This window comes from Neobacillus sp. SM06 (assembly GCF_050496765.1).
In the GTDB taxonomy this organism is placed as follows: Bacteria; Bacillota; Bacilli; order Bacillales; family Cytobacillaceae; genus JAEVLT01.
Genome location: NZ_JBNWEO010000022.1, coordinates 1 through 47495, shown reverse-complemented (window position 1 = coordinate 47495; position 47495 = coordinate 1). Strand labels below are relative to the sequence as shown.

The 47495-nt window shown below is 40.2% G+C and carries 50 protein-coding genes and 3 riboswitches; of the genes, 21 read left to right on the top strand and 29 right to left on the bottom strand.

Features of this window, described 5'->3' with window-relative positions:
* Positions 1–377: 377 nt before the first annotated feature.
* Positions 378–1655: an IS110 family transposase gene (locus ACQYAD_RS18475; protein ID WP_430235492.1), complete on the bottom strand. Its 1278-nt coding sequence runs from the start codon at positions 1653–1655 to the stop codon at positions 378–380.
* Between the two features lie 1106 nt (positions 1656–2761).
* Here ACQYAD_RS18475 and ACQYAD_RS18470 point away from each other — a divergent pair.
* Positions 2762–3691, top strand: coding sequence for a LytR family transcriptional regulator (locus ACQYAD_RS18470; protein WP_430240576.1), 930 nt, complete (start codon positions 2762–2764; stop codon positions 3689–3691).
* A 53-nt stretch (positions 3692–3744) separates the two neighbouring features.
* Here the strand turns inward: ACQYAD_RS18470 and ACQYAD_RS18465 are convergent, their stop codons facing one another.
* Positions 3745–5274: a YifB family Mg chelatase-like AAA ATPase gene (locus ACQYAD_RS18465; protein ID WP_430240574.1), complete on the bottom strand. Its 1530-nt coding sequence runs from the start codon at positions 5272–5274 to the stop codon at positions 3745–3747.
* Between the two features lie 135 nt (positions 5275–5409).
* A riboswitch (cyclic di-GMP riboswitch) is annotated at positions 5410–5495 on the top strand.
* A 23-nt stretch (positions 5496–5518) separates the two neighbouring features.
* Here ACQYAD_RS18465 and ACQYAD_RS18460 point away from each other — a divergent pair.
* On the top strand, positions 5519–5656 hold the full coding sequence (locus ACQYAD_RS18460) for a hypothetical protein (RefSeq protein ID WP_430240573.1): 138 nt from the start codon (positions 5519–5521) through the stop codon (positions 5654–5656).
* Between the two features lie 167 nt (positions 5657–5823).
* Complete coding sequence (locus tag ACQYAD_RS18455; protein ID WP_430240571.1) at positions 5824–6576, top strand: SGNH/GDSL hydrolase family protein; 753 nt, start codon at positions 5824–5826, stop codon at positions 6574–6576.
* Between the two features lie 58 nt (positions 6577–6634).
* Here ACQYAD_RS18455 and ACQYAD_RS18450 read toward each other — a convergent pair whose 3' ends face one another.
* From ACQYAD_RS18450 to ACQYAD_RS18435, 4 genes are all read right to left on the bottom strand, one after another.
* Complete coding sequence (locus tag ACQYAD_RS18450; protein ID WP_430240569.1) at positions 6635–6901, bottom strand: EAL domain-containing protein; 267 nt, start codon at positions 6899–6901, stop codon at positions 6635–6637.
* Positions 6873–7331 (bottom strand): EAL domain-containing protein, encoded by a 459-nt coding sequence (locus tag ACQYAD_RS18445; protein WP_430240567.1) that lies wholly within the window; start codon positions 7329–7331, stop codon positions 6873–6875. The genes ACQYAD_RS18450 and ACQYAD_RS18445 overlap by 29 nt, the downstream gene beginning before the upstream one ends.
* Before the next feature lie 65 nt (positions 7332–7396).
* Positions 7397–7783 carry an SMU1112c/YaeR family gloxylase I-like metalloprotein gene (gene gloA2 / locus ACQYAD_RS18440; RefSeq protein ID WP_430240565.1) on the bottom strand — a complete coding sequence of 129 codons (387 nt, stop codon included), beginning with the start codon at positions 7781–7783 and terminating at the stop codon, positions 7397–7399.
* A 38-nt stretch (positions 7784–7821) separates the two neighbouring features.
* Positions 7822–8007 carry a hypothetical protein gene (locus ACQYAD_RS18435; RefSeq protein ID WP_430240563.1) on the bottom strand — a complete coding sequence of 62 codons (186 nt, stop codon included), beginning with the start codon at positions 8005–8007 and terminating at the stop codon, positions 7822–7824.
* A gap of 49 nt (positions 8008–8056) precedes the next feature.
* Positions 8057–8142, bottom strand: a riboswitch (cyclic di-GMP riboswitch).
* A 169-nt stretch (positions 8143–8311) separates the two neighbouring features.
* Here ACQYAD_RS18435 and ACQYAD_RS18430 point away from each other — a divergent pair.
* Entirely contained in the window at positions 8312–8773 is a 462-nt protein-coding gene (locus tag ACQYAD_RS18430; RefSeq protein ID WP_430240561.1) for a VanZ family protein, read from the top strand.
* A 58-nt stretch (positions 8774–8831) separates the two neighbouring features.
* On the opposite strand, the gene ACQYAD_RS18425 is transcribed toward ACQYAD_RS18430, so the two are convergent.
* The 5 genes from ACQYAD_RS18425 to ACQYAD_RS18405 form a co-directional block, all read right to left on the bottom strand.
* Positions 8832–9401: a competence protein ComK gene (locus tag ACQYAD_RS18425; RefSeq protein ID WP_430240559.1), complete on the bottom strand. Its 570-nt coding sequence runs from the start codon at positions 9399–9401 to the stop codon at positions 8832–8834.
* A gap of 205 nt (positions 9402–9606) precedes the next feature.
* Complete coding sequence (locus ACQYAD_RS18420) at positions 9607–10647, bottom strand: DNA sulfur modification protein DndB (RefSeq protein ID WP_430240557.1); 1041 nt, start codon at positions 10645–10647, stop codon at positions 9607–9609.
* A gap of 1 nt (position 10648) precedes the next feature.
* Positions 10649–11746, bottom strand: a complete 1098-nt coding sequence (locus tag ACQYAD_RS18415) for a DNA sulfur modification protein DndB (RefSeq protein ID WP_430240555.1) — start codon at positions 11744–11746, stop codon at positions 10649–10651.
* A 502-nt stretch (positions 11747–12248) separates the two neighbouring features.
* The gene (locus tag ACQYAD_RS18410) at positions 12249–13166 is read right to left on the bottom strand and encodes a Gfo/Idh/MocA family protein (RefSeq protein WP_430240553.1); all 918 of its coding nucleotides are present in this window, start codon (positions 13164–13166) and stop codon (positions 12249–12251) included.
* 405 nt (positions 13167–13571) lie between these two features.
* Positions 13572–15440 carry a methyl-accepting chemotaxis protein gene (locus ACQYAD_RS18405; RefSeq protein WP_430240551.1) on the bottom strand — a complete coding sequence of 623 codons (1869 nt, stop codon included), beginning with the start codon at positions 15438–15440 and terminating at the stop codon, positions 13572–13574.
* Between the two features lie 241 nt (positions 15441–15681).
* Between ACQYAD_RS18405 and ACQYAD_RS18400 the strand changes: the two genes are divergently transcribed.
* Entirely contained in the window at positions 15682–16041 is a 360-nt protein-coding gene (locus ACQYAD_RS18400; RefSeq protein ID WP_430240580.1) for a DUF1284 domain-containing protein, read from the top strand.
* Between the two features lie 67 nt (positions 16042–16108).
* On the opposite strand, the gene ACQYAD_RS18395 is transcribed toward ACQYAD_RS18400, so the two are convergent.
* Together ACQYAD_RS18395 and ACQYAD_RS18390 are read right to left on the bottom strand one after the other, a co-directional pair.
* Entirely contained in the window at positions 16109–16855 is a 747-nt protein-coding gene (locus ACQYAD_RS18395; protein WP_430240549.1) for a YdcF family protein, read from the bottom strand.
* Between the two features lie 171 nt (positions 16856–17026).
* Entirely contained in the window at positions 17027–17692 is a 666-nt protein-coding gene (locus ACQYAD_RS18390) for a uracil-DNA glycosylase (protein WP_430240547.1), read from the bottom strand.
* A gap of 465 nt (positions 17693–18157) precedes the next feature.
* On the opposite strand from ACQYAD_RS18390, the gene ACQYAD_RS18385 reads away from it, so the two are divergent.
* The 3 genes from ACQYAD_RS18385 to ACQYAD_RS18375 all read left to right on the top strand — a co-directional run bounded on the left by ACQYAD_RS18385 (position 18158) and on the right by ACQYAD_RS18375 (position 22421).
* Positions 18158–18733 carry a DUF5317 domain-containing protein gene (locus tag ACQYAD_RS18385; protein WP_430240545.1) on the top strand — a complete coding sequence of 192 codons (576 nt, stop codon included), beginning with the start codon at positions 18158–18160 and terminating at the stop codon, positions 18731–18733.
* 182 nt (positions 18734–18915) lie between these two features.
* Positions 18916–20754, top strand: a complete 1839-nt coding sequence (locus ACQYAD_RS18380) for a bifunctional diguanylate cyclase/phosphohydrolase (protein WP_430240543.1) — start codon at positions 18916–18918, stop codon at positions 20752–20754.
* A 179-nt stretch (positions 20755–20933) separates the two neighbouring features.
* Positions 20934–21018, top strand: a riboswitch (cyclic di-GMP riboswitch).
* A gap of 101 nt (positions 21019–21119) precedes the next feature.
* A complete protein-coding gene (locus ACQYAD_RS18375) occupies positions 21120–22421 on the top strand; it encodes a DUF5667 domain-containing protein (RefSeq protein WP_430240541.1) in 1302 nt (433 codons plus the stop codon).
* Between the two features lie 289 nt (positions 22422–22710).
* On the opposite strand, the gene ACQYAD_RS18370 is transcribed toward ACQYAD_RS18375, so the two are convergent.
* On the bottom strand, positions 22711–23238 hold the full coding sequence (locus ACQYAD_RS18370; RefSeq protein ID WP_430240539.1) for an NUDIX hydrolase: 528 nt from the start codon (positions 23236–23238) through the stop codon (positions 22711–22713).
* Between the two features lie 823 nt (positions 23239–24061).
* On the opposite strand from ACQYAD_RS18370, the gene ACQYAD_RS18365 reads away from it, so the two are divergent.
* Together ACQYAD_RS18365 and ACQYAD_RS18360 are read left to right on the top strand one after the other, a co-directional pair.
* Positions 24062–25468, top strand: coding sequence for a DHA2 family efflux MFS transporter permease subunit (locus ACQYAD_RS18365; RefSeq protein WP_430240537.1), 1407 nt, complete (start codon positions 24062–24064; stop codon positions 25466–25468).
* Positions 25469–25776: 308 nt separating this feature from the next.
* Positions 25777–26766, top strand: coding sequence for an LCP family protein (locus ACQYAD_RS18360; protein ID WP_430240536.1), 990 nt, complete (start codon positions 25777–25779; stop codon positions 26764–26766).
* Positions 26767–27304: 538 nt separating this feature from the next.
* On the opposite strand, the gene ACQYAD_RS18355 is transcribed toward ACQYAD_RS18360, so the two are convergent.
* The 4 genes from ACQYAD_RS18355 to ACQYAD_RS18340 all read right to left on the bottom strand — a co-directional run bounded on the left by ACQYAD_RS18355 (position 27305) and on the right by ACQYAD_RS18340 (position 31333).
* A complete protein-coding gene (locus tag ACQYAD_RS18355; protein ID WP_430240534.1) occupies positions 27305–27640 on the bottom strand; it encodes a hypothetical protein in 336 nt (111 codons plus the stop codon).
* Between the two features lie 48 nt (positions 27641–27688).
* Positions 27689–28633 (bottom strand): Rpn family recombination-promoting nuclease/putative transposase, encoded by a 945-nt coding sequence (locus tag ACQYAD_RS18350; RefSeq protein WP_430240532.1) that lies wholly within the window; start codon positions 28631–28633, stop codon positions 27689–27691.
* 300 nt (positions 28634–28933) lie between these two features.
* A complete protein-coding gene (locus ACQYAD_RS18345) occupies positions 28934–30919 on the bottom strand; it encodes a HAMP domain-containing methyl-accepting chemotaxis protein (RefSeq protein WP_430240530.1) in 1986 nt (661 codons plus the stop codon).
* Positions 30920–31120: 201 nt separating this feature from the next.
* Positions 31121–31333 (bottom strand): hypothetical protein, encoded by a 213-nt coding sequence (locus ACQYAD_RS18340; protein ID WP_430240528.1) that lies wholly within the window; start codon positions 31331–31333, stop codon positions 31121–31123.
* A 273-nt stretch (positions 31334–31606) separates the two neighbouring features.
* Here ACQYAD_RS18340 and ACQYAD_RS18335 point away from each other — a divergent pair, with 273 nt between their 5' ends.
* Entirely contained in the window at positions 31607–32266 is a 660-nt protein-coding gene (locus ACQYAD_RS18335; protein WP_430240578.1) for a DsbA family oxidoreductase, read from the top strand.
* Between the two features lie 132 nt (positions 32267–32398).
* Positions 32399–32620 carry a hypothetical protein gene (locus ACQYAD_RS18330; protein WP_430240526.1) on the top strand — a complete coding sequence of 74 codons (222 nt, stop codon included), beginning with the start codon at positions 32399–32401 and terminating at the stop codon, positions 32618–32620.
* A gap of 214 nt (positions 32621–32834) precedes the next feature.
* Here the strand turns inward: ACQYAD_RS18330 and ACQYAD_RS18325 are convergent, their stop codons facing one another.
* Complete coding sequence (locus tag ACQYAD_RS18325) at positions 32835–33635, bottom strand: TIM barrel protein (protein ID WP_430240524.1); 801 nt, start codon at positions 33633–33635, stop codon at positions 32835–32837.
* Positions 33636–34037: 402 nt separating this feature from the next.
* Here ACQYAD_RS18325 and ACQYAD_RS18320 point away from each other — a divergent pair, with 402 nt between their 5' ends.
* The 3 genes from ACQYAD_RS18320 to ACQYAD_RS18310 all read left to right on the top strand — a co-directional run bounded on the left by ACQYAD_RS18320 (position 34038) and on the right by ACQYAD_RS18310 (position 34766).
* On the top strand, positions 34038–34253 hold the full coding sequence (locus ACQYAD_RS18320; protein ID WP_430240499.1) for a DUF1659 domain-containing protein: 216 nt from the start codon (positions 34038–34040) through the stop codon (positions 34251–34253).
* Positions 34254–34286: 33 nt separating this feature from the next.
* Positions 34287–34505 (top strand): DUF2922 domain-containing protein, encoded by a 219-nt coding sequence (locus ACQYAD_RS18315; RefSeq protein ID WP_430240522.1) that lies wholly within the window; start codon positions 34287–34289, stop codon positions 34503–34505.
* 117 nt (positions 34506–34622) lie between these two features.
* A complete protein-coding gene (locus ACQYAD_RS18310; protein ID WP_430240520.1) occupies positions 34623–34766 on the top strand; it encodes a YvrJ family protein in 144 nt (47 codons plus the stop codon).
* 1043 nt (positions 34767–35809) lie between these two features.
* Here the strand turns inward: ACQYAD_RS18310 and ACQYAD_RS18305 are convergent.
* On the bottom strand, positions 35810–36685 hold the full coding sequence (locus ACQYAD_RS18305; protein WP_430240518.1) for a LysR family transcriptional regulator: 876 nt from the start codon (positions 36683–36685) through the stop codon (positions 35810–35812).
* A 165-nt stretch (positions 36686–36850) separates the two neighbouring features.
* Between ACQYAD_RS18305 and ACQYAD_RS18300 the strand changes: the two genes are divergently transcribed.
* The gene (locus tag ACQYAD_RS18300; RefSeq protein ID WP_430240516.1) at positions 36851–37009 is read left to right on the top strand and encodes a hypothetical protein; all 159 of its coding nucleotides are present in this window, start codon (positions 36851–36853) and stop codon (positions 37007–37009) included.
* 440 nt (positions 37010–37449) lie between these two features.
* Positions 37450–38247 (top strand): hypothetical protein, encoded by a 798-nt coding sequence (locus ACQYAD_RS18295; RefSeq protein WP_430240514.1) that lies wholly within the window; start codon positions 37450–37452, stop codon positions 38245–38247.
* A 378-nt stretch (positions 38248–38625) separates the two neighbouring features.
* Here the strand turns inward: ACQYAD_RS18295 and ACQYAD_RS18290 are convergent, their stop codons facing one another.
* Positions 38626–38769: a hypothetical protein gene (locus ACQYAD_RS18290; protein ID WP_430240512.1), complete on the bottom strand. Its 144-nt coding sequence runs from the start codon at positions 38767–38769 to the stop codon at positions 38626–38628.
* A 217-nt stretch (positions 38770–38986) separates the two neighbouring features.
* On the opposite strand from ACQYAD_RS18290, the gene ACQYAD_RS18285 reads away from it, so the two are divergent.
* Positions 38987–39421, top strand: coding sequence for a hypothetical protein (locus ACQYAD_RS18285; protein WP_430240511.1), 435 nt, complete (start codon positions 38987–38989; stop codon positions 39419–39421).
* A gap of 139 nt (positions 39422–39560) precedes the next feature.
* On the opposite strand, the gene ACQYAD_RS18280 is transcribed toward ACQYAD_RS18285, so the two are convergent.
* Positions 39561–39716, bottom strand: a complete 156-nt coding sequence (locus ACQYAD_RS18280) for a hypothetical protein (RefSeq protein WP_430240509.1) — start codon at positions 39714–39716, stop codon at positions 39561–39563.
* A 213-nt stretch (positions 39717–39929) separates the two neighbouring features.
* Between ACQYAD_RS18280 and ACQYAD_RS18275 the strand changes: the two genes are divergently transcribed.
* Positions 39930–40430, top strand: coding sequence for a sigma-70 family RNA polymerase sigma factor (locus tag ACQYAD_RS18275; RefSeq protein WP_430240507.1), 501 nt, complete (start codon positions 39930–39932; stop codon positions 40428–40430).
* A 1601-nt stretch (positions 40431–42031) separates the two neighbouring features.
* Here ACQYAD_RS18275 and ACQYAD_RS18270 read toward each other — a convergent pair.
* The 4 genes from ACQYAD_RS18270 to ACQYAD_RS18255 form a co-directional block, all read right to left on the bottom strand.
* Positions 42032–42991, bottom strand: coding sequence for an LCP family protein (locus tag ACQYAD_RS18270; protein WP_430240506.1), 960 nt, complete (start codon positions 42989–42991; stop codon positions 42032–42034).
* A gap of 594 nt (positions 42992–43585) precedes the next feature.
* Entirely contained in the window at positions 43586–43732 is a 147-nt protein-coding gene (locus ACQYAD_RS18265) for a hypothetical protein (protein ID WP_430240504.1), read from the bottom strand.
* 148 nt (positions 43733–43880) lie between these two features.
* Positions 43881–44216, bottom strand: a complete 336-nt coding sequence (locus ACQYAD_RS18260; protein WP_430240502.1) for a hypothetical protein — start codon at positions 44214–44216, stop codon at positions 43881–43883.
* Between the two features lie 101 nt (positions 44217–44317).
* Entirely contained in the window at positions 44318–44545 is a 228-nt protein-coding gene (locus ACQYAD_RS18255; protein ID WP_430240501.1) for a hypothetical protein, read from the bottom strand.
* A gap of 259 nt (positions 44546–44804) precedes the next feature.
* Between ACQYAD_RS18255 and ACQYAD_RS18250 the strand changes: the two genes are divergently transcribed.
* Both ACQYAD_RS18250 and ACQYAD_RS18245 read left to right on the top strand, forming a co-directional pair.
* Positions 44805–45020: a DUF1659 domain-containing protein gene (locus ACQYAD_RS18250; protein ID WP_430240499.1), complete on the top strand. Its 216-nt coding sequence runs from the start codon at positions 44805–44807 to the stop codon at positions 45018–45020.
* A gap of 33 nt (positions 45021–45053) precedes the next feature.
* Positions 45054–45272, top strand: coding sequence for a DUF2922 domain-containing protein (locus ACQYAD_RS18245; protein WP_430240497.1), 219 nt, complete (start codon positions 45054–45056; stop codon positions 45270–45272).
* A 694-nt stretch (positions 45273–45966) separates the two neighbouring features.
* Here the strand turns inward: ACQYAD_RS18245 and ACQYAD_RS18240 are convergent.
* The 3 genes from ACQYAD_RS18240 to ACQYAD_RS18230 form a co-directional block, all read right to left on the bottom strand.
* Entirely contained in the window at positions 45967–46101 is a 135-nt protein-coding gene (locus tag ACQYAD_RS18240; protein ID WP_430240495.1) for a hypothetical protein, read from the bottom strand.
* A gap of 639 nt (positions 46102–46740) precedes the next feature.
* Positions 46741–47181: a 3'-5' exonuclease gene (locus ACQYAD_RS18235; RefSeq protein ID WP_430240493.1), complete on the bottom strand. Its 441-nt coding sequence runs from the start codon at positions 47179–47181 to the stop codon at positions 46741–46743.
* Positions 47182–47281: 100 nt separating this feature from the next.
* Positions 47282–47495, bottom strand: a 214-nt coding sequence (locus tag ACQYAD_RS18230) for a hypothetical protein (RefSeq protein ID WP_430240491.1), incomplete at its 5' end; no start/stop codon positions are given.

Genomic DNA, 47495 nt, shown 5'->3' with positions numbered 1-47495 from the left:
CTCTATAAATGTTGATGTACCAAGGGTTTGAGCCATTGGTACGGTGTCAAAAAAATATTTTTCGACAAAGTCCCCTACAGTATTTTCATTATATGTGAAACTATTCCACCATATGGGTACGCTACGCGGTCACTACTGGATATTAGTGGAAAGTAGTGAAAGGAATTTATGTGATGCACAATGGATCTCTGCGTAGCTTATGATGACGTACCCTCCCATGTCTCTGGGCATCAGTGTGCCTACATTCCTTCGTTCGGTCTAGTCATAAGGCAGAGGCTAGCGAAGCTCCTTTAGGGACTCGAGGTCGAATGGAAAATATAATGCCAGCTTCTCCGTGTCATCCTGTTGTCTAGGTCTATTAAAGGGGATGTAGGGCTTTACATAGCCTCTGCGAGACTAGGAATATCCCTCATCATTCGCTGTGCGTCGAACGCTTTGTGCTTCGTGCTAATTCCATGTAATACTTTTAATAGCTTACCGCATAGGACCACAATGGATTGCTTCTTACGTAACGGGTTAACCTGACGGTTCGTGTAATACTCATGTAGCTTTCTAAAAGCTTCGTTATGGCGAATCATTGGCATCATCACTCGGAACAGGAGGGCGCGCAGCTTCCTTCTGCCCCGTTTGGAGATTCGCTTTTGTCCTTTATGCAGACCGGAGGAATTTTCACGTAACGTTAATCCCGCAAGTTTGATTATTTGGCGTGGGTCTTCGTAGTGTGAAAAGCTTCCGATTTCCGCTAATAGATCAACTATCGTTGTATCTCCAAGCCCTGGTACAGTTGATAACCATTCGTACTCTACAGACGTTTTTACTAGCTCAACCAAGTGCCCGGTAATGTTTTCGATATCTTCTTCTAACTGATGGTAACGGCTGACGAGTGTGGCAATTTCAATACGGGCCATCTCACGTCCTTCTGTTACTCCGATAGAGTTAGCTGCTAATTCTATAAGACGTATTGCTTTTGGTCTTTGGGGGGATTTGAGCCCCTCAACCTCTCGATAAAGGGTTAAAACTTCATCGGGTTGTTTCTCGTGAAGATCACTTGGAAATGGGGTACATTCTAGTACAGCCATGGCCATTTTTCCGAAGGATGGAAATACTTGAGTGAACTCAGGGAAATAGCGATCTAGCCAGCGAATCATCATGTTTTTGACAGTGCCTAATTCCTCTGTCAACTTGCCTCGGAAGGTTGAGCCAACACGAAGTTCGGCCTCCATCTCTTTAAGTATCCGTGGATAACTAAAGCGTCCGTCCTTTACAAGACGAGCGATCACCAGCGCATCTTTGCGGTCATGCTTGGTTGGCAGATTGTCGTCCAACTCTTTTGATCGTTTGACGTGCATAGGATTCGTCATGACTAAGGGAATGCCTCGTTCCTCAAGGAAGTAGGCTAAATTGAGCCAGTAATGTCCTGTAGGTTCAATCCCTACAATGACTTCTGTTTTTTCATGTTCTTTCATCGCACTCAAAATACGTTGATAGAAAAACTCGAAACCGTTAAAAGACTGCGAAACTGCAAATGACTTTTGGAGCACTCGGCCGCGGTCATCTACAAAGCAAGCGTAATGTGTACGCTTAGCAATGTCGATTCCGACAACAAGTGTTTTCTCGGTAACTTGATTTATTTTTTGATTTTGTTTAAAATCCATTATGGAGTCCTCCTTGGTTAACAAATTAGGGGTTAATTCGTCGAGATTTGACACCCCGCATCATACCAAGAGGGCTCTTTTTGTTCAAGTCCCCGAAAATCCTTCTAACAGGAATGCTCCTATAATGTTTATAGAGGCGATCATTATCCTTTTTTTCTTTGACTCAATTAATAAAACTTTTTCTTTCAATTGGAATTAGTATTCATTTTTAGTTTATTTACATAATTTCGGGAATTTATTTAATAACCCCATTAATCAAGATTTTTATTCAAAATGCATCAATGAAAGATATCACTATTTTTTAATTCTTTGGCTTTACGCTTCAGTTTTCGTAAAGTTTACGAGCTTTTATTTCGGTTATAGTTTTAATATTGAATTGTATTATGTAACTAATTATGGTGGGTATTTCAATTTAGGAAACTATCTATCAAATATCCCTATAACCAAAAAATTAAAAAAGATTTCTTTTGTTTCTGCATTAACAGGAATATCTTTAACATTCTTACTTACTTATTTTTTAACAAAACTCTTCGATAACATTAAACAACTTAACCTCTTTTCTTAAAGGAAAATAAATTAAGTTAATTATAAAGTTTTTGGTAATTGGAAAATTTTGGTTGTTTTTAAACCTTATATCTCTTTTACAAGCTACTTGTTTTTCTTAGATAATTCTTTTTTCCGCTCATTGATGTAGAGCGAGAGTTGCTCTTCTATACGTTCAAGCTTTTCATTATCTTTTATATCTTGCTTAATATACCTTATTGTTTTCTTTATTGTTTTTGGTAATTTGTCAAATGGTTTCAAATTAATTTTCAACTCCTTGGAGACATTTTAAAAAGACAAATATCTCAGAACGTGTCTTTCCCCAACTCTTTTGGTAAAAGTATTATAATTCTTTAACATAGTATTTGTATAACTTTTTATCCTTTTTCAATTATTATCATTCATTAAAAATGTTTCAGTAATTCTTAAATTTTAATCACCATTTTATATACAGGTAACATCTCTGACATATCTCTTATTATGGTTTTCTATATTCTTTTCTAAAAACTTCTGTTATCATTATTTGAGTGCAAAATATTGTTATTTTAGCGGAGGACTATTATATGAAATCTCGACAAAAGAAAAAGAAAACTTGGCCAAAAGTCATTGGAATTATTCTTTTTTTAATAATCCTCGCCGGCGGGGCATACGCTTTTTCCGTTTACAAATCGCTTAAAGATACCGTGGCAACGATGAACCAGCCAATTGACCGTAAACAATCTGCGAAGCGAACGGAACCTGTTGCATTGACCAAGAAGCAGCCGTTTTCGGTGCTGATGCTTGGAGTCGATGAGCGGCAGGGGGATAAAGGCCGTTCGGATACGATTATTGTCTTAACGGTGAATCCGAACAACAAGTCCGTGAAAATGCTGAGCATTCCGCGCGATACAAGAACAGAAATTGTTGGAAAAGGCAAGTTGGATAAAATTAACCATGCCTATGCCTTTGGTGACATTCCAATGGCGATGAATACGGTGGAAAAGTTTCTTGATATTCCAATCGATTACTATATGAAAATCAATATGGAAGGCTTTAAAGATATCGTCGATGCTGTTGGCGGTGTGACGGTGCAAAATGACCTTGACTTTTCGAATGGCGGATATCATTTCCCTGTCGGCCCGGTTACGTTGAATGGAGATAAAGCGTTAAGCTTTACACGAATGCGGTATGACGATCCGCGTGGCGACTTTGGCCGCGAGGAACGGCAGCGAATGATTATTCAAGCGATTATTCGAGAAGGAGCCAGTGTTTCATCCCTCACAAATTATAACAGCATTTTACAAGCGATCGGCAAAAACGTGAAAACCAATTTAACGTTTGACGAAATGGTCGATATCCAGAAAAACTACAAGGATGCAGCAGGCAATGTTCAGCAAATGCAAGTCAAAGGAACGGGGACGAGAATTAACAATATTTATTATCTGTTGATTGCCCCAGAAGAACAAAAACGGGTGCAGGATGAATTAAAGGTGCAATTGGAGTTGAATACATGATAGAGAAGCTGATTGGCTGAGAATGGTCGATCAGCTTTTTTCTGCTTTTTCATTCAACCTTCCATTCGCATTGATTTCCCTGTTGTAAACTGGTTAGGGCGATGGAGCTTGATCGCTTCCCACAGGTTTTGATCGATGATCTTGTCACGTTTCTCTAAATCTGCAATTGTTCGTGCCAACCGGAACATTTTAATTTGGGCCCGGATGCTTAGGCCTTGTTTTTGCGCAATTTTTTGCAAGAGATTCTGTTGACGGTTGGACAGGGGAGATTTTTTTACTAATAGATCATAGGAAATGCGGCTATTCGCCACCTCTTTTCCATACCGGCAATATTGTCTTTCCCTTGCTTGCGTCACCCTTTCTCGAATGGTTTCGGAAGACTCTTGTGGAACCTTTGGCTGGTTCCCAATGTTTTCAGTATCCAATTTTAAAAAGATATCAAAACGGTCTCTTAATGGTCCTGACAGTTTGTTTTGATAGGCAAATACTTGATTTTTTGAACAAGTACAGTAATGGTTTTTTGAACCATTGTAGCCGCATGGACAAGGGTTCATTGCGCCTAATAGAATAAAAGATGAAGGATACATTACTGTTGCGTGAACTCGGCTGATTGTAACTTTTTCTGTTTCCAATGGTTGGCGAAGCATTTCAAGGGTTTTTTTCGGAAACTCAGCTATTTCATCCAAAAACAATACACCATGGTGTGCGAGAGAGATTTCACCTAGCTTTGGATTTTGCCCTCCTCCAATGATTGAAACGGACGATGAGGAATGATGCGGACTCCGAAATGGCGGTGAAACGAAAGATTCCAGCGGCATTCCACTTAGTTGGTAAATACTTAATAACTCAAGTCGACGATCCGTAGTAAGCTCGGGGAGAATAGAAGGAAAACTTTCAGCGAGCATACTTTTCCCACAGCCTGGCGGACCTGACAGTAAAACATGATGCTCTCCTGCTGCGGCAATTTCTAAAGCGTGCTTTGCATCTGATTGGCCAATGATGTTTTGGAAATCAAGCTGATGGTGTATTGAAGATTCTCGTTGGGGTTTTTTCAAAAAGGGCTGAGGGATTTTGTGGCCGTATAGAAGTTTTATTACATCTTGGAGATCACGAACAAAAACAAGCTCAGGTTCTTCTATATCAAGCAATGAAAAACAGTCATCATATGGCAAATAAAGCTTTTTTAAACCAAGTTTTTTTGCAGCGATGACCGCCGGCAGCATGCTTTCAACAACATGCACACTTCCATCGAGGGAAAGAGCTCCAATAAAAGCAGAAGAATCGGGAATGCGAGGATTTATCTCACCCAACTCCAACAAAATGGCCATCGCAATTGGCAAATCAAACATTGGGCTATTTTTCCTTTGCTCTGCTGGAGAAAGGTTGATAATCAATTTTTGATGACGGTGAAAAAACCCAAGGGCGTGGAAAGCTGCTGAAATTCTCTCTTTGGATTCTTTGACTGAAGCATCCGGCAGACCAACGATCACCATTGAATTGACTCCATTCACCGCCTCTACTTCTACTGAAACACGATAGCCTTCCATGCCTTTTAAACCAATGCCTGTTACAGTGGATGTCATGACATCACCAACTTTCACAAATTAGAACTTATGTTCCCTTTTAGTATAGACGGTTCCTCCCCTTCTGTCAAAGAAAAAGGACAGAAAGTTGCTAAAAACTTCTTCTTTTTTGCCGATACATATGATGGTAGTTAGTTTATCTAAAGGCAAAGTCACCAAAAGGTGATGACGCAAAGCTATAGGGGCCTCTGCCTTGACGGCAAAGCCAGCCAGCTGCCATCAAACAATAAAGGAGAAAATGTTGATGTCAATGAACTACGGACTTACACCGGAAGAAATGTTGAAAAGGAGAAAGCGAAATAAAGTGTTGCTGTATGCTTCTTTATTTTTAGGAACGATTCTTTTCAGTGCCATTGCAACCATTTTGGCCAATAAGCTCTAGCTACAAAACGCATGGCAAAGGACTGAAACTTGCGAATCCTTAGCCAATAAACGATCGTTACGGACAGACCCTCCATGCGCGGGGTCTGTTATTTTTTTCGCTTACGTTTACTTTCTGCTTCAATCGGATAAACTACCACAAACACTGCTAACAGATTGAGGATAACAATGAAAGTTTTTTCGATTTTTACTAGTATCGTCGCTGCCGTTACGATGCTGGTGTTTACCGACATACAGCAGCATGAGCGGATCAATCGAACGACCGCTGCAGGCCTTTCTAACTGGGAGGGCCGCAATTGGTATGCGATCGGCGACAGTATTACGTATGCCAACCAGTATCAAAGGATTGTGAAACTGGCGCTTGGGATGAAGTCTGTTACAACCGATGCGATTCCTGGTCAATCCATAAGGACCATGGCCGATCGGGTGACGAAAGAAACGTTAAAACATATCGATTTAATCACCGTTTTCGGCGGAACGAATGACTATGGGCGGAACACACCGCTTGGAATGCCTGGTGATCCTCCCGAAGCGGCTACCTTTTACGGCTATGTAAAAAAAACAATTGAAAAACTAAATGCGGCGAAACCAAACAAGGCGAAACTTGTTTTCATTACGCCATTAAAAAGGGGATCGTTTAAAAATCAGCCGATTTATCCCGATGCCAATCAAGTTGGGGCAAGGTTGGAGGATTATGTGAACGCGATTGAAGTGGTTTGTGTGGCAAATAAAATTCCGGTGATTGATCTTTTTCATCACAGCGGGCTTGAACTGGGAAATCTCTCGAAGTATACAAAGGATCATCTGCATCCAAATGCAGCTGGGTACCGCAAGCTTTCAAAGGTGGTCGTGAACCGATTAAAAGAGGTAAAACCATCTGCTGCCATGGAATCTTCGTCTAACGTTTTGCAAAACCGATAGAAAAAGCCGTTTTGGTCTGTTGAACAAAACCGGTTTACCAGTGAAATAAGATTCATTTTTAAAAAATCGGTTTTGGCATGGCGAGTAGGTAGCCTTGACAAAAATTCACTCCTAGGGATTGGGCGGTGTTGAGGTCTTTGGTTGTTTCAATGCCTTCGAGAATGATGTTTGTTTCGGTTCCTTGAAAATAGTGCAAAAGAAGCTGGATCATTTTTTGTTTTTTGCAGCTTGCGGCTAAGCCGATGGAAAAGTAGCGGTCGAGCTTGATAAAATTAGGTTCGAGTTCGATCATCAGGCTAAGGGAGGAGCCAGCCCATGCCGACATCGTCCATGGCGATCTGAAAGCCGCAGCTTTTTAGGTAATGAATTCTTTCTTTGAGGAGGTTTAAATCTGTCGTTTTCTCTGTTTCGATGATTTCGAAAACGATTTTTTGCGAGGAATTTGGGAATTCTTCCAATAAGTTTCGAATAAACGATTGGAATTTTGTATGGAGAATAGTTGACGGGTAAATGTTTACAAACGCATACCCGTTAAGTGTAAGGTGTGTAAAGCGGGCACGCAATGCTGTATAAATGGATTTTGTATCCAATTCAAATAGTTGGTTTTTCTCTTTTGCCATTTGAAAGATTTGCTCGGGATTTCCGTTTTTCGTTCGAAAAAGAAATTCAGCTCCCCATTCAAGCATGTCTTCTACCCGGTAAAGGGACTGGTAGGAGTGAGAGAATGCTGTTTTTTCAATTAATTCGCGAATCATTGGAATTCTTCCCCTCATTTTTATTGGCAACAGTAGCCAGGTACGTTTCGATGTTTTTGATGAAATTATTTCTGATACAGTTCTATTGGCAGACCGTCGGGATCGGCAAAAAAGGTAAACTTTTTATCAGTAAAAGGATCGATCCGAATAGGCTCTACTTCGATTCCATGCTGTGCCACATATTCTGCTGCTTCTTCGATGGCGTCCACCTCAAATGCAAGATGGCGCAATCCAGCCGCCTCTGGAAAGCTTGGCCGCTTTGGCGGGTTTGGGAACGAAAACAGTTCAATTTGATATTCCCCGTTTACTTCCAAATCAAGCTTGTACGAATCCCGCTCCTTGCGGTAGATCTCGCGAATTGGCTTCAATCCCAAAATTCTAGTGTAAAAGTCTTTTGATTTTTCATAGTTCGATGCAATAATGGCAATATGATGAATACGATTTAACTTCATGGTAGCCCCCTCATTCGATTAGGCAATACGATTAAAATTCAATCAGCAATTGCCTGCAGTTTTGAAAACAGTTCGAGCACTTTACTGTGATGGTATAACGCTTTGATTTTCCATTTCATTTTCATTTTCAGATCAGCCCTGCTGCAATCGTTCATCAGCCGTTCATTGTAGTGTTGCAGACCTAAATGCCAATAATATTCTACTTTAAGAACTTGTTTTTTCAACACAAAATTCCTCCTTTTGCTTTTGCAGCAATCGATTTTCGGAATCCGTCTTGGCAACTGGCTGGCATAATCAATTTGATGGTAGCCACTGAAGTTTTGCGTCACTATTTTTCAATCGTTTTGCCCTTTCTGACGAAGTTTGTGTTATTAAAATTAGTATAGTAGACCATAATTAACATGTAAAGGGTATTTTTACCTGTTATAAACTGTATAATCATTCCGATTTTCACTGACTTTTTTCGACAGTCTTTTGAATCTTTTTTTACTAGAATAGAGGATAAATTGCGATTGTTAGGAGTATAAAATGGAACAACATCCCATTCCGGTTACAAGAAGGACAGTAAAAAGGAAGTCCTTTTCACTCGTTAGGCTGTCGCTCGTTATTTTTTGGGGGCTTTTTTTATTGCTAAATACGTGGACGAAAAGCCTTGAACAGTTCATTGATTTTCAATCGATCGGCTTTCAATGGAATGCCCATCCGAACTTTGCCGGCTTTTTTTACTTAGGCGATTTTACGTTGATTCATGAGGATTTTGTTGTTGTCAAATTGGGGCATTTTATCGGATTTGCTATCTTTGATTTGCTTGTTTACGGGCTTTTGAAAAACCACAAAAGGGCTGTTGTGCTCTCGTTTGGCTTTGCATTTCTAACGGAGTTTTTCCAGCTTTTTTTGGGTAGAGACGGCCGGCTGTATGATCTTGGGATTGATACACTTGGAATTATTTCGGTCTATTTCATTGTGTCGCTAAAAAAGGCTTTTCATTAAACTTGGTTCATCAACTAAAGCAGCGGCCATTTCCGTAAGGATGGCCGCTGCTTGTTCGTTAGTCTTCAGTTTTTTCAGGTGGATCGATCTCTTTGCGCTGGTAGCAATCCTCGCAAATATAAAAGCCTTGTTGTTTCGGTTTTTGGTAGAAGATCATTGGATTTTTGCTATTCTTCCGAATGATTCCCCGCAAATCTTCTGCCTTTTGACGTTTATCGTTAAAGGAACTTTGTTTCATTTCAACTTTAAAGGTATGTCCATAACTTAAGCTGACTTCCGTTTTACGCACACCGATCGCCTTTGTTTTGCGAATATGCGAAAGCGCGAACCACACACAATTATCCTTTTTATACGATTTTGTTGGAAACAGCCAAATGTCCAATGTTTCGTTGATCTTTATCGGGTACATCTTCATTTCTCCTAATAAATACCGCGAACTTTCTAACGCGCCACGAAAATCATCACCTATAATCAAGAGTGTATTGTTTATGATCTCAACAGGTGTCCTGTCGACAAGCACCGTTTGATCCTCTTCAAACACTCTTGTGCACAGTTTGCCAAATACATCATACTCTCCCTTAAGCAAAATCGTTTTATCATTGATTATGTAGCACGGTTGAATCTTCATCGAAACTCCCCCTTTTTCAGGTTGAAATTTATGAAAAAAAGGGTATACTACAATAAAGTTGGGTATACCCAATTTGCCTTGCCCCCAGGGGGTTCGTCCGCCAGATTAATTCCCCGGGGGTTTTGTTCGCTCCGTTTTCCAATAATTAGACTCCTTTATCCGATTTTGTGCATGCCTCCATGCCTGGCCCCCCTTTACATCGTTCTCACCTCCCTTGTTTTTGCAGCCACGCGACGAGGCTTTCAATCGTTTCTTTGTCATTTGCCAAATAAAAATAACCGTCCCTTCTCTTTTTCGTTCCATTGAACTGCTGCCAAATGGGGTTGGTTCGCTCCCAATTCACCTTTCTTAGCGGCTTCATGCGGTTCAGCAGTTCTTTTTTTCGCTCTGCAAATGAATCCTTTTCCAACCCTTTATTGGCATAGTAGGCAATGCTCATTAATAACGGTGTGTTGGCAATCATTGATACGTTAAAATCGCCAATACGTTCGGCAGGAAAGCAACTAAACAATTCATTAAACCATGTATTCAGCAGTTGGATGTATTCATCTGCTTGCAAGTAAGGATAGAAATTTTCCTCCGTTACCCGGTACACCATTTTTCCTGCCAAAAAAATCCCGACGATCTGACGCAGTTGGGTCAGCGATAGCAATTTTTTATTCTTCGGCCGGATGACCGCACGCTTTTCTACTTCTACTCCAGCCAATTTTAACTGGCGATTGGATTTCAATACCTGATTCGTAATGGTATTTAACCCACTGCGTGAATCAAAAGAGATCCGTTTGGAAAGTGCCACTTTCTTCCCTTTTGTATTTAGGTCAATATATAGCTGATCGCACTCAGCTGGGCTCAGCCCTGCAAAAATCAAAAGGGATACAGAACCATGGTGAAAAAAAGAAAGCAGTTTATAGCCCATTTTCACCTCTTCAAGCTTTTCGCTCATCGTTGCCTTGTGTGCCATTTCCTCCAATAAACAAAGCGCCTTTAGCCGCTGCGTGCCATCGATTATCGCAAATCGTCCCGGCTTCTCCTCATCCAGGTTTAAACTTTCTGTAGTAGCAACGATAGGTGGAAAATAAATTTGTTCACTGCTGACATTTTCGAATAAATATTTTTTTAATGCGCGTACTTGCAGTTTGTTGACATCTCGTAAGGTTACTTTTCCACTTTCAATCATAGAAGACAGTTCCTGAATGGAATAAACAGCTACTGTTTGTTTTTTTAATAAAACATCATGAATAATCAAACTAAATCAACCTTTCCCGGTCTAAAATGTTGATGAAGTTCATTGCTGTGGTTTCGATTGCAGTTGTAGTGGAATGGTTTTTTATCTTTCCTGTGGCTGGATCGTAGATGTGGGAAAACAATGGATCATCGTGTTTCCATGTACAGTAATTTTTTAACATCATCACATGGTGGATGGCTTCTAGATGGGAGGTGGTGTCTTTTTTCGTTAGCAAATAAACGGTGTACGCTAACGCTACTTGAATTCCTGTCAGTCCTGATACAAACCGTTTTCGGTTGGCCATTTGAGGCGGAAACAGTTTCTGCCAGCTTTCAAAAAAGGAAAGGGAAATTTTCGGAACATCATTTGGATTGCAGTTTCGAAAATAAGGTGCACCTTTTTTTTCAGATAACTTGCCTTCAAACAGGGCAATGAGGCATTTTCGAATATTGATTAGGGAAGTAAGCGCGGTATTTTGCATTGTCAGCCGCGATAATTTTTGTTCAATCTCAAACTGCGATTGCAGTTGGTTTGCCACCTGCCGCGATAACTCGGTATACTCATCCCGCTGATCGTACTGCATGACAAGGCCGATGTGGGCGTCTTTTCGTTCTGTATTAATATCAGTGAACAGCTGGCGTTCTTCTTGTTGTGTTAAGTTTAGGTAAACTTGCATGGAGACAGGGTAGTTTCTGAGTTTGTCAATGTAGATTTGAATTTTGTTTGCTTCCTCTAGGTTCCCGGATTCTTCTGCCGATTCTTTCCGTGATTTTAAATGGCTTAATGCCGAAGACATCGCGGACGAACGGTGCTGTCCATCAATGATGTAAAGTTTGCATCCGGGGTCGAGTTCCCAACCGTATTGCGTTTCCTTGATTGCCCCTCTTGCTGAAAACACAAATGGGGAAAAGTAAAAATCTTTATGTTCCAATGCATCCATAATGAACTCTCGAATTTCTGAACGCCGTTTTGGATCCAAGCTTCGCTGTACTTCAGGATCTACTTCAAATATGGCCTCCAATGTGGAAAATCGTAGCTGGGTGATCAAAACCCTTTTTCCAAATTGATTGTAACCGTTCCCCTTTATTGTCGTACGAATATCACTTGTCAAAAGTTCCATTTTATCCCTCCTCGTTTCCCATTATGATACGAGTCATTTTAAAAGTAAATGCTATTTTCACATAACAAGCATGTTGTTGTTCCATCTCGTGTGATCATTGTTTATCGTACGTTTAGCCGAACCTTGATTATTAGATATTTTGGAAGTATAATATTTTCTTTCGGAATTCAGTGGCTTCTAAATCGGTCTGAATATCAGCGATTTCTGCTTCAGCCTGAACCTTTTTACTGTTTTTTTCTTGAAAAAATCTTCTGCATTAAAAGTTCATAAATTTTTTGATTTTTATATACTTTGGACATGAAGAGCAAGGTCAGTGTCGAACTTTTCCCCTCTTCATTCGACAATTTTCTTTCACTCTTTGATGATATCATCATGCTTTTGGATCCATTTCATCAAACGTTTGATAAAGAGCGACACAGTCGAAAAAAGTCTAAAAAAGTAGGAGGTCTAAAGAAAAAGAGAGCTCTTCCAGCGAAAAGCCCTCCTTGTGTGAGTGTTAGTTTTAGTTTTGTCCCTCGAGCTGTTGTGTAATTTCTTCACAAAGCCGGTGGGTTTCGAGAGCATCGCGCGCAACAGTCAATGATTCAGCGTTTTGTTGAATGGCAATTGTGTCTAAAAAGTCTTTAACCATTGCTTCAAATCCCCGCTTGTTCAATGTGGTTTCCCAATCGCCAAAACGGACTTCCGTTTGCGTTTGCTCTGTTGAAATCACCATATTTGCAAGATTGAGTGCTGTTCTTTTTTCATTTGCACTCATTACTTCCGCCTTCTCTTCGGAAGATCCGCTTTCCCTGTTCATGATCCCCATTGCGATACCTTGCTTCGAGATCAATTGTACAGTCACATTCGAAAGCAGTTCATTATTTTTCGTCCCCCTTACAATGACTTCTTCAATTGGATAAGGAAAGAGGTACCTGATCGTGTCAACTACATGAATAAAATCATCGAATATAAACGTTCGGACATCTTTCGGCTTTGATGCACGATGTTTTTCTACCACTACCATGTTTGGCTTTTTCACTTCTTTTAACTGTTGAATACCTGGCGCAAATCTCCGATTAAACCCGATCCTTAACAACAAATGTTCTTGTTCTGCTAACTCAACCAATGCTTTTGATGTTTCGTAATGATCTGTAATTGGTTTATCAACAAAGACATGGATCCCGTTTGTTAAAAGTGCCCTCACAACCTCATCGTGAGTTTCTGTTGACGAATGGACAAATGCCGCTTTGATCCCGCTTTGAATAAGCGATTCAAGACTCGCATACACATGGCTTATGCGGTATTTCCTCGCAATGGCCGCTGCTTTCTGCTGATTAGGTGTGTACAAGTGAAATTCTACATCATCTATAGCCGCATATATCGGCAAATAGGCTTTTTGCGCAATGTTTCCGAGTCCGATAACTCCCACTTTTATCATTTAGACATCTCCTTATCCTTTTTTATAAAAATAGGTTACCACACTTTTAAGAGAGTGTGGAAATCCGTTATTTTGTTCCTTTGTGAATTCTTATATCCATGTGACTCGCTAATTTGTCCAAGCTTTGTTTGATTTTTCCGTGAAGTTTCCGGTTTATCCGTGTCTTTTTTCCCTTTATCCGTGGAAGTTTCCGGTTTATCCGCGGGTTTTTTCCTTTTATCCGTGAAGTTTCCGGTTTATCCGCGGGTTTTTTCCTTTTATCCGTGGAAGTTGCCAGTTTATCCGTGTCTTTTTTCCCTTTATCCGTGGAAGTTGCCAGTTTATCCGCGGGTTTTCTCCTTTTATCCGTGCAATTTGACCTTTTATCCATATTTCCTGAATCATCCATATGGTCGACCCCGGTCTTCATGATGCCCGCGATTTTCTTTTATCCGGATTTCCACTCACTGGATGGTTCCAGGACGGTTCCATGATTTCCGCGATTTGTACAATCCGTATTTCTTCTAACTTACTTCTGCTTAATCCCATAAAAAAACCTCTGCCCATAACAGAAATAATCCTGTTGATTGACAGAGGACGAATCCCATATCGTTTAGAATTGACAAGTGCCATTAATTCTTCTGCCATTGAGGCAAGCGCTTGGGCGGAGGCAGTGATTTCCTCCATTGATGCCAGTTGTTCCTCCGTAGAGGCGGCCACTTCCTCCGAGTTCGCTGCACTTGCGTGTGCCAAATGTGCTATTTCAGCAGCCAATGCCGATACCCCTTCAATATTTGCGGTAATTTCATTTACTGTAGCCGAAACGTCTTCAATTTGCGGTGTCATCTGCCGCGTGCTCGTTAGAATTTGTGTGAATTTCTGTGAGGTTTGTTCCGATACTTCTACTCCAACTTGAACATTTTCCATGACTTCGTGCATAATTTTTACCGATTCTTCCGTATCTCGCTGAATGACGTCAATTAAGCTGGAAATATTTTTAGTCGAAGTCTGCGATTGCTCTGCCAATTTCCTGACTTCATCCGCAACCACTGCAAATCCTTTTCCATGTTCGCCTGCCCGTGCAGCTTCGATCGCAGCATTCAAAGCTAACAAGTTGATTTGGTCCGTGATGCCGCTGATTAATTCGAGTATATGTCCAATTTCTTTCGAGCGATCGGAAAGCGAGCCAATCACCGTGTTTGAACGAGTAACGGAGTCTTGAATCGATTTCATTTGCTTCAGGTTATCGGCAACAAATTGTCCGCCTTCTTCCGCCTCAAAAGCAGATTTTTTCGATAGCGCGGAAACATTAGATGTTCGATTCGCGATTTGCAGCACACCTTCGACAACTTCTTGCAAAGCCCTTGAGTTTGTTTCCAATTTTGATGTTGTCACCTCAGATCCGCTGGCAATTTCTTGAATGGCGGATGATACCGTTTCTGCTGCTTTTGTTGATTCCTCCGCACTTGCGTTTAATTCCTCTGCAGACGCGGCAACTTGATTCGAATAATTCGCAATCCCGCTAATCATTTTCCGCAAATTCTCCGTCATTTTTTCAAAAGATTGGTTTAAACGAAAAATCTCATCCTTGCTTTTAAGCATCAGCTTCTCGACATTTAAATTTCCTGAAGCCACTTGATTGGCACTATTGCCAAGTTTTACAATCGGCCGTGAGATATAAATTGAAATAAGTACCCCACTAATAAGAGCTATGAGCGTTGCAATGACACTCCATAGCAAAACCTTTGTCAAACCCGACACCGAGTTCGCTTTTGTTTCCGCTATTTTTTTATCCAAAACTTCTTTCTTCAGCCAATCATTTAAAGACTCAGTCGCTACTGTCATCTTATTGCTGATCGGAACAATTTTGATCAGTCCGTCATTAATCGCCTTTTGTTTATCTGCTGAAATTGAGTCCATGACTTCATTTGAAGTCTGGCTATAGTGCCGGTTTAATTTCGCAATTGCATTCAGACGATCTTTTGTTTCCTGCAGCGTTGAAATTTGATTTCCTTGCTTGATCAGTTCGTTAATCTTTGCGTTTTCCTTATTCATTTTATCTTTATACTCATTAGTTTCATATAACATATAGGCCCGGTAATAGCCTACTTGCAGTGCAGAGGCTGTTTGAATGTCTTTCGTAATCGAGCGAAGTTTTGTTACCGTACCAACGATGTACTCATAAGAGTGATTGGTTGTTTTCATATTTTGATAGGAAAAGAAAGATGATAATCCAAAGAGTAGAGAAACAAGTAAAAAGCTGCCAATCAGTTTTTGTTTAATGCTAAAATTCATGCTGTCATTAATCCCCCAGTTTTTACTTTTTTTATATTGTTTATTATCGACAAGATCTGCAAAAGGTTTAGTTCATACTTCACAGAAATTTCAAGATTAATTCTTGAAATTTAAATAAAGGAAATGGAAGGATTTCGTTGCAACATTGCGAATATAATGACAGTACGTCTATTTTGGAGGAATGGAATTGGAGAGAATTCTGCGCGGACACCATCTTTTATGTGTTCATGGGTTTAAGGGAATGGGCTATAGTCCAGATTTTATTGAGCGAATGACAGAGATTGTGAAAGACATTCGTGATCAGGAAAAAGATTTTATGATTCGCGTTGTTGCAGCATTTGACGACGCTTGTATGGCTTGCCCGCATAGAGGAGAATCAGCGTGCGAGGCTGCAGAAGGTTCAAATGACCACGTCCTCTCAATGGATGAAAAAGTGATTCGTCATCTTGGATTGGAGCCAGGAAAAGTTTACAAAAAATCAAAACTGGTTGCATTAACAGGAGAAAAAGTCGAACCCGACAACCTGGATCACTTATGCGCAGGCTGTTCTTGGCTACGGTACGGGGTATGCAAGGAAGGAATTCGTGCGCTCAAGGGATGAAACGAAACAGGGGACAAACCTCCTGCTTCGTTTCGTGCTAAAAAATGAGAACCGTCTCTCTGGTTTTTCATCTCGCCTTCAACGCCAAAATCCCCAAATATTCTTTTAATGCGATCCGTGTATTTTCAAGTCCGGATGGGACAAATTGATTGCCGTATACAGCGATTTTTTTGCTCGTTCTGTAATCGGTCGGATAGGGCTGTACACTTACCCCCTGCTTTTCAAAATGAAGGACAGACCGTTTCATGTGAAAAGCGGAAGTAACCACTATTGGGTATTTAAAATGGGAAGCCGTCAATATCTTCTTTGTATATATGGCATTCTGTTCAGTATTTAAGCTTTTACGATCAAGTAAAATTTTTTCCCGAGGTATGCCTAAGCTAACAAGCTGCCGCTTGGCAATTTCCGCTTCATTACCTGAATCTTTGAAAACGGATCCACCTGAAATGATGATGGGCAGGCGGGTTTTTTTATACATTCTGGCAGCTGTTAAAATGCGGTTCGCACTATGGCCACTCAATTGCCCCGCACCATCAATGTCTGCTGTATCTCCTGTTGCCCCGCCGCCCAGCACCACAATTACATCACCTTTGATCGATTTCGGCGGCTGGTACATTTTTTCCAAAGAATGAAGCAGAAGTTCGCCGGTGATTTCGGCTGAAAATAGATAGAGGCCAAGTGAAACAATCAGCAAAAAACTGCCTGTCCCTTTTTTCTGGCGGAAAAAGAACCATATGCCTGCAACGAAGAGAATGAGAATAAAGATTCCCGGCGGTAAAAGAAAGCCATAGATAAATTTAATGACGTAAAGCACTGACTCGCCCCCCCTTTCGCCTATTCCTTTTTAACGAATCGTGATTGGGATGAATTGCTTCCTCGAAACGCTCTGCTCATCCCGGATTGCCATCCAACTTTCTTCAATTGTTTTCGCACCGCATTCCTTTTAAAATCACAAGGCGTGAACTCCTCACTATCCAGAATGCCCTTATAATTCCCAATCAATTTCCTTCTGTCCGATTTGGCGCAAAAATGCGTTTGTTCTTGAGAACGGCCTGCTGCCAAAAAACCCGCGGTTAGCGGAAAATGGGCTTGGATGTGGGGATTTTAGGATGAAATGCTGCGGCGATGTCATAAGCTGCTGCTTTTGCTGGGCAAATTTCCCCCAAAGTATAAACACCACCGGTTTCTCACGTTGATTTAGCACTTCGATCACTTTATCCGTAAATGTCTCCCAGCCGAGATCTTTATGAGAATTGGGCTCACCGGCACGGACAGTTAAAACGGCGTTTACTAGCAGCACTCCCTGCTGCGCCCATTTAACAAGATAGCCGTTATCCGGAATCAGGCAGCCGAGATCTGCTTGAAGCTCCTTGAAAATGTTCTGCAATGACGGCGGCACTTTTACTCCTGGCTTTACAGAAAAACTTAATCCATGTGCCTGCCCAGGTCCATGATAAGGATCCTGCCCGATAATCACAACCTTTGTGTCTTGAAAAGAAGTATAGTGCAAGGCATTATAAATGTCGTACTGATCGGGATAGACAACCGTTGTTGCGTACTCTTTTTTTAAAATTTCCTGCAGCCGCTGATAGTAAGGTTTGGTAAATTCACTTTCAAGCAGCGGTGCCCAATCGTTTTTCAAAATTGACATCCTCGTTCACTCCTTTCTCCACTAGTCCTATTTAATGGTTTTCAATTTTCCTTCTTATGACACACTTTGCAGGTTTTTCAACCATTTCGCGGCATGACGGTCTTTGTTATAACCCACTCTGCCATTTTTCATAACCAAAACATCCATTTTCTACTATACACACAATAAAACAATCTCCAAGTATATCGATTCTTTTATATTATAAAAAGGGTCGCATCGCAGCTCAATTGAAAGCTTCTTTCATTCGATATTTATTTTTCAATACCCAAACACTCCATGGCCCAATTCAATGAAAAAACTTACAAGTCTATCATCACCTAGGCACTTAAATCACTTTGGCGTCCTCTGTTTGTCTTGAAATCTTAACCCTTGTTCAGTTATTATAATGATGGGGTATAAGAAAAATATTCAATCATAGGGATATAATACCTTCGTAATCTATTAAACTACAGGTGGTAACGAAAAATGGTTTTTGATGGCATGATTTTGTCTTTGATTGTCGGATTTTTTCGAAAGGGAAATTTAAAAGGGTTATCCTCTTTAAACTTAAAGGCGGGATGGATTTTTCCTTTATTGCTCGGCATCGAAATTCTCATGTTTCTTTTTCAAAACCGTTTTTCGTTTCTTGGACGAGCCAGCGGGTTTATTTACATGCTTGTATACATTGCCGGTTTACTATTTTTGTTTATGAATCGCAAACAAACCGGCTTTATGTGGATATTGATTGGAGTATTTTTGAATTTTTTTGTCATGGTTTTAAACGGCGGGAGAATGCCTGTATCAGAACATGCTGCATCCATACTGGATCCAAGCTATTTCGAAGCACTGAAGGGTTCTTTATATGCCAAGCATCAGGCCTTAACGGAATCAACGAAGCTTGGCTTTTTGGGTGATATCATCCCACTGACAAAGCCCTATCCCCGCACTCAAGTCATTAGCATTGGCGACATTATTATGAACATCGGAATCTTCCTTTTTATCCAGCATTTAATGGTACCGATGCAAAGGGATAAAAAGGTGAAGATATCAAAATCCATTTAAAGAAGGTGAAAAAAGTGAAGAAAGCTGAGGGAATCAAATTAACAAATGTATTGTTTAATGCACTTATTATCGTTTCTGCTATTGTTGCTTTAACTTCTGGATTTAAACTATTATAATTAAAAAAGGAGGAGTTTGTCTACTGAAAAACTTCTCCTTTAATTAAATATTGAGAGAGATGAAAAATGCAATTTTTTAAATCCCCAGCCCATTCTTATCTTTTTTTTGTATCCCTTTCTGGAATAATTGTCTTTGCAAGTCTCATTAATCCTAGATTTTATCATTATGGCGATTTGGTTACTATTTTATTGGTTGCCGGTACAATCTTAATGCTAAACTACTTTATGATTGAATTGCCACCAAAGGGTAACCATTTTTCTATGGATTCATCTATATTTCTCGGAGTTCTTTTTTTATTTGGTTTACAAGATACTTTAGCTATTTTGTTCCTATTTGCTATAATTTTTGCATTAATTCTTAGAACAACTGCTTGGTGGAAACATATTTTTAATTTTGGTATGTACACACTAATGATTTCATCAGCCTACTATGTTTATTTAATTTCTGGCGGAGTGATTGGTGAAATTACCATAAAGAACCTGTTCCCAACTATTTTTTCTTTTATTATTTATTTTACTACAAATATTATTCTTATTGGTGTCTATTTTATATTGTCAGCTTCAGGAAACTTAAATTATATAGTTAAAGGTTTAATTATCGAACCGATTTCTACTTATATTGTTACTATGTTGCTTTCTCAAGTACTTGTAATTTTAATAAATTCACAAAAGATGTATGGACTTTTTCTATTTATATGTATTTCTATACTTTTATCTTTTGCATTCAAACAACATTTCAAACTATTTAAAGAAATTTCAGAAAAGGCTAACAAAGACTTCCTTACTGATTTGAACAACCATGGTTATTTTAAAGAACTTCTTGAAAAAAATGTAAAGTTTGCAAATGAAACGGGTCATCCGCTTAGTCTCGCGCTTTTGGATATCGACGATTTTAAGAAATACAATGATCTTTACGGGCATATTCCGGGCGATCAATTGCTGAAAGAATTCGGCCACCTTTTAAAAAAGATTGCTGATGAAAGAAATTTTATCGTTGCCCGGTATGGTGGCGAAGAGTTTACCATCTTGATGCCGAATACAAATCGAAATGAGGCCTTTCATTTTGTAAATGATTTGCGAAAAAAAGCAAATGACACCTATTTCTATGGGGTAGAAGGTCTACCTTATGGCTGTTTTTCCTTTTCCGCCGGAATTGCCGAGTGGGAAAAAGGCATCTTAAATATATCTGACCTCATTCATAAAGCAGATCTAGCAATGTACTCGGCAAAAGAGCATGGAAAAAATTTAGTGCACCTATTTAATGAACAAACCGATTATTCCGTGCAAAAATCACTGAATCTTGAAAAAGATCTTGAGGAAGCGGAACAGCAATTAAAAATCTTTTTATCAAAGGATGTCTATACATACCGACACAGCAAACGTGTGTATCAATATGCCGTTGATTTTTCAAAAAAGTTGCAGCTGACCGAGCAAGAAAGAAAAACACTTATTCTTGGTGCGCTTATTCATGACATTGGAAAACTGGAAATCCCGCGAGATATCATTAACAAAAAAGGAAAACTGGACCCCCATGAATGGGAAATCATGAAAAAGCATGTTACTTGGGGGAAAGAAATCATTTCAACCAATAAAAAGTTTGAGGATTTGATTCCTTTAGTGGAACTTCATCATGAGCGCTTTGACGGGAATGGCTATCCGTATGGCCTGAAAGGAAAAACGATTCCAAAACTATCGCGGATTTTGTGTGTCATCGACTCTTTTGACGCCATGACAACCGAACGGCCATACCAAAAGACCAAGACATTTAAAGAAGCAATCATTGAATTACGTGCATGTGCCGGCAAACAATTTGATCCGCAATTCGTCGAACCGTTTATTGAGCTAATTGAGCAGCTTGATGCTGAAACATGTGTGGGAACGGCTGAATATGCGGAAGGTGTCTGAGATTGCAGATTTACGCAACCTATAAAGAATTTCAACAAAAACGTCCCAGATCCTGCATCGGGACTTTTTTTACTATCCGAATGAACAGGTCCAAAGTCGGATGTTTTTTTGTCGAAAAAATGCAAAAATATGAATCGTAGGAGTAACAGCAAAGACACAACGAATTTAATAGATTCTTATTTTTTCAAAGGCAAACTTACTGAAAAGTAAGGACGCAAAGCCTACAGGTCTAAGGTGAATTGCTATGACGGCTGGGTTGCAAAGAATGGGATATCCTGTCCGTTTTAGGGATACGATCGATTCTTGCAAATAGCCTTTTGCAAGTTTTTTTATTTTTTTTTAAAAGAAACAAGGGGGAAACGTGAATGGATTTCAAAGAAACGATTCGAAATGCAGCAGCAAGAGCTGTAATCACGGGAACAATCGCATTAAGTTTGAGCTTCTGGGGAGGAAGTGCCTTTGCAGAAGGAACAACCACCACCACCGACCAAGCCACTCCAACTGTTGAAAGCACAACAACTTCTGGAACTGCAGCAGCCTCCACTCCAGATCAAAGCAGTTCAACGACTGGGCAACCTACGTCCAGCCAAACAACGGCAGATTCAACTCAGACGTCTACAAATACGAATCTATCACCAACAGATTCAACAACAGTCACAAGTAGTACACCCAGTCTACTTCCAGGAGATTTCTTTTATTTTTTTAAATTATTAACTGAAAATATTAAATTAGCGTTTACCTTTACTGACGCGGACAAAGCGAAGCAAATTGCCCAATATGCCCAAGAACGGTTAGCCGAAGCGAATGAATTAATGAAGCAAGGGAAAACAGATTTGGCGCAACAAACAATTCAGAAGGCCATTGAAGAACAACAAAAAGCAGTCGATACTGCTAAAAAAGCAACCGCATCAACAAAGGAGAAAACGGCCGATCCTGCTCAAACAAGCGGAGATCAAACAGCTAGCACTAGCCAATCAAGTGGTGGCCTAACCGCAGAAAAGGCCGACTTACCATCACAGCTTCAAACGCAATTTGGTCAAACGATCCTAGCATTGCAAGCCGCTATTGAAAAAGTGGACAATCCAAAGGCAAAGGAGGCTCTTACAAAAAATATTGAAAAAGCGATCGAACATGTAGACGCAAAACTGACAAAACGATTGGCAAAGCTTCAACAAAAACAGAAGACAGAAGATCAAGCCGCTTCAAATGACGGAGCAGACCATCCGCAAGCTTCAACAACGACACCTGCTAATCAAACAGCTGATGTAAAGACCGAAGAGGACCATTCTAAGGACAACCATGTCGAAGAGATAAAAACCAAAGGGATTGATCAGCCTAAACCTGTTAGTTATGAGCGAAATAAATCGAGCGAACAAGAAGGAAGACAACCAGAAAAGAATAAAATGGCTGCCCCAGCACAACCAGCCACAGTAACCAATGTTCAGCCAAAAAGGGTGGAAGCAGATGTTGAAAAGAGCCCTTCTATTATCCAAAGTCAAACACCGGCACAAGCTCAGACTCCAGCTCCTGCCGTTCAACCAGCGGCCGAGGAAAGTGAAAACTTGAAAAAAGCAGAAGAAGCAAAAAAACAAGTTGAGCGCGAACATGACAATAACAAGAAAAACAAAGAAGATAAAAAAGGAAACAACCGCGGCAAGGATGACTAAAAAGGCCAAGGAAATGTTGCAGGATTGGGTACCAAGTGAAAAAAAACAATTTAAACACGTATGACATTGGAGATGACTGGGAACACAAAATTTTAGTAAAAAAAATAGAATCGGTTCCTGAAAAGCTCTCTCTCCCAATCTTGAAAACAACCGGAGCATTGCTATACGACCTACCATTAGGCAAACCACTCTTGCACTTGCGACGGCTTCGAGTGGTTTGCTTTATTTTTTACCGGTATCTTCACACCTTACTGATAAACATCCGACAAATATCGCAGCATGTCGCTTTCTAATCCGTCAAAAACTTATACCGCAAGATGGCGGCTAACCCTGCGCCGTGCTTGAACTCGCCTTTTGCGACCATTTCCTTCAGCTCTTCCATTGGAATAAAGTGCAGCTCAATTTGCTCGCTGCTTTCTAACTTTTGCTGCGAAGCTTTTAGTCCCGCTGCCGCAAACAAATAGATTTCCTCAGTCGTCGAGCCTGGAGATGGAAAAAAACTGCCCAATTCGAGCCAATGTTCGGCTACATACCCTGTTTCTTCTTCGAGCTCTTTTTTTGCAACCGCAAGCGGAGAAGTTTCCGAATGATCAATCATGCCAGCAGGAAGCTCCCATTGCCAGCTTTTTAATGCATGTCGGTATTGTTTAAGACAAATAATGTCTTTATTTTCCGTTATGGGTAGTACACAGACCCCTTTGGCAAAATCCAAAAAGGAAAAAGTCTTTTCCTCTCCATTTGGAAGAATCACCTTGTCAATCGTAATTCCGAATCGATCCACTTTTTGATTGTTCGAACTATTTATTTTCCATGCCATCACATTCACTCTCCGCTTTATCTATATTATCGTTTAACCTACTTTTCATTTTACCATCACATTTCTCCCCAATTCTATTTATATCCTTTCGAGCAATTATGAAAATCATTTTTTGAAAATTCCCCGTGATAATGGGCACCGAAAGAACCATTCGGTAACTTGCAGAAGCCACTTTTTCGCTTTATGCAGCTTTTGTCAAAAAGAATTAGGTTGTCCGTAGACAAATTTCTTGCTTTTTCATCTTTCAAACATGCTACAATTAGCCAAATGAAGTAAGCGCTTACACGTAATGTTTAGAACCAGGCTAAAAAGGAAATAGTTAGTGTATATTTGCACTTTTTACGAGGAGTGATTCTCATGGAAAAGCAAGGGAATTTCCTGGTTGGAATGTTTTGGGGAACATCGCTGAGCGTGCCGTTATGGATCGCCTTTTTCGGTTGGATAAAAATCGTCCTTCACTTCTTGTAAAAATACCAATATATAGAGCAGCATTCTAAGGCACAATCAGAAATTGTGCCTTTTGCCGTTTTATTCCTATCTCACCGCTTTTATCTCCCACCTGCATTTTCTCCATTTTACCACAAAGGGAGATGAAACATTTTCCTCCTGCCAAAGTCAATAAAACAATCAAAAACTCTTCCCGCTAATCTTTGACCATTTTTTTGAATACCCGAAATGCTAGAAAACACCCTTGAACAACACTATGGATAAGTTCGTGCTGCAAAACGAAACAATAGCAAATTCGTTCGAAATAGTGTATTTTAATTAAGGTAATTCATCATTCGGGTAAAAAATTTTTGAAGAGAGATGAGGGAATAGATGGATGACAACTTCAAGTTATAAGCAGTCTACAATTGTCTCGCTTCTGTCGGCAGGAACGTTCATTGCGATTCTAAATCAAACACTGATGATTACAGCGATCCCTCCAGTAATGGCGGAAATGAACATTACCGCAAATAGTGCTCAATGGTTAACGACTGTGTTTATGCTGGTAAATGGGATTATGATTCCTGTTAGCGCATATTTAATCTCCCGTTTTACTACAAGGCAGTTATTTCTATCCGCGATGGGCATTTTTGCAGCTGGCACACTCATCGCCGCTGTTGCGCCCAATTTTGAAATTCTTCTTTTAGGTCGAGTCATTCAATCCACTGGTGCCGGTGTGATGCTTCCGTTAATGCAAACTGTTTTCTTAATGATTTTTCCCAAAAATAAACGCGGAGCAGCCATGGGCTTAGTGGGCCTTGTTATTTCGTTTGCGCCTGCAATTGGTCCGGCCTTGTCGGGGTGGGTAACTGCAAATTACTATTGGCGCATTCTATTCCTGATTATTTTTCCAATTGCCCTTATCAACATTTTGGTGGCTTATTTTGCTTTGAAAAATGTAACAGAGGTAACCAAGCCAAAAATTGATATTGTATCCATCTTGTTATCATCAATTGGCTTTGGCGGTCTTCTTTATGGATTTACAAGCGCAGGAAATTACGGCTGGGGAAGCTCCATCACTCTTGCTTCACTGGGAGCAGGCGGACTTTCATTAGTGCTATTCATTTCTAGGCAGCTGCGATTGCAGCAGCCTATACTTGAATTTCGCGTATTCAACTATTCCGTCTTTCCAATGGCCATTGCAATTGGAATGATCAGTTTTATGGGACTCATTGGGGCAGAAACAATTATCCCATTGTTCATGCAAAACATGCGGGACTTTTCCGCCTTCGAGGCAGGTGTTGCACTCTTACCTGGAGCACTCGTATCAGGACTCTCGGCGCCCATCATCGGCCGCATTTTTGATAAAATTGGACCAAGGTGGCTTGTGATCAGCGGCTTAATCATCATGACAACGGCCACGTTTGCTTTTACCAATTTAGGTCCGGCCACCTCAATGGCCTACATAACCGCTTCCTATACGGTTAGAATGTTAGGTCTGAGTATGGTGATGATGCCTGTCGCAACAGCGGCATTGAATCAATTGCCAAAACAATTGATCGCGCACGGAGCAGCCATGGATAATACCATGAAAATGATCGCAGCCTCTGTGGGAACGGCTATTCTCGTTACCGTTATGACCATGACAGCCGAAAATGCAAAACAGCGGCCGGAAATCGCCTACCCGGATATCCATGGGGCAAACATAGCATTCCTAGTCATCTCCCTTCTCTCCTTACTGGGATTAGCTCTGTCTTTTTTCATCAGAAGAGAAAGACAGGAAGAAACAGTACCGGAAAACTGAATTAGACTTTGAATACCCGCCGGATGGAAATTTTCACTTCATCCGTTAATATGGTAAAGTATGCCTTTCTATGGATTGTTTGGTTTAGGGATTAAACCATCTACAAAGAGCATACTTTTTCATTTTTTTTGCCTAAAACAAATCCACCTCATGGCAATTTCGTTTTTCATATATTTTTCCTAATTTTGGAGGAGAATACAGAGAACCGCTCCCTATATTCCCCCTGCTTTCGACAAATTTTGGATAGTTTCTTGCAGCGAAATGGAGTAAAATAGACCTATCACAATTTTTTACTTTCGGAGGCAATAATGAATAATAAAAAGAAGCGTGTGTGGAAAGTGGCGGGTTTCAGCATTCTGGCTGTTTTTATTCTAGCTGGTGCCGGCTTTGCTTATGAATACTACCAGCTGCAGCCAAAAAATCACTTCAAGTCGGTTCCTGTCGTAAAATCAGCTAACAACTCAAAAGATGCTGTCGTGGAAACCGTAAAAAAATTGGACAATCCGGTATTTAATATTCTGTTAATTGGCTCAGATGAACGAAAAGGGCAAAATATTGGTCATTCTGACTCCATGATGCTCGTTCATGTTGATTTAACGAAAAATGAATTTCAAGCTGTCAGCATCCCTCGCGATACACGTGTTCATTTAGATGGATATGGATATACGAAACTTACAAGTGTTCAATATATCATGCAGGCAAAAAAAGGACAAAAGCAAGGGGTTGAAGCCGCAGTAAATGCCGTCTCAGAATTAACTGGAGTTCCCATCAACTACTATGTAGAAACCAACTATTGGGGCTTTCAGTCAATGGTAGATGCCGTCGGCGGAATCAAGATGGACGTACCCTTTGATGTGAAATTAACGCACCCATGGTATCCTGAAAACGTCAATAAAATCGTTTCTACTGGAACGCATTCCCTTGATGGCAAAATGGTGACAGAGATTGTTCATGAACGCTACTCCTTGCAAAATGGTGAGTACGGCCGCCAGCAATTACAAGAAGAAGCGCTGAAAGGGATTGCAAAAAAAGCGTTGGAGCCAAGCAATATCACAAAGCTCCCTTCACTCATTAAATCCATTCCCGACTATGTTTTAGCGACGAACATGTCAACAGAAGACATGCTCAGTCTCGGAATGGCTGTAAAAGATTTTGATCCTACGAAACAATTAACTTATCACCAGCTTCGTGGCTCCGGTCAAAAGCTTTACGATGATATTTTAAAAGCAAAAAATGACCAAATCGTCCTAGATCCAAAAGAAGTCAAAAAAGTGTTCACGGAGAATTTTCAATCATAAAATAAGAGCGGCACTCGCAGCTTTCAATCAGAAAATTGCGGCGGTCGCTTTTTCGCATTGTGCCGCTTTTGTCAAAAAGAATTGGGGTGTTCGCAGACATATTTCTTATTATTTCATCTTAAAAACATGTTACACTTATCCAAACTTTGAGAGCACTCACAGTCGATGTTTAGAATCTGGTTAAAAAGGAACTATTTATTGTATATTGCACTTTTTACGAGGAGTGATTCTCATGGAAAGGCAAGGGAATTTCCGGGTCGGAATGTTTTGGGGAACATCGCTGAGCATGCCGTTATGGATCGCCTTTTTTCGGTTGGATAAGAATTGTATTACACTTTCTGCAGAAATAGCCAATATATCAAACTCTTATCAAAGTAGTCTTTAGGCATAACTGGGAAAACAAACCTATTGTGCCTTTTGTCGTTCTATTATTATTTTTTCATTTAAGCAGCATCCGCCATATTGATCATGATTGTTCTGCTAATTGCAGGCTTTCCCTTTTTTGATCGTTTTTTTTAAAGTTCTTCAAGAGTTTGATTCATTTCTCACTCAGTAGTTCCCGTACTTCTTCTTCCCCAACACCCGTCATTTTTGCGATTTCGCTTACCGTCGCACCGTTTTTCACCATATTTTGAATCAGTTGCCTCATTCCTTGCTTCATTCCTTGCTCCATTACTTGTTTCATACCCTGCTCAATTCCATGCTTCATTCCTTCTTTAAACCCTTCTTCTTTTCCAGCTCGGCGTTCTCCTACTATGTTTGAGAGCTGGTCACGCAAAAATTTTAGGCGCGCTTCGTACAGCGCTTTATTCTCTTTATTAGCGTTTGATGTTTCCCATTCTATTAATGCTTCACGTGCTTCTTGTTCGTTCATCGAAACACCTCCAGTTTATATTTCATCGAAATTATATGGAAGCTTGATTCACTTCTCACTCAGTAGTTCCCGTACTTCTTCTTCCCTAATACCCGTCATTTTTGCAATTTTGCTTACCGTCACACCGTTTTTCACCATATTTTGAATCAGTTGCTTCATTCCTTGTTCCATACCCTGCTCAATTCCGTGCTTCATTCCTTCTTTAAACCCTTCTTCTTTTCCAGCTCGGCGTTCTCCTACTATGTTTGAGAGCTGGTCACGCAAAAATTTTAGGCGCGCTTCGTACAGCGCTTTATTTTCTTTATTAGCACTTAAGGTTTCCCATTCTATTAATGCTTCACGCACTTCTTGTTCATTCATCGAAAATTCCTCCAATTCACGAAAAAAATCTTCATTGATTCTTTTTTTAGCGTAATCGGCGGCTGAAAGCATCATTAGCCAAGGCAATTCTGCTGGTGGATTTTCCTTTATTTCGCGGCTGTATTTCTTCCATTTTACCACAAATTGAGATAAATCAATCGCATGAATTTCCAAATGGGAACTCCAGATGAAATGTTCAGTATCTTCTCTAACATGAAAGACAGTGTGAAAATTATCCGTTTCATAAGGAAATAGTGGGTAGTTGAGGATGGTAATCATGATTGTCGGGGTAAGCTCGGAATAATTTTGGCCAGATGATATTGAAGCTGAGAAAAGCCGGGACCAATAATAAAGGACTCGCTCAGGCATATCGTGCTGGTTGATCATTTGAATTTCGACATTGATTCGCTCTCCGCCAGAAGTAAATACCAAGACATCCAGCCTGCTTGTTTTGCCGTCGTCACTTTCTTTCATTAACTCCGTGTTCTCGTATTGAACATCTGTGATCGGATCGTTCTCTTTGCGATGAAGTAGATCATTGAGGAAGGCAATGGTGATCGCCTTTCTGCTTGGCTGGCCAAACAACTGTTTAAACATAAAATCCATTTTTAAATCAAGATATTCTTTTGTCATGAGGAATCGTCCTTTCGAGGGAATTTGGGGGTGAAAAAGAAAAACATACTAAACCATTTTCAACAAAATAACCAAAAATCCTCCTCTAATTTTTTGACAATTTTTCGACATCCACAAATCTTCTTTGAACCGCTTTCTGCAACGCAAGATAGCCTCTATTCTCTTTATTTACATCTCTAAATTTTTTTCAATTTGTTTAGTAAGTGTATTTGAGCCTGTCGCAGTAGGTAAATAAGAAACCAGGAACGGTCACCCGCTTCTTTTCAAAAAAAGCAGATCCGTTCCTGTTCTTCTTGTTTGCTAGATTTTAAACCTCCTAATTAAATATTGCAGTTCTTCTGCCATTTGGGCGAGGGAGGATGCGGAAGCTGCAATTTCCTGCATGGATGCTAGTTGCTGTTCGGTTGCAGCGGAAACATCTTGGGTTTCGCCCGTTGTACGCTTGGCAATTTCTTCAATTCGATTGACGATTTCAACGACCTCTTCGGCACCGCCGGCTGTTTCTTGAATCGACACTGAAACCTCTTGGAATTGGGCGATTACCCGGTTGACAAATTGATCCATTTGATCGAAGGCATCTCCTGCTTTTTGAACAAGAACCATTCCCTTCTCCACCTCAGCCGATCCTTTGTCCATTGATTGAACCGCTTTGTTTGTATCTTTTTGAATTGATGTAATCAATTGTCTGATATCCTCAGTCGATTGCGCGGATTGCTCCGCTAATTTCCGGACCTCATCGGCTACAACCGCAAAACCTTTTCCATGCTCCCCAGCTCTCGCCGCTTCGATTGCCGCATTTAAGGCTAAAAGATTGGTTTGCGCCGCAATATCCGAGATCACTTCAATAATCTGGTTAATTTCTCTTGACCTCTCTCCAAGCGTCTGAATCACGATTCCAAGACTTTGAACCGTTTCACTGATATTTCCCATTTGCTTGGATGATAATTGAATCGCCTCATTACCGCTCACAACAATGCCAGCAGCATCTTGTGAGGTTTGTGAAACAGTTTGTGCATGCATTTCGATTTGTCTAATTTTTGATGATATTTCCCTTATAATGTGATTGCCATCCTTTACCTTGTCTGTCTGCTTCTCCGTCCCGGCAGCAACCTCTTGAATCGAATTGGCAATCTGTTCAGTCGCCTTGCTGTTTTGCTCAGAGCTTGCCATTAGTTCCTCAGAAGAAGCCGCAAGCTGGTCTGCTTTTCCTCCAACGTGGTGGATGACTTCCTGGAGGGCGCCAACCATTTTATTAAAACTGTCCCCCAATTGATTGATTTCATCGTGATTCTTGACAGGAAACTGTTGAGTTAGATCCCCTTCACTCACCTTTTGTGTCACCGCCACCAACTGGTTTAAAGGCTTAGTAATGGAATGAACAATCAAGTATGCGAGAGCGGCACCGATCATAACGAAAAGTCCGACAATCAACAATGTGGTTTTTAAAATGGGATTTGAATCCTGTTTCACCTCATCTAACGCCATGGTTCCGGCAACCTTTAAGCCCGTTAACTTATTTGTTGCAAAACTCAGCTCTTTCTTTTGCCCATTCAATACATACGATAGATCCCCGCTGTTCTTGGTAAGCATCGGTTTGACCCACATACCGCTTGCCTTCGTTCCGGGCTTTTTCGTAGGATGAACAAGATACCTTCCCTCTGCACTGATCACAAAAGGATATCCATCTCTCCCGATTTTAATTCCGTTTGTTACTTCCTTTAAAGCGGATAAACTTAAATCAATCCCGATAACGCCCGAGCCATCCTTTAACTTTTGTGCGACCGTGACAAGAACATCACCTGAAATTGCGTCTACATACGGTTCAGTAATAATCGCCTTTCCATCCATTGATTTTGCCTTAATGTACCATGGACGTGTACGCGCATCAAAGCCTGCCGGCAAATCCGCCGATGGATAAATGAATAAATTCCCCTGTTCCGAACCTGCATACACCGCAGCAACTTCCGGATGCAAAGCTTTGTACTGTTGAAAAGAACGAATCATATTTTGCGCCTCATTAGTAGAAAAGGAGGATTGGTGAAGGAGACTGGCAAAATAGGAGGCATCATGGACTTTCGGCTTAATGTAGCTTGTTAAATACCGATTAATCACATCGACATTTTCCTGCGAACTTAATTGAATTTTTTCTTGAATTTTTTCTTTTGCATTCAAATAGGCAGTAATTCCAATTGTAATGGAAGGAATCAATAAAATGAATAAAAATGCAAGCAATAATTTTTTTCGAATACTGAAACGAAAAACTCTTAAACTTGTAATGCTTTTCATGTTGAAATGTACTCCCTCTTCTGAAATTTAGGGACGGTTCTTGTGCTGCCACCATCTTATAGCGAACAAGAGCCGTCTCATTTTAATATCGGACAGGTGTACAATTCGTTAAAGCATTTTTAAGAATTCCCTGATAAATTTAAAGCTTTCCGCAATAAACAGCATTCAGAACGTTGAAAGGATCATCCATTTTCTTCAAAATCATTCCAATGTAAAAATTCCGCCAAGAAAAGGAGCATTTTCAATGTATTGAAGAATATAGTCCTTTAGCGGGATGGGGATCCCAGTGTCTTCTAACCAATACTCGTAACTAGTGGCCAAGTTCTTTTTGATCAAATCATTGGATTGCCATTTGTGTGCAAGTTCATGATCAATATTGTTGAGTGCTTCAGTCACATCTTTTATTTTGACCATGCTACCACCTTCTTGTGAATGAATTAATGAACATACCCCTTTATTCCATTGACACGATTGTTAACCTATTTAGATCCTAATCGAATCACCGAAACCGTCTAAAATCAGTCATTACCTTTTCATTCCCCATTTAACTAGTATATATACAACAGTCCTAAACAGATTATTCGTTAAACACAAGCAGATTCGCTATACTATGTAAGAAGTCATGTAATGGAGGGATAGAACATGCAGATTGAAATGTGGACCGATTTTGCTTGACCATTTTGCTATATTGGCAAAAAGCGTCTGGAGGACGCGATTCAGAAAATAAACCATCCGATCGAAGTGATCTATCGCTGCTTCGAATTGGATCCGACATCCCCGAGAGATGTGAAAGAAAACATTTACGAAAAATTATCGAAAAAATATGGAATGAGCATGGAGCAAGCAAGAGCCAGCACGCGAAACATCGTTCAGATGGCAAAGGAAGTGGGACTGGATTATCAACTGGACAACCAGATTTTAACCAATACCTTTGATGCTCACCGATTGACGATGTTTGCCAAAGCCCAAGGGAAAATGAGTGAGATGACCGAGCGTATTTTACGTGCCTATTTTACCGAAACGAAACATATTGGCGATCATGCAACATTAACTGATTTAGCAGCTGAAGTTGGCTTGGATCGCGAAGCCGTCGCAGCAATGCTCGCAAGCAATGAGATGGCCGAAGCTGTTCAGGCAGATGAACAGACAGCGAGAGAATACGGCATCACCGCTGTCCCGTTCTTTCTTATTAATAAAAAATATGCCCTCACCGGTGCCCAGCCGACGGAAGTATTTATCGAAGCCATCCAAAAGATCATCACAACAGATGAAATCACCCGATTAAACGGCCAAGACAGTGACGGTTTGATTTGTGATGAAAATGGATGTGAAATCCCGAAAAAATAAGAAACATCGGGACGGTACTTGTGTCTCCCCCCGCTCAAAAATTGCATGTCACTTTTTTTCTGATCAACGGGTCTAAAGGAAATCGTGCCCACATATTTTATAAGAAAAATGCAAATTGCGGGTGAGGCCAAAATGTTTGTGGTTTCTTATTTTGAAAACAAAAATCTTTTATTAACCCAGCTGTCAAAACGTATTCCTTCTGAAGGAGACGAACTGAAAATCAAAGGCCGAAAAGGAAAAGTGACCAATGTGAGCTGTATTGATGAGAAAAATATTCATATCCAAATCACATTGGAAACTGTTCCGAAAAACAAACTCATTGTCGATCCATCAAAAAAGAAAAAAGGAAAATAACTAGAAACACAGGGACGGCTGTTCTAGAGGACAATCGGAAGTTTTGCGCGAAAAAGGCACAACTAGCAGATATGTTTGCTAGTTGTGCTTAAATGTGCGTAGAGATTTTGTTCTTCTGCTCATAAAACCTCAAAAACGCAGGGTCTGTCCCTTCTGTCCCCGTGTCTTCTTAAATTTCTCCACTATCTGGTTTAGGCAAATGATACGATCTTCGTTAATCTTCTACAACATTCGGATGGTTTCTGGCACAAAGATAAAGATGGCTTTCGACCATTTCGGTTGCATCCGCCTGATCTTTAAGGGCAATTTCATAGATGTACGGCCTGTTAAGTAAAAACGGAATAATCGGCTCCCACTGAATGCGGCCAGCGCCCAATGGCAGCCCATCATGGGTTTTTCCTTCACTGTCAACCACGTGAAAATAGTGAATAGAAGGATCGAGCCTTTCCATCTGTTTCAAAAGCAGCTGATTATCCCCTTTAAAAGAAATAAACGCATGGCTGATGTCATAAACCAATGGCAAATTCAATGGCTTGATAAAATCCTCGTACCATCTCGGATTTTCCGCTGTAAAAAGACCGTAAATGGAATTTTCCCATAAGAATACATCCCTTCCATATGTCAAAATTTTCTCCATTTCTCGCACCATTTTTAGTGTATTTTCTTTATGAATGATCGTGGTTTCCGATTTAATGTAATGCGGATGAATCACACACCGAATCGAATGAGCAGAACAAATTTCCGCAAGAATTTGGGAAGACAAATGATAGTAAAGATAATCCTCTTGTTGTTCGTGAATAATATTTAAAAATCTGCCTCTATATTTGGATGGATGATGCAAGAAAACCTCATACCCCTGGCTCAACAACATCGAAATCGTACTCTCCAATTGGTATCGTTTGTCCCCAAACAAATCATCATCAAGCAAATGCAACTCAATAATATCTGGTTTGTACTTTAGACGGTCATATAGCTGTTCCGGCTGATAAGCGCCTTTTAATCCCAACTTCAACACAGAAAATCACCACTTTCCGGAAACCCAGGGTCGGTTCTTTTTTGTCGTGTCAGTACTGACCAGAACCGCCGCGTTGTTCCCAATGTTTCTTTTCTCTTCAAAACTAATTGTATGTATAAAGGCCCCATAATACAAAAGAGATGCCCCAGCAACCGGTAACACTTCTCTTGTACCCTCTACCATGGTTATGATTTTAAGTCCCCCCTCTGCCTCCTGCATCGACAAATTCTTTAAGGGTTTACCAAGTAGCAGGACAGAAGAATTCGCGTTCATGGGTTTTCTCTCGTTTCGAAATTGTTGAGATACAAAGACGGCCTCCCCTCCATCCCAATTTAATCGAATTCATCCTGTCCTTTTTCCCGCTTCCTTTCTATATAGAAAGTGAAAGGAGGTGACGGACAGATGGCACAGGCATCATTAATTCAATCAAAGCTTCGGCTTGTTTTCGAAGTCGGAGTGGATGGAAACGGAAAGACCCTGTACAAAGCAAAGTCATTAAACATCAAAAAAGAAGCAACAACCGATCAACTTTTCCAAACCGCCCAAGCGCTTGCTGCTTTATGCAACAACCCGCTTAACACCGTTGAACGAAATGACAGTTCAGATATTATCGCGTAATGAATTTTTTTAAAAAACAAGGAGGTGACCAAAATGGCCAAAGCATTGGAACTGGAATTTGCAACCGAAACGGGAAAGTCTGCAAGAATCTCGCTTGACAATCCAAAGGAACCAGTCGATCCGGCTGCCGTCAAGCAATCGATGGATCAGATTATTGCGGCGGATGCATTCTTAACCGCAAACGGCAAATTAGTCTCTGCAGCAGGGGCACGTGTCGTTGAGCGTAATGTAACCGATTATACCCTTGCCTAATGAAACAGGGCTGGATTCGTTCGCAATCCAGCCTTGTTGTTAACTTGATTGCGAAAACTAGTTTTTAAGGGAATTCTCAAAGCAGAGATTTTGCATTTAAAAAGGAGGTGGCAAACCGTGGAACAGTTCATTCCCATCATCAGTGAGGTGGGCTTTCCGATTGTCGTAACGCTCTATTTGCTTTACCGAATCGAGTCCAAGCTGGATCTAGTTGTCCAATCCATCCAAAGCCTTCCCGATCGATTAAGAGAAAGAACGTAAACAATCACACGAGCAAAAGGATACAAAATCACATGATTTATGTATCCTTTTTTAATCTGCTGAACCTCGCATTTCCATGGAGATTTTTAGTTTTATCCGCGGAGTTTCGATCTTTATCCGTGCGATTCTGCTTTTTATCCGCGGAAATCCTTCTTTTATCCGCGGAAATTTTCCTTTTATCCGTATTTCATCTCGCCGCCGCGGGGGTCTACTCTTTTATCCGCGGAGTTTTGCGTTTTATCCGCGGAGTTTCGCGTTTTCTCCGCGGAGTTTCGCTCTTTATCCGTGCGATTCTGCTTTTTATCCGCGGAAATCCTTCTTTTATCCGCGGGAATTTTCCTTTTATCCGTATTTCATCTCGCCACCGCGGGGGTCTACTCTTTTATCCGCGGACTTTCGATCTTTATCCGTGCGATTCCGCTTTTTATCCGCGGAAATCCTTCTTTTATCCGCGGAAATTTTCCTTTTATCCGTATTTCATCTCACCGCCGCGGGGGTCTACTCTTTTATCCGCGGAGTTTTGCGTTTTATCCGCGGAGTTTCGATCTTTATCCGTGCGATTCTGCTTTTTATCCGCGGGAATCCTTCTTTTATCCGCGGAAATTTTCCTTTTATCCGTATTTCATCTCGCCACCGCGGGGGTCTACTCTTTTATCCGCGGAGTTTTGCGTTTTATCCGCGGAGTTTCGATCTTTATCCGTGCGATTCTGCTTTTTATCCGCGGAAATTTTCCTTTTATCCGTATTTCATCTCACCGCCGCGGGGGTCTACTCTTTTATCCGCGGAGTTTTGCGTTTTATCCGCGGAGTTTCGATCTTTATCCGTGCGATTCTGCTTTTTATCCGCGGAAATCCTTCTTTTATCCGCGGAAATTTTCCTTTTATCCGTATTTCATCTCACCGCCGCGGGGGTCTACTCTTTTATCCGCGGAGTTTTGCGTTTTCTCCGCGGAGTTTCGATCATTATCCGTGCGATTCTGCTTTTTATCCGCGGGAATCCTTCATTTATCCCGCCCCAGCTACCATACTCGATCGTACCTGGCACTAATACTGAATATGTTCGACAAAATTGACAAAGGCCTTTACGACATTCCATTCCAAAGATTCCTTATGATAGAACATCCACGTTTTGCGTAAAATCGGTTTCCCTTTTTGATCCGTTAAGTCGATTTTATACAAATCCCCTGCATTGTTAAGCATTCTACTGGACAGGATGCCATAGCCCAAACCATTGATCACCATTTCCTTACACGTCTCCACTTGGTCTACTTCGATACTGATCAAAGGCGGTTCAGTATAGTTTTCAGCCCACCAATGATCAATTAACGATTTTAGTAAAAAATCCCCTTGGTAATCCACCCTTGGAAGGTGCGGCAAATTGGCCATATGAATTTCTTCTTTTGAGGCAATCGAAATGGTTTCTTCAAATAATAGATGTTTCCTTAACCCTCTATCGCTATAATTTCCGCGAACAAAGGCTACATGAACATCCTTATTATGGATAAACTGAGTAATATCCTTGCTCCAACCAGTCGTCACTTTAAATTCCACATGGGGATATTTCATTTTAAATAACTTTAAAAGAGAAGGAAGCTCATAATTGGCAAAAAAATTCGATACCCCTAATTTTAAAATACCTGCTACTGTATTATTTTCGTTATTGCTCATATTTCGGACATGTTCTTTTACTTTTTGGTAATGTGCAAGGGCTTCATCCGCGCAATGAACAAGATATTCTCCTTGTGGGGTAAAATGAATTCCACGGCTTTCACGGGTTACGATTTTGACACCTAATTCCTCCTGCAGATGTTTTAAACGATTGGTTAAAGCAGGCTGTGAAATAAACAAAAGTTTGGCCGCTTTTGTTAAATTTTTTTGACTATAAAGTACCTTCAGTATCTCCCAATCGCGATAATCCATTGAATCCTCCCAAAATAAATATGATATAGATTTTATTTATATCTTAGTATAAATTATTAGCATTTTATTTATTTCAATTATTGCATTATCCTTAGACTGTAGCAATAAATCAGGTTATAAATGTTTATACCCTGCAGATAGTATAAAAATTTAGGAGGCACTTTTATGTGGGTTATTACTCGTTATGTAGATACAGAAATTACAATGTTTGAATTTGAAACCGAGGAAGAAGCAAGAGAAGCTTTTCAGAACATGAAAGGCTGTAAAATTTTATCAGAAGTGATTTACTACAATGATCCTCGTTTCCTGCATGATGCAGCATAAGCGCTGTTCCACCGTGACGGTTTTGATCAGAACTTCATGAAGCAATTCAAGAAATGGTTTCATGGTTATCACCCCCTTTCCGATAAGGGGGTTTTTCCTTTTATCCGCGCGATTTCGGTTTTTATCCGCGGAGTTTTCCCGTTTATCCGCGGGTTTTCTCTTTTTATCCGCGGAAATTTGCTTTTTATCCGCGGTCATTCTCACCTTATCCGTGAAAATCATCCGTTTATCCGTATTTCCGCTCACTGCCGTGGGAGTTTGTTCTTTTTTCCGGTTATCCGTACGTTCGGCTGGCAACGAGAGGTTTTCCGCAGGATTTACACGATCCGCTCGCTCATCTACTCTCCTCGATATTAAACTGTTCACCAATTTGTCACACATCCAACCTGTCCTTTTGGCCCGCCCATCCATATTTAGAAAGTAAAGGACGGTGCAGATCGATGAAGATGAAATCAGGCAAAATTGAACAATTTGAATCGTATTCACAATTTAAAACGCTAAAGGAATTTAATGATCATTTTGAAATGTGGCTGGCGGAGAAAAAACAAGATTTTTCCAAGGGAGAATGGATCGGACTGAAACGGCTTGCTCGGTTTTCGGCAAAAATTCCAGGAGTCGCAAATGCAAAAATCGGTACGATCTTAAAAGCGATTCATGAAGAATACCAAAACAACGGCATTTCCCGTTCCACTTTTAAACGAATGGTGCAAAAAGCCATAAAATTCGGCATCTTGACCGTGTATGAAACCGAGCGAAAAAACGGATCGCAATCAAGCAATTTATATGTTTTCAATCGTTTTCCTGCAAATGAACCACCAAAAGTGGAAAAAACGAACCACCATAAGGAAACCAGTAATCTTTCTAAACCAAACAATCAAAAGATAAAGAAACGTCAACAAGAACCGTCCGAATTGAACCATACCTTTGTCAGTGACCGCGTACCACAGCCATTTGTTCAGCAGGCAAAGTATTTTTTCTCTGAAGCCAAAACAATCGAAGAAATGTGGCATATGGTAAAAATCGCCGCATACCGAAACAATAGCGAAACGCAAACAGAACGGATGCTCACGATTGCCAATCATTCCTTCCAGCAGCTGATTCGCAAACTAAAGTTCACCCATGCGGTCAAAAAGCCGATTGCCTATTTTTACGGAATTTTAAACAACCAGTTTGAGAAAGCCTACTACCAGGATTTGTATGAAATGGGCTTTGGAGAGGGCCGCTGTGGATTAGCATGATCCGGGATGTCAAACGGGGACATACCGCTTCTTGAAATGTAAAGAATTCCTTGCATTCTTCTTCATGAGAATTTTGAGGGTTTAGGATTCATTGCTATTGCTCCGTCCATGATAGGGCTACAGCTTTCGACAAAATCCCCTTTTTGTATCATTAATCAAACGTTTGATTAAACTTGGCTCAATCCCATGTTAAATAAGACTTCCCCACCCCGAACAGAGAAAGAAGATTGTCAAATAATGATGCCAAAGGAAACAAACATGCCATTCCCTTTTAAAACTGAATTAGTTTGTGTATAATAAACATATAATAAAAAAGAGAAGTGCGTGAACACTTCTCCCTGCAACTGCTTCCGTCAGGGTGGCGGTTGTCCATGTAGATTATTTTTGAGAACCACCCTTTTGCTTGTGAAGGCGTCGGGTGGTTTTCTTGTGCTCTAGGACATTTTTTCGAAAGAGATATGCAGAAACTTCTCGCACAATCCCTTTCAAAATTTCACGAACCAGTTCAAGAATCGTTTCCATGATTACCTCCCCCTTTCCCAATAAAGGAAAGAAGACGACAATCGCCCACCCTCACATAGATTTCCATTCAATCACTTATTTATCATTCAAAATTGCTCAATCCTTCACAAATCAAAATCCATAGTAGCAAAACAAACCTTCTCTTTTACAATTTTGGAGTCATAATACCGTCCTATTCCCCATAAAACATAGTAATAAGGTTCTGGGGGGATTATGGTTGGTGAAAAAATATCACTTGGATCCGGGCTATGTGACAATCCCTGAAGCAAATGAAATTGTTTTGCGTATTTTACGCATCGTAAATAAGGGAGACAAGTCCCATTACAATAAAATTTTGGAAGGTGCAAAAAAGGGGATATTTGGTGGTAAAAAACACGGCAGCAGAATGTACCAAGTTCGAAAGGACGATATTGTCCAATATGCTGAAGAATGTCTGCAGAACGAAAAAGCAAACCTGTTTAACGTAGAAATCGCACCGAATGAAATTGAAAAACTGGAAAGTATGCCGAATATTGACAACAACACCGCTTCCAGGCTTTATTATTATCTAAAATCTTTACGGTTTTATGAAATCATCTCGCAGGACATCTTTCAAAAGGGTGAAAAAAGGATTATTATGAGCCTAAATTTCGGAAAAATTTCGGCTAAATGAAGCTGACGTTCCATTCTCTGTTACCTTCCTGCATAATAGGAGAGCGAGTGAACCGCTCCCCCCGCATCCTTGTTAACTTTGTAACTGCAACCATGCCGCATATAGAGCGCTTGACCTTGAAGGAAAATAATCACCTCACTCAATGGCCGATGGAGCAGCGGCTTTTCTTTAGGTAGCGACGAACTTTGATCCTTTCATACAAATCTTCAATCGCCGAAGCTGTTGAATTGTTTTCGATAACAACGTACTTTAATCCATTCATACCCACTAACCCGTCCAAATCGTCATTCCGCAAAAACCAGCTCCATGTTTCTGAAATCTATGCCGAATGTAAAAAAACATAGGAATTTTGCGTCCCTTTTCTCAAAAATCCGCTCCATTTTTGATAAAAAGGGCTTTTTGGGTCATCAAAATTAAAAAATGCTCGTTCGCTGTCAGGATGGATTCGCGCTATCTTAAAACTACCCGGGAATACATTGGTAGCGCGCTATCCTGAAGGGATACGCAAGTGGAAGCAAAACAGTTTGATCCGATTGCAAAACAGTACACCCCGATGATTTACAAAATCATCGCCCGTTTGCATATTTATAAAAATAAGGATGAATTTTTTCAAACCGGACTCATTGCCTTGTGGGATGCCTACAAGAACTTCGATGAGGCAAAAGGCACCTTCAGTAGTTATGCCTATTCGTATATCAAGGGAAGAATCATGACAGAACTAACAAAGGCGAGAAAACAAGAAGAGCGATCTGTCTATCCCGATGAAGTCTATTGGGACACCGTTCAGGACAAGCACGCAGAACCGCCATTAGAAGCAGAATTCCTCCAGTCCATCTGCGCTGATTTAACTGATAAAGAAATGAAATGGGTGCTTTACACATCCCTAAACGATTTTTCAGTCAAAGAAATTGCCAAACGGGAGCATGTCACCGCTTCAGCCGTCAAACAGTGGCGGAGCAGCGCCAAACGGAAATTGAAAAAAGTCGTAATTCTTGAAATGAAGGACTGACCTTTCTCACGCGATGAAGCACCGCGCGTTAAAGTTCGCGCGGTGCTTTGAACCAGCCAATGAATCGCCCCTTAGTTATCTTCTTTAAAACCAACGGTCACCGACAAATCTCGCAGAATGAAACCTTCTCTTCTCAATCCTGCCCGTCATTTCATCAAACGTTTGATTAACTTTTTTTCGACAAAACTCGGACAGTTTTAACAGGTTGCGGAACACAAGCACCGCCCTCTTCCTGGTCACTCCAACAACATTCAGCTGCAACTCTTTTCTAGCATTTTCTATTTATCTAAAAGCCGATCCATATGCTGCAAAAATGCTAGCCGTAACTGTATTTTTTGCTTTACCATTTTAATACTTTAGCTGAGCAGGGGGGTGAAAACAACGCCGGTATATAGTATTTTTGGTAGTTAACCCTTATAATTAAATTATAGCTATAAATAGGAGCGATTCATTTTGGTAAAAGGGAAAACAACCAATGGTTTGATGCGTCACTTGAGGGATAATCATGGCATAGAAATTAGCGGAAACAAACCCGCCTTCACGATTGAAGGAATATCTGCAAAGTGAGACTGGTATATCAAATATCACATTGTGGATTACTTTATCATTGTGATTTTTCTACTTAAAAGCTTGGAGTAACTAAACCGGAATTGAAACAAATTGTTCGAAAATTCCATGCAGAGTCTGAAAGGCTCAGAATGCCATACCAATACCAGTACACACCTCTATAATGGGAACCAACTTTAGAAACAAAGTAATTAGCTTAACGAATTATATTTAGGCTTGTATTTTACGAATAGCACAAACTGCAGTATCATAATATATAACTAATAGCGGTGTATAGCTTTGGCTTACACGTAAGGGAACTGGATGCGTCTGGTTCTCTTTTAATTTTGTCCGAAAACAGAATTCTACTCATTCAAAAAAGGCTCATCAAACGGCATAAGCTATATTCAGCGGGATCTTAAATAGAGCTCTTCAAGATAAAAATAACGTTTGATTAAATCTCTATAAACCTATGCAAAATACACATACACCACACTAACTTGATTTTTGCCCGAGGTCAACATGCGTTATTATAATATCAATAAATATTGAAAAAACAAAACGAAATTAAGGAAACAGAAGTACCATTCCCTTTAAAAACGGAATATTTTTATATATAATGGAAATATAATAAAAAAGAGAAGTGCTTCTAACACTTCTCTCTGCAACTGCTACCGTCAGGGTGGTGGTTGTCAATGAGATTTATTTTTGCGAGAACCACCCTTTTGCTTGCGACGGCGCGGGGTGGTTTTCTTGTTTTCTAGAACGATTTTCCGAAAGAAATAGGCGCTTATTTCACGCAAAATTCCTTGCAGAACTACTCGAAAGATTTCAAGAAAAGTTTCCAGGATGATCACCTCCTTTCCCCAATGAATGAAGGAAAAGAAGAAGACAACCCAGCCACCCCAACAATATACAGTTGCAACTCTATTTTAACACTTTTGAAAAAATGAACAATCTCTCAATCTTCCTATCCTGACAGGAAACAAGAGAACCTTCCCCTTGTTTCCTTTTCGAAAGGCGGTCAAACTTCCGAGATCGCGCTAGTCACGAAATCAGCTTTCGAAATATTTGTTGATGGTTGTTTTAAGTTGCTCCGGGTCGATGACGATTTGAGAATTGTTGTTCTGCAGGATGTCGTCGTACATGGTTTTGCCCACTCCTGTATGCTGTTCATAATGCAGCTGTTTGTTCGGGTCGATGTCTTTTGCAGCAAGTCCCAGGCTAACCATATCGGATGTAGACATGTTGGTTGCGATCATATATTTTGAAACAGAATTGACCAAAGAAGGCAGTTTCGGAATATTACCTGGGCTTAACGCTTCCTTGGCAATGCCCTTTAGAGCCTCTAATTGCATTTGCTGCCGCCCATAATCTCCATTGGCAAGCGAGTGACGTTCGCGGGCAAGAGCCAGCACCGTGTCCCCGTTGAAAAAATAACGGCCTGGATCGATGACTTTGTTTCCGATTTTTTCAGTCGTAGGTACATTCATTTGGATTCCGCCGAGTGTATCGATCATCGACTTCAGTCCCTCAAAGTTGGTTTCCACATAATAATTGATCGGTACGCCAGTAAATTCACTAATCGCATTAACAGCCTCTTCAATTCCTTGCTTTGGTCCTTTATCGGCTTGTAAAATATATTGAACGCTCGTCAATTTTGTATACCCGTAACCATTTAAATGAACTCTTGTGTCTCGAGGGATACTTACCGCGTTAATTTGATTTTCCCCTAAATCGACATGCATGAGCATCATTGTATCCGAATGGCCAATTTTCTGGCCAGGTCTCGCGTCTGACCCCATAATCAAAATGTTAAAAGCAGGAGCACTCACCGTACTTTTCGGCTTCGAATTTTCATCTGATGCTTTCTTCACCGTAGAAACAACAGGGACTGATTGGAAGTGGTTTTTGGGCTGAAGCTGGCGGTATTCAAACCAAAGCGCAGCAGCAGCCACTACTACAAAACCAAGCAAACTAGATCCAATCACTTTCCATTTGGCTTTCTTTTTCATAATCCCTCCATATTTGTAACTTATTTTACTTTTAAAAGTATCTTTTTCCCTATCAATCTTCTAATTTTACTCCAAAAGTCACAGTTTTAACAATGAAAAATTGGAGAAACTCGTCAAAAAGAAGATAATTTTTTCATACGGACAGGCACGATATACTGTATCCATACCATTGGACACTTTATCCGCGAGATTTCTCTTTTTATCCGTGGGGTTTCGATCTTTATCCGTGCATTTTCGCTTTTTATCCGCGAAAATTTTCCTTTTATCCGTATTTCCGCTCGGCGCCGCGAGGTTCTGGTCTTCTATCCGCGGAGTTTTCAACTTTATCAGCGAGATTTTGCTTTTTATCCGCGGGAATTCCCTTTTTATCCGCGGGAATTCGATCTTTATCCATGCGTTTTCGCTTTTTATCCGCGGGAATTTTCCTTTTATCCGTATTTCCACTCGGCTTAACGGTTTTTGCTCTTTATCCTAGATCCCTTTTCCATTTTAAAATTGCATTTTTTTGTGTATAATGAACATATAATAAAAAAGAGAAGTGCGCGAACACTTCTCCTTGCAACTGCTACCGTCAGGGTGGTGGTTGTCTATAAACTATTTTTTATGGGAACCACCCTTTTGCTTGCGACGGCGCGGGGTGGTTTTCTTGTTTTCTAGAACATTTTTCCGAAAGAAATAGGCACTAACTTCACGCACGATCCCTTTCAGAACTTCTCGTAGAATTTCAAGAAATGTTTCCATGATTATCACCTCCTTTCCTATAAGGAAAGAAGAGCAACAACCAACCACCTTCACACTATTCAGTTGCAATTCCAATCTATCACTTTTAAGCAATCTGAAAATCGATCAATCCTCGACAAATTTCAGGTAGTGACAGGTACCAAAGTGATCATGCTTTTTTGTCTAGTTGATCAATAGTAAGTCGATTCTTATGCTTGACATGCCTTTCTAAAATAACAAAATCGCCATTTTCAAGGCTATTAATCTCAGCTGCACATTGAATCATTTCACAGCCTTGTTCCCAAAGCCAATCAGGAGGATCAAGGTTTTGGTCTTCAGAAGCTAAAAAAAGAGCTGCTTGATGTGTTAAGCTAAGGATAAAACATTTCTGCATTGGAGTATCAACGAAAAACTCCATTCTGTACCTAGGTGACACCGGAGCTACTTCTCTTGCATCTATTCTGAATTGATTGCCATGCTTTGTAACTACGGTTTTAGTTTTCATAGATTCCACCTCGTTCACCTTTCTTTAAAAGAAGTATGCTAAAGAAACTATAGTGGATCAGTGTCATATTCTCCAATAAAACCTGTGCAGAGTAAAACCTGTCAAAGCAGAATAACAGGCATCAACAGCACCTTTTTCTCTACTTCAAGGACATCATAAACAATAATGACATTGTTAATATATATCCAGTAATAACCGTTAAATTCAAAGTCAGGATAGTCTACAACCTCATCAGCTTTTTCCCGTGGTTTTACCGATAAAATACTTTTGGAATTTCGAAATACCCATTTGGGATTCATTTTATATGGTTTCATTTCAGCAAGCTTCACTCTTGCATTTTGCCCCCAAATGAATATATGGTCATTCGTTCAAACTTACCATACCCATCAAACCCTGCAGATTTCACTTTCCTCAGTAGCGCTTCTGCATTTTTCTTGTTTTAAAAATGCTCCAACTTGCACACGACATGAAGTCTTCTCACCACGAGACTTTTGAGTTGTAGGGCCCCTGCTTTCAAATTTTGAAAAATTCACCTGTCCTTTTTCCCGCTTCCTTTCTATATAGAAAGTGAAAGGAGGTGATGGACTGATGGCACAGGCATCATTAATTCAATCAAAGCTTCGGCTTGTTTTCGAAGTCGGAGTGGATGGAAACGGAAAGACCCTGTACAAAGCAAAGTCATTAAACATCAAAAAAGAAGCAACAACCGATCAACTTTTCCAAACCGCCCAAGCGCTTGCTGCTTTATGCAACAACCCGCTTAACACCGTTGAACGAAATGACAGTTCAGATATTATCGCGTAATGAATTTTTTTAAAAAACAAGGAGGTGACCAAAATGGCCAAAGCATTGGAACTGCAATTTGCAACCGAAACGGGAAAGTCTGCAAGAATCTCGCTTGACAATCCAAAGGAACCAGTCGATCCGGCTGCCGTCAAGCAATCGATGGATCAGATTATTGCGGCGGATGCATTCTTAACCGCAAACGGCAAATTAGTCTCTGCAGCAGGGGCACGTGTCGTTGAGCGTAATGTAACCGATTATACCCTTGCCTAATGAAACAGGGCTGGATTCGTTCGCAATCCAGCCTTGTTCCTGGTTAAATGAGTATTTTCCAAAAGGAGGAGGTGGCAAACAGTGGAACAGTTCATTCCCATTATCAGCCAGGTTGGCTTTCCGATTGTCGTAACGCTCTCGCCGTGAGGCTGATTGGATAAAAATACGCAAAATATAGATTAAAATATCCGAGTTTCCACTATATAATAGGCGGTTATTTCAACTCCTTTTCCCTTCTAATTCCACGGTTCATTTTTAATGCGAATGTCACCCCATAAAACACAAAAAATGGCCACCCCCTTGAATGGAGATGAGCCTGTTTGGTCACTTTTCATCTATTATAATTGGATAAATGAGTGCTGCCTTCCCTTTTTATTATTATTTTTTCTCAATTTGGGGTATAATAAAGGTAGGGAGAAGCATAAACTATACCATGATCCTTTACTTACAGTTTAGGATGAGCAAAGGCTTCGACCACTGGGCCAGATAACCAGTGGCCTTGACATTATGAAATTCTTACTTGACATCTACATTGAATATTACTATTATTTATTTATAATCCTTTACTTACAGTAGGGGATCAGTAAAGGCTTCAACTACTGGGCCAGATAACCAGTGGTTTTTTATTTGTCTAAAACCCTAACAAATAAATTCAAAGGATAGCTATCAAACTACGATACTATCCTTTCTTTATTTATTGACCTTCCCATACTGGACTATTTCTTATTTTTTCCGCTGCCTTTTCATTATCCACTAAATATGCTGTTTTAAATTTCCCTTCTCCCTTTTTATTAATAAAGATAACGACTAAGTAATTTTCCTCATTCATAAATGTAACCCTATGAGTATTATCATATGAATCTCTAGCCTTATCATATCCTTTTCGAGGAGTTATATTCGAGTCTTGTAAAATATGTTTAATCCAATCTAACCTTTCTCCACGTTCTGTTGAAAAGGAATCTTTTTCCGCCTTCCAGCTCTTCCTAGTTCTTTTGTAAAATGCATGGTCAAATGTCTCAGGGTAAAACATACCGCAAAATGAATACTATTTCCTTTTTGCAGAAAAATAGTAAATATAAAGGGGTGATTCATATGGAAAAGCAAATAGAATACTTCAAGGTACTTCAAGATGCGGAGGCATTCCATAGACATCAATCGGTAAAATAAACAGAAAGGAAACTCGTGCATTCCTTTTTTTCATGAAGCTGTTGCGGAATGTGAAAAAAAGCTTCAAAACCAGAGGCATTGCAGAACAGCACGTCTTGACGATTTCCTCTGCAAACAATGTGGTCATAACGATAAGATATCCAAATCCATTTCTCCCGGATCATTTACTTCTCACTCGCAGCCTGATTTTGCTTGCGAGTTTCATTGCCCCCATGTCTCGATGTTCCGCAACCGCAAAAATGAGTCAACCGATAATTCGATAGTACGAAAAAGAAGCAAGAGAAAACTCTTCTTGCTTCTTTTAAAGCAACCCAACCTCATATAAAAATTGTGAAGGGCTTTGATTCATATATCCGATCCTCGTTTGTTTTTTATGTGTGTAGCTTAAAAATAATTTCTTCTTTGTGCGGGTGATGGCTACAAAGAAATTTCTTCTTTCTTCCTCCAGCGAACGTTCATTTTTCTCGGCCCGAAAGTCTGGAAAAATTCCTTGATTCAGCGATACAATGAACACGTAATCAAATTCAAGTCCTTTGGCAGCAGGGCCTGTCAACAACGTTACACCCTCTTCGCACATTAAAAATAGTGAGGAAAATAATAGCTCCATATTTTTAAATTGAATCGATCGTTGTACCGTGATGATTTCGGAATAAAATATAATCGTTAATATCAGCTTGATCAATAATATATGGAGAATGGGTACTAATGATTTTTTGACCCTTAATCGAATGGATTTGATCAAAAATTGCCCGCTGTGAAGAGGGGAGTCTGAGTTGATAACTTTAAAGGAGCACAATCTTTCTAAAGGAGTCTTTAAACTAGTTTTAAAGACTCCTATTCAATTAAGCAACGATCATTCCTTCATTTGGCCTATCTGAGTCGGAACGATTATCTTTTTCCGCTGCATAAGTTGATTCTCTTGAAGAAGTAGATTTACCAGATGCATATATACGATATACTTCATTGCTATAAGGTTCCCAATTCCACTCTTTAGAGGATGCAACTTCATCTTGTGTTGGTAACTCTAAAAATTTTGATGCAAAAACTTTCACTATT

Coding starts and splice junctions, on each gene's coding strand:
- ACQYAD_RS18475 (WP_430235492.1), bottom strand. CDS start 1,655: ATGGATTTTAAACAAAATCAAAAAATAAATCAAGTTACCGAGAAAACA.
- ACQYAD_RS18470 (WP_430240576.1), top strand. CDS start 2,762: ATGAAATCTCGACAAAAGAAAAAGAAAACTTGGCCAAAAGTCATTGGA.
- ACQYAD_RS18465 (WP_430240574.1), bottom strand. CDS start 5,274: ATGACATCCACTGTAACAGGCATTGGTTTAAAAGGCATGGAAGGCTAT.
- ACQYAD_RS18460 (WP_430240573.1), top strand. CDS start 5,519: ATGTCAATGAACTACGGACTTACACCGGAAGAAATGTTGAAAAGGAGA.
- ACQYAD_RS18455 (WP_430240571.1), top strand. CDS start 5,824: ATGAAAGTTTTTTCGATTTTTACTAGTATCGTCGCTGCCGTTACGATG.
- ACQYAD_RS18450 (WP_430240569.1), bottom strand. CDS start 6,901: ATGTCGGCATGGGCTGGCTCCTCCCTTAGCCTGATGATCGAACTCGAA.
- ACQYAD_RS18445 (WP_430240567.1), bottom strand. CDS start 7,331: ATGATTCGCGAATTAATTGAAAAAACAGCATTCTCTCACTCCTACCAG.
- gloA2 (WP_430240565.1), bottom strand. CDS start 7,783: ATGAAGTTAAATCGTATTCATCATATTGCCATTATTGCATCGAACTAT.
- ACQYAD_RS18430 (WP_430240561.1), top strand. CDS start 8,312: ATGGAACAACATCCCATTCCGGTTACAAGAAGGACAGTAAAAAGGAAG.
- ACQYAD_RS18425 (WP_430240559.1), bottom strand. CDS start 9,401: ATGAAGATTCAACCGTGCTACATAATCAATGATAAAACGATTTTGCTT.
- ACQYAD_RS18415 (WP_430240555.1), bottom strand. CDS start 11,746: ATGGAACTTTTGACAAGTGATATTCGTACGACAATAAAGGGGAACGGT.
- ACQYAD_RS18410 (WP_430240553.1), bottom strand. CDS start 13,166: ATGATAAAAGTGGGAGTTATCGGACTCGGAAACATTGCGCAAAAAGCC.
- ACQYAD_RS18405 (WP_430240551.1), bottom strand. CDS start 15,440: ATGAATTTTAGCATTAAACAAAAACTGATTGGCAGCTTTTTACTTGTT.
- ACQYAD_RS18400 (WP_430240580.1), top strand. CDS start 15,682: ATGGGCTATAGTCCAGATTTTATTGAGCGAATGACAGAGATTGTGAAA.
- ACQYAD_RS18390 (WP_430240547.1), bottom strand. CDS start 17,692: ATGTCAATTTTGAAAAACGATTGGGCACCGCTGCTTGAAAGTGAATTT.
- ACQYAD_RS18385 (WP_430240545.1), top strand. CDS start 18,158: ATGGTTTTTGATGGCATGATTTTGTCTTTGATTGTCGGATTTTTTCGA.
- ACQYAD_RS18380 (WP_430240543.1), top strand. CDS start 18,916: ATGCAATTTTTTAAATCCCCAGCCCATTCTTATCTTTTTTTTGTATCC.
- ACQYAD_RS18375 (WP_430240541.1), top strand. CDS start 21,120: ATGGATTTCAAAGAAACGATTCGAAATGCAGCAGCAAGAGCTGTAATC.
- ACQYAD_RS18370 (WP_430240539.1), bottom strand. CDS start 23,238: ATGGCATGGAAAATAAATAGTTCGAACAATCAAAAAGTGGATCGATTC.
- ACQYAD_RS18365 (WP_430240537.1), top strand. CDS start 24,062: ATGACAACTTCAAGTTATAAGCAGTCTACAATTGTCTCGCTTCTGTCG.
- ACQYAD_RS18360 (WP_430240536.1), top strand. CDS start 25,777: ATGAATAATAAAAAGAAGCGTGTGTGGAAAGTGGCGGGTTTCAGCATT.
- ACQYAD_RS18355 (WP_430240534.1), bottom strand. CDS start 27,640: ATGAACGAACAAGAAGCACGTGAAGCATTAATAGAATGGGAAACATCA.
- ACQYAD_RS18350 (WP_430240532.1), bottom strand. CDS start 28,633: ATGACAAAAGAATATCTTGATTTAAAAATGGATTTTATGTTTAAACAG.
- ACQYAD_RS18345 (WP_430240530.1), bottom strand. CDS start 30,919: ATGAAAAGCATTACAAGTTTAAGAGTTTTTCGTTTCAGTATTCGAAAA.
- ACQYAD_RS18340 (WP_430240528.1), bottom strand. CDS start 31,333: ATGGTCAAAATAAAAGATGTGACTGAAGCACTCAACAATATTGATCAT.
- ACQYAD_RS18330 (WP_430240526.1), top strand. CDS start 32,399: ATGTTTGTGGTTTCTTATTTTGAAAACAAAAATCTTTTATTAACCCAG.
- ACQYAD_RS18320 (WP_430240499.1), top strand. CDS start 34,038: ATGGCACAGGCATCATTAATTCAATCAAAGCTTCGGCTTGTTTTCGAA.
- ACQYAD_RS18315 (WP_430240522.1), top strand. CDS start 34,287: ATGGCCAAAGCATTGGAACTGGAATTTGCAACCGAAACGGGAAAGTCT.
- ACQYAD_RS18305 (WP_430240518.1), bottom strand. CDS start 36,685: ATGGATTATCGCGATTGGGAGATACTGAAGGTACTTTATAGTCAAAAA.
- ACQYAD_RS18300 (WP_430240516.1), top strand. CDS start 36,851: ATGTGGGTTATTACTCGTTATGTAGATACAGAAATTACAATGTTTGAA.
- ACQYAD_RS18295 (WP_430240514.1), top strand. CDS start 37,450: ATGAAGATGAAATCAGGCAAAATTGAACAATTTGAATCGTATTCACAA.
- ACQYAD_RS18290 (WP_430240512.1), bottom strand. CDS start 38,769: ATGGAAACGATTCTTGAACTGGTTCGTGAAATTTTGAAAGGGATTGTG.
- ACQYAD_RS18270 (WP_430240506.1), bottom strand. CDS start 42,991: ATGAAAAAGAAAGCCAAATGGAAAGTGATTGGATCTAGTTTGCTTGGT.
- ACQYAD_RS18265 (WP_430240504.1), bottom strand. CDS start 43,732: ATGGAAACATTTCTTGAAATTCTACGAGAAGTTCTGAAAGGGATCGTG.
- ACQYAD_RS18260 (WP_430240502.1), bottom strand. CDS start 44,216: ATGAAAACTAAAACCGTAGTTACAAAGCATGGCAATCAATTCAGAATA.
- ACQYAD_RS18250 (WP_430240499.1), top strand. CDS start 44,805: ATGGCACAGGCATCATTAATTCAATCAAAGCTTCGGCTTGTTTTCGAA.
- ACQYAD_RS18245 (WP_430240497.1), top strand. CDS start 45,054: ATGGCCAAAGCATTGGAACTGCAATTTGCAACCGAAACGGGAAAGTCT.
- ACQYAD_RS18240 (WP_430240495.1), bottom strand. CDS start 46,101: ATGAATGAGGAAAATTACTTAGTCGTTATCTTTATTAATAAAAAGGGA.